The following is a 57,671-nucleotide window of genomic DNA, read 5'->3' on the forward strand; positions in this document are numbered from 1 at the left end:
CCTCGCTCGTTGTGCTTCGTGGACCGTCACCTGATCGGTGGCCAGCTCGAAGAAGCTCACTGGTCCGGCGGCGAAGGCCCTTGCCAATCATGGCCAGCCCGACCTCACCACACACTCCGCCAGCCCATCAACGGCCGCTCCCAGCCACATGCCACCGCCACCAAGCCTGCTTGTTGAAGGGAACGGCCCTTCAGCCAGCGGCCAAAACCTTGAGGGGACTCCACCCCTGCTGCCTGCCCCTTGAGCCCTTGAGCTACATCGCAGCGGATCACAGATCGAGATGGGCCGTCGCACCCCATGTGCCGGCATCTTCCCCTAACCTCTCAACCAGTACCAGGACTAGGGGACCGGGACACCACATGCAGGGACGCGCACTCGCTGAAGAGCGACTCGACCCATACGCCGAAGATCTCATCGAGTCTCTCCGCGCGTTTGGCTACGACCTGCCGACCGCACTGGCCGATTTGGTGGACAACAGCATCGCCGCAAAGGCCAAGAATGTGCACGTCTCGTTCTGCTCAGATCCCGGCGAAGCCTGGGTGGCCATCGTGGATGATGGCTGCGGCATGAGCGAGCCCGAACTCCACGCCGCGATGAGATTCGCACGCAACCCAAGACACATTCGCGAGCAGGGGGATCTTGGGCGGTTCGGCTTGGGACTAAAAACCGCCTCACTCTCTCAAGCTCGAATGCTTACCGTCCTGTCCATCAATGCCGATAAACTCGCTGCAAGAACCTGGGACATTGACTACATTGCGCAGCGGAAAGAGTGGGTAGTACTCACTCAGCCAGATAGCGAAGTGCTCCGTATCGCCGAAAGGATCGGATTCACCGGGCAGGGCACTGCGATCATCTGGCGAAAGACGGACAAACTTGGAGACGGGAGATCACTGTCTCGGAAAGTCTCTGATGCCGGCCGTGAGCTAGCTCTGACTTTCCATCGTTTCCTGGAAACGGGTCGTCTCAACTTGCGCATAGGGCGGCAAGGGATCACTCCCTTGGATCCTTATCTGAGACGTCACCCGGCCACCCAAGACCGCGGTACGGAAGAACTACAGACCGCCGGACACGCCGTCAGAGTAAACCCAGTAATTCTGCCTCATCCGTCAAGGCTGAGCAAGCAAGATACAGCCTTGGTATCTGGGCCAGGTGGCATGCTCGCCCGCCAAGGTTTCTACGTCTACCGAGGTAATCGACTCGTCGTGGCCGGCGGCTGGTTGGGGCTTGGAAACCTCCATAAGTCCGCCCCCACTCGGCTGGCTCGAATCGCGCTTGAAATCCCACCCGGGCTGGATCTTCTCTGGGCGGTCGATGTCAGAAAATCGACCGTACATCCTCCAATTCACCTGGAACCTAGGCTCATAGAGCTAGCCGAGGACGCACGGGCCAGATCTGAGAAAATATTCACTTACCGCGGCGCTCCCGTTCGAAGACAAGGCAAGCATAGCCAAGTCGAGCCCGTGTGGCACCAAGTACGCAGACTCGGTCAATCTGATTATTCCATCAATAGAGACCACCCTCTCGTGGCCGCCGCGCTGTCGTCTGCTCCCGAAAATGCGTTGGAGGGGGTCTTGCGGATGATCGAAACGACACTCCCACGTGAACTCATCGCACAGGAAGTCACGACCCGTGGTGAAGAACCTCCGCCAGAACTCGAACATCCAGATACCGAAGAAGTCCTTGCAACACTCAGATCGCTACTCACGGGACTTCCTTCGGACGCCACAATGAGAACGACTTTGGCTGCGGCGCTGCTCAAAGCGGAGCCTTTCTGCCGTTATCCCGGCCTCGTCAAAGAGATCATCGAAATTGATTCCACCGAGGGGACATGATCAATGGCCGATCTCACGGATGCCGCCCTGACGCTTGCGAAGCAGGGGGTCTTGGGGATTGAAAAGCATGAACGCACCCGCGAGCGATTCAAGGAAATTGCCCAATCGGCAGCTAACATGCTGTCTGCAGCCGGTCCGGTCTCTGTCGACGAGGTGGTTCGCCTCCTAGAATCGGAATTCGACGTCTGGGTTCCGCAAGCAATCGTGGTGAGCAACTCCGGGGACCACATAGCCTGGCTGGAAAATAGGCGCCAGGGAATCGAGTTCTCGTACTGGCGGCGCTACGCAGAATGGCTCAAAAAATCTTGGAAGCCGAGCACGGTTGAATCTCTCGACGAAGCAACAGATCAGATTCTTGAACTGCTCGAAGACCCGGCCCGCGCTGGCACCTGGAAGACATACGGAATGGTCTATGGCCAGGTTCAATCTGGCAAAACGGCTAGCTACACTGGACTCATTTGCAAGGCAGCCGATGCCGGATATCAGGTCACTATCGTGCTAACAAGCCAGCACGAAAGCCTTCGGCATCAGACCCAAGCTCGACTCGACAAGGAATTTCTTGGCTTTAACAGCAAACTAAGCAGAAACCCAGACTCTGACAGCTCCGTCATCATCGGAGTCGGAACCTTGGGAATGAAGAAGCCTAACATTTGTCAACCTGTAACAACACAGGTTAGCGACTTCACCGCAGCACAGTTCCAGGGCACTCCAATAAATATCAACGAGGTAAGCATCCTCGTCGTCGCCAAAAAGAACGCCCGCATTTTGGAAAACCTCCAAGATTGGCTTTCTAACTTCTCCACGGGAGAGGAAGAGCCTCGAACCATTAAGAACATCCCCCTCCTACTCATTGACGATGAGGCCGACTATGCGTCAGTCGACACCAAACGCCCAAAAAAGGGCACTAGCCAAAGCGACCCCGCCCATGATCCGACCGCGATCAACAAAGCAGTCCGCGGCTTGCTTGAGCTATTCGATAAACGCGCCTATATAGCGTACACCGCTACCCCGTTCGCGAACATTTTCATTCCGGACGAAACCGACCACCCCAAGCATGGAGAGGATCTCTTTCCCAAAAACTTCCTCGTCGCCTTGGAGCCCCCTTCCAATTATTGTGGACCGGAGGTTGTATTCGGCCTTGAGGATCCATCCGCAGCTGAGATTCGCGAGCCACTTCCCATAACACGACCAGTGGACGATCACGAATATTGGCTTCCAGACGGCCACAGAAAGGGTTACCGTCCGGGAAAGCAATTGCCGCCATCGCTAGTCGAGGCACTAGACGCATTCCTGCTTGCCACTGCCGTGCGGCGGGTACGCACGAAGGACTACGGCATAGCAAGCGGACACAACACGATGTTGGTCCACGTCACTCGCTGGACAGATGTCCAGGGGGAGATTGCCCGCCAGATAGAAGATCACTTGCAGGGAATGTCGGCAGATTGGGGAGATCACGGAAAATCCGGACAGGCGCTTCGGAAACGGCTACTCACTCTATGGGAAGAAGATTTTTCTCCCACCCGTGAAGAAATTGCGGGCCGGGATGACGTTAGCGCTCTAGCTGGCCCTCCAGTCTCATGGGAGGAGGTGGAAGAATTCGTGCCAGTGATTCTGGAAGAAGCCGTTTCAAATGTGAAGCGAATCAACGGCACCGCTGCGGACGTCCTGGAATATCAATCAACGACTCCGGTAACAGTCGTGGCCGTCGGTGGTGACAAACTTTCCCGTGGCCTAACCCTCGAAGGGTTGACGGTATCCTACTATCTGCGCGCCTCCAAAACCTACGACACACTGCTTCAAATGGGACGGTGGTTTGGATATCGTCCAGGATATTTGGACGTAACGCGCCTGTACACTACAACGGAACTAGTCAACTACTACGTTCACATCACTCGGGCCAACCGAGAGCTTATGGATCTCACGGCGGCGGTATCTCGCGCACGCCAGACACCAAAGCACGTGGGTCTTCGCGTATTGGACGGAAAAGGGAACCTGCAGGTAACCGCTGCCACTAAAATGCGCTCCTCACAGGTGATGACTGTCAGCCTCTCTGCAAGTAGAGCTGAGACTCTGGTCATGCGGACGGACAAGCGAGCACAGGCCGATAACTCCGCCGGCCTTGACCGTTTGATCGAAGCGATAACTCCTTTCGATTCAGTTCCTGAAGATAGGCTGGACGGAGCTGGACGCGGATTCTTTCGCCAGAACGTTCCATCTCAGGTTGTACTCGATTTCCTTGCGAGGTTCCTTGTATCTCCTCGCGTACTCACCGCTAATCCAGAGAATCTCATCCCCTACATTAAGAGCCAAGTATCCAAGGGGGAGCTTCTCCGCTGGACCGTAGCCATTACGGCTGGAGCGTCTTCCGTGCCGTTGAAGGGACTCGGTATCTCGCTGGTTAAGCGCCGGACGATTACTCACTCTAGGGTTCTGGATCGCGAATGTGAAGTTGGCGTTCTTGTCAGTCCCGCGCATGAAGCTATCGGGCTTGCACCGGAGACGGTAACCGAAGCATTCAATAGGACGGTTCAGGATTTCCTTAAAAACGGTAAAGGGCGCGAGCCAAAGCGTGCAAGCGGAGAATCTCTGCGGAAGCTCCGCGACCCCAACGAAGGCTTGTTGCTCATCTACCCCATCGATCCAATTGCGTCGGAAATCGAAGTCCCCGATCCCAGCATCCCTATCGTCGGGTACGCTGTCGTATTTCCGCATTCCGACAAGGCAGAAAAGGTTCGGTATCGCGTCAACCAAGTCTTCCTTGACGGACTTCGGAAAGCCATTGATGAAGATGCCGAAGGTGACAGCTGATGGCCACCAGTACTCCGGAACAGCTCGAAGCAAGCTTCACTGCTACTGAAGCCGGGGGTAGCAAACTCCCTGGGGCAGTGCGTCGGCGTCTCATGCCTGACGCTTCCATTGATGTCTTCACTGAAGTTCGGTTTCCAAGCCGCGAGTGGGCATTGTTGATTCGGAGCAGTGATGACACGGAAGATCGAGACTTGATCCTTGCCTCTGGCCTCGTCTGTCGAATTAGGGGTGGATCGGTCGAAATTGTCGCGGGCCCGGATACCGATCGATTCTTGTTCTGCACGCTCCTGGCTGATTTGGTTCGGCAGCTCCACATACACACCGCCAACCCCACCCTGGCTCTCGTCCGCCGGCTAAACGCTTGGCGCAAGATGCTCGACAGAGGGCTTTCTACAGGCCTCACTCCGGAAGCACGAATGGGGCTGTTCGGTGAGCTTCTTACGTTGCGGGAGATTCTGCTGCCAGCCATTGGAGCGGCTGCAATCCCTGCCTGGGAGGGACCTGCAGGAGCGCCGAGGGATTTTAGTCATTTCTCAACAGCAGTCGAGGTTAAGACTGTCGGTCGAAGAGGTGCCAACCAATGTCAGATAAGCAGTGAAAGTCAACTAGAGACTTCCAACTCAACGGACCTGTTCTTGATACATCAAGTCATGACAGTTGCACCGAGTGGCGTCTCGCTCATTGATATGGTGGAAGAACTTCGCGCAGATCCTCGGGTGCAGCCAGAACGGTCACGGTTCGAGAACTGTCTACTAGAAGCAGGGTGGCTGGACAGCCATAGCACACAATATGCCAACCACCGGTACGCACTGAGTCGTCGGCAATGTTTTCATATAGTTGACGGGTTCCCGCGCCTGACTTCCTTGGCACTACCCTCCGGAGTGTCTCGGGTGTCATATAACATCGACCTGTCAGTGTGCGATGCATACAGAGTGAATGAGGAAACGGTGCGATCTTCAATCTCTCTAGCGGGAACAGGCAAGGAGTAGTTAGTGGAGGAGATGCAGGAATTCGCCATTGCGCTAGAGCAGACGATTGAAGATTATCTCGGGCGCGAACCTGGCTGGCTAAGGCGAGACGCCTTCGTTCGAGCGGCTGGCGATTACCTTGTGGATGACGGAACGCTCGAAGACGTAGAAGTCTGCTATTTTGCGCACCCCGCCGGACGCAGTCGCATGGAGGTGGCCGGCTACTCAGTCAGCGATGACGGACATGTATTGGACCTCGTTTCTGTTTATTATGGAGAACACGGTCAAACAATCTCACGCGACCAAGTCAGGAGACGTTTCAACTGGGCAAAACTGTTTGCTGCCGCATGTCGTGACGGACACCATCTCCGAATGGAAGAGTCGAGCCCTCAGTTTGACATGGCACAGGATATTCATGCCAGATGGAAAAATTTCGGAAAGATTAGAATCTTTCTCCTAACTGACGGACGAAGCACCCTGCAAGATTTGCCGTCCGAGGAACTAGACGGGGTGCCCATAGTCCATAATCTGTGGGACATTGAGCGTCTCAGGCGACTCGTCAATTCAGGTCGTCAAGAGGAGCCGATTTTTGTTAGTTTTGAAGAGCTTGCAAATCCGCTCCCCTGCCTTCCCGCCCCTCGCTTGGCGGGGGATTATCAATGCCTACTCACTTTGATACCGGGCAAGCTACTCGCGGACATCTATGAATTGCACGGGTCCAAGCTGTTGCAACGGAACGTCCGGGCATTCCTGCAAGCCAAGGGGAAAGTCAACAAAAATATAAACGAAACGATCCGGAAAAGTGCTGATCGATTTCTTGCCTATAATAACGGCATCTCGGCCACTGCAACGGGGGTCACACTAGAACAACGAGAGAATGGAACTTACCTACTCGATATTAGCGACCTGCAGATCGTCAACGGAGGCCAGACCACGGCTTCGCTCCACAATGCTGCCATGCGCGATGGTGCTGATCTCAGTCAGATTCAAGTACCTATGAAGATCACAGTGGTGCAGCCAGATCTCCTCGACCAGCTGGTGCCCTATATCTCGCGCTACGCCAACTCGCAGAACTCCATCAATGAAGCAGATTTTGAGGCTAACAGCCCATTTCATGTCGAGCTCGAACGCGCGTCTCGTAGCGTCTGGGCACCCGCAACTCTGGGATCTACTCGCCAAAGCCGATGGTATTACGAGCGAGTGCGAGGCCAGTACAACGTAGATAGAGCCCGACGGCACACCACAGCCAAAAAGAAATCTTTTGACGAAGAGTACCCGCGCGGTCAGCGTTTCGCTAAGACTGACGCAGCCAAGTATGACTTGACATTTCGACAGCTTCCTCATGTCGTGAGTTTGGGTGCACAGAAATGCTTTCACTGGTGGACAATGAACGTATTGTCAGTGCCGCCTTCGGTTCCTGACGAGAGCTATTTTAAAGCACTCGTCGCAAAGAGAATCCTGTTCGAACATGGGCGTGCGGATATCAGGAAGTTGAACCCTGGTGCGGGATATCTCGCTAATGTTACGACTTACACCCTGGCCCGGCTTGCCGCGGAAGTCGATTTGGACGATGTCCTAGCGACGGTATGGAGGAAGCAAGGGCTACCTGACAGCGTCCGCCAAGCGGTCGCCGAACTGAGCCGTCCCGTCCGGCAAGTGCTCCTTGCAGCCCCCGGTTCGGGGAACGTCACCGAATGGTGTAAGAAGGAGGACTGCTGGAAGAGCGTGCTGGACATCCCTGGGGGCAGTTCGCTGCTCAAGGTTGCTAGGCGGCTCGGGCAGTAGCCGATACCCGGGCCCAAGACTCACGTGACAGCTGTTGGGGACAGCGCCCGGAGACAGAAGCAACCCCATCCAGCTAGGTCCACGCCCCGCAGGGTGTCCGCTCCGACGAGCAGCCGTGCACTTGGTGTTGAGCTGCGTCATCTTTCCGTTGTGCCACCTGCGGGAAGGGGTTGTCTGGAGCAGCCGTCTGTGTTGTCCTGGTGGTCGTTGTTTCGAGCAATATGAGGAGGCTTGGGTGTCGGTCTACGGGGTGAAGCTGCATCGCAGCGACGTACTCCAGCTCGACGAGCATCCTGAGGCTTGTACCGAGGAGACTTTCGCAGCTTGGTGCAAGGCCCGGTTCAGCTCCGGGGCGCGTCTGGCTGTCGACCTCTTCTCAGGTGCGGGTGGCTTGAGCCTTGGACTAGAGCATGCGGGGTGGACTGTTGCTGCCTCCGTCGACTCAGATCGGCGAGCTTTGGAGACACACCGGGTTAACTTCCCCGGACTTGCTCTGGGAACGGATCTGGGTGACGCAGAACAGCGTGGTCGTCTCATCTCCTTGTTGCAGCAGGCACCCATCGATCTGATCTCCGGTGGCCCTCCCTGCCAACCGTTCAGTCGTGCTGGGCGTAGCAAGATCAAGAGCTTGGTTGACGCTGGCAAGCGCGACGAAAACGATCTGCGCAAAGAGCTCTGGCGTGCCTACCTAGACATCGTGCTCCAAGTGCAACCTCGTGCGGTTCTCATGGAGAATGTTCCGGACATGGCGCTTGGTGATGACTTCCGGGTTGTTCGAACCATCGTTGAGGCCTTGGAGGAAGCCGGCTACTTCACAGAGGTGCGCTTGGTCGACGCCTGGCAGTACGGCGTGCCCCAGCATCGCAAACGATTGATAGTACTGGCCCGAAACGATAGCGCCAAGTTCACTTGGCCAACTACGGCCGCCCCCGTTCATCTTAGGCAAGCTATCGGCGACCTCCCCACACTTGACGAATCCAAGCCCCTCGGCGGTCGTAGGCTGCAATACGAGCCTTCGTCCGATCCGTCTGATTTCCTGACGCTCATGAGGAAAGAAGTCGACGAGCCGGGTATTGTTTATGATCACATGACGAGGCCTGTGCGCCCCGACGACCTAGAGGTCTTCAAGCGCATGGATCATAAAACCTTGTATTCCGACATCCCAGAGCATCTACGGCGTTACAAAGCCGATACCTTCGACGATAAATACAAGCGGCTTCATTGGGACGACTTCAGTCGGTCCATCACCGCCCATATCGCAAAAGATGGATATTGGTATATTCATCCGGAAGAACACCGAACTCTGACGGTACGTGAAGCGGCTCGCATCCAGACGTTCCCTGATAATTTCCGATTCTCAGGAACGCGTAGCGATGCATTTAGACAGATCGGTAACGCTGTACCGCCTCGTTTGGGGGAGGCCGCGGCCACCGCTCTGATGCCGGTTGAGGATGCGCAACCCAGTAAGAACGAGTGGCTGGAACTGCACAAGGCTTTGTCAGCGTGGGGGCGCCAGCAACGCAAAGGGCGCTCTTGGTTCCTTTATCCAGGCCCGTATGTCCAGCAGGCCGTTGCGCTCGTGGTAGCTCTGGTCGGCGCGGAACGCATAGGAGCTCGTAACCTTGAGTGGGCCATCCAGCGCCTTAAGGAACGTTCCAAACTCACAGCGAAAGAACTTCAGCAGCTCTATACGGCCATTGATGACCCCAAGACGCTTCAGCGTCTGCAGCGAATCGAAGATCTGACGTCGAAGCGCAACATTTGGCAGAACACTGACGATCTAATCATTCAACTGAAATTGAAGCCTGCAGAGATTTCCATGTTCAGGCTACTCTTGGGTGAGGATGTTTTGCTTTCCCAGCAGGGTCCATTGCGTGTGGCTGCAAGGATTTTTGCGAGCAACTCTGATCGCACTAACAAGCTCACTGATGGGCGTATCGAACTTTCTCGGCTCATTGGTGGCGGCCCCGATGCACCGATCCGTATGGCTGCGTTGAGGCAGTTGGCACAATCGAATTGTCTTCCGAATGAACCATACTGTGCTGGCTGTCCCATCCAGGAGTGGTGCCGTTCAACCGAGAACCGAGAAACTGTCGAGCGACTCTGCTGAGACCCCTCCGCGAGTTCTGCCATCGTGTAATCAAGCTTGGGCACGGACGACGCCAACTGTTGGACGCGGAGAACGGTCAGTCAGTTCGCTAACAGTGCCCCATCGGCCTACTACACTCGGTCTGATTTTCTGCGATAGATCTCTTTGAGCTCCAGTTATAGGCCCTCAGGAGCCGACTCGCGCCAACCCCTTTGTCAGTTGCGCTCCTCGCTTCGACGACACGCCGCTGCCCCTTCCCCTGACGCTTGATCCCTCACTCAGAGTGCGGGGCACGCGAGGGGCATCTCGTCAAGGTGACGCGAAAAGAGCCGAACATGCGCCCCCCGCCAGATCGGTCTGAGATCCTAGAGTCCGATCGAGAGGGGCCGAAGGCATGGAGTGGAAGACCCACGGTGAGCGACAGATCTACACGAACAAGTGGGTGAACCTGTGCTTGGTGGACGTCCAGCAGCCTGACGGACATCGGTGGGAGTACCACGTCGTTCGTCTCCGGCACCTGGCCGTGGCCGCTGTGGTCAACGACCGCCAAGAGGTGCTGATGATGTGGCGGCACCGCTTCATCACCGACTCCTGGGCCTGGGAGTTGCCCATGGGCCTGGTCGAAGAGGGCGAGTCCCCAGAAGAGGCGGCGGCCCGCGAGGTCTTGGAGGAAACGGGCTGGCGCCCCGGTCCCGTCAAGCCCCTGATCTACGCCGAGCCGGCCAACGGCATCACCGACTCGCAGCACCACGTCTTCCGCGCGGACGGCGCGACCTACGACGGCCCGCCCACGGAGAAGAACGAGTCCGACCGCATCGAGTGGATCCCCCTCAGCGAGGTGCGCGGGATGATCGACCGCCGCGAGATCGTGAGCAGCGGATCCCTCGTCGGCCTGTTGTACGTGCTCATGGACGAAGCGATCCGCTGACCGGTGGGAGGAGTTCCCGTAGCCGTGCCTCGAAGGCCAGGGCTACGGGCTCCCGCCTGTGCGGGGCCAACTGCTCGTAGAACTCCCGGAGATGGCCCGACACTCGCTCGGACGACACCGCCGAGGCGGGCTCCAGAGCTTGCGTGGCCGTGTGGCACGCCTGGGCCAGCTTCCCTTGGTCCAACTGCGCACGGGCCAGCCAGAACGCGTGGAACGCGCGCCCGCGTTGGTTGGTGCTGTTCTCCCGCCGCAGAGCATCCGCGATCAAGGGCTCGGCAGTCGCCGCCTCCCCCAGTCGGCCGTGAGCAATGCCGGTGTCCACTATGAGCTTCAGCTCGTCGAAGTAGGTCACCCACGACGGGTCCGGGTCGTTCGCCTCGATCTGCTCGAAGTGGCGGTGCGCTTCCCCGATCGCCCGGTAAGTGGAGTCCCGGTTGCCGAGGGTGGCATGGGCGAAGGCTTCGCGCATGGACAGCATCGACATGACGCGCGGCGTGGTGCCGAGAGCTGGGCGGGCCTGGTCCTGAGCGGCGGTCACGAGTGCGAGAGAGTCCCCCGGCTTGTCCTGGTACGTGGCCTGCAAGCTCATGCAGGCCAGGACGTTGGCCATGAACTGACGGTCGTCGATTTCCTTGGCCAGTTGCAGGGCCTCGGTGAAGTACGCGCGGGCCTGGTTGTACTGGCGGGCGTCGAAGTAGGTCCAGCCGGTGAGGCGTGCCAACTCGGCCGCGATTCCGTACAGGCCGTTCTGGATGGACGGCGGTCGGCTCTCCTTCAACAGGCCCACGACATGCCGGAGCTGACCGACGATGGCCGGCCTCAGGGCCTCGCCGCCGTGCTGGTCGTCCCGTCGCCAGTAGTCCTCGATGGAGGAGCGGAACGCTGCAAGTGTGGCTGTGCTGAGGCTCGTTCGTGTAGCCAGAGCCAGGATGCTGTCTACGTCCGGCCCCGGCAGAGACGCGGGGGTCTGCTGTGCTGGCTCCGGCGCTTGCGGTGCCTCGCGCTCGGTGACCACGAGAGCTTGGGGTGTCTCCCAGGGACGACGGGCAAGCCCGAGCATGTGCCCTGGGATGCGCAAGCCGTCCGCGATGCGTTCGACGACGTCCATATGCAGCAACTGGCGTCGCCCGGCAATCACTTCGCCGACTCGGCTGGGTGTCAGCTCGCATCGCCTGGCGATCATCGACGGGTAGATGCCCACCTTGGTCTTGACCAGCCGGAAGACTCTGCCGAAGTCCCGTACCCGGCACGCGTTGATCATCTCGGGATCGGTGAGCAGCCTGGCAGGCAGTTCCTGCGGCCGGTCGGCGTCGGGCATCGGGCAAGCTCCCACACTGCGAGGGCTACGCAACGTCGCTGATTCTCTACTTCCCGCGATGTTACCCAAGTTGGGTAATCAGCCTGACCTTTTGGCGGGGGTACCTGGTTCGCGATGCTCGTGTGCATGGCGAGCAATCAGCAGACCAGACCAGGCATCGGCGAACTGGCCAAGGACAGCGTCAGGGACCGCATCGGCGTCGTCATGGGCAAGTGCGGGGGCCGTGTGCAGATGCGGCCGATCCGTGGCGGCCTGGAGTGGGATGCCGTACCGGACAACGTGGTGGCGCTCAGTGCGCGAGAGGAACTGAGCGCACGTCTGACCATCAAGAACGGCAACAGTCTGGGCGGGTTGTGATGCGCGCCATCGGCCGGTACGCGGGAGTCCTTTCAGCATCTGCATCAGCGGTTCGTGCGGCCTGGTGATCGGCGCACCCCTCGGTATCCGTCAGTAGACCGGCCGCCCCGGACGGGTGCCAGTTCACGGCTCCCCCGTCCCCGTTCGGGGCCGGCCTCCAAGCCTGCCCCCTGATCGTCTGCAAGAGCCCAGCTCGGCGATCAGGGCGGTATGCCCGTACCACGCACCACCTCACACCGGGAGATTGCACATGACGGCAACGGCGAACGACCAGCGGACCGGTCGCGCGGTGGCTGGTGAGGAAATGTTCGAGAGCCTCGCCCACTTCGTGGTCATCCACAACGGGCAGTCGCCCGAGCGCGCCAAACGGATCGCGGACCAGGCGGTTGCGTTCCTCGTCACGGCGGCCACCGCCCCCGTTCCCATGGTCCCGTCCGATGACGTGGACCTCGGCCTCCACGCGCTCATCCTGCATACGAAGGAGTACGCAGCCCTGTGCGAGCAGTACGCGGGTCGCTTTCTGCACCACAACCCGAAGCCGGGTGGCGATGCCCGCGACCCGGAGATGGTCGCCGCCTCGGCACGCGCCATGAAGGCTGCCGGGTTCATGGTCTTCGACGACCTGTGGACCGTGAACGGCGTGAATCTCGCACAGTGCGACTCGGACTGCGGCCGACCGTACGGTCAGGCGTAGCACACGACAACAGCGACGCGGCCGGCCCCAACTCGTGGTCGTCCGCGCTCGCCTGGAAGGAGAAGAGACGTTGCCCGGCCCAACCCCTGAACTGCCGATCGTGGTGCTCGACGCACTCATGCCCACGACTCAGCGCATGGTCATCAACCGTCGGGGCTCCACGGTCTGGGAGGTGGAGAGCCACCGGGGCCACTACGCCGTGAAGGTCGGCTATCCGATCGAGGCTACGGCCGACTGGCCTGCCCAGCCCTGGACCGCGCTCGCGCCTGCACGCGAGGGTGCCGTGCTGCTTCGCCTCGGCGTCGAGGGGATCGCGTACGGCGAATGGGAGCACGGCACGTGGAACTTCCAGCCGTGGTACGAGGGGCCGGACCTGTACCGGCTGTGGGAGCGCTGCCGTAGGAAGGACTCGTCCATCGCACCGGACACGAGCGTGGCGCTGGAATGCGTCGAGGCGCTGGCCGAACTTCACGCCAAGGGCTGGGCGCATGGTGATGTGCAGCCCGCCCACTTCATCATCGGGCCGGAACGAACACACCTCATCGACCTCGCCCTTGCCCGTGGCGGCCATGTACCCGAGGGGCACGACTTCCCGTTCCGCGGCTGCCTCGTCCACTACGAAGCACCGGAGATCGCGCGCAGTGTGCTCGACACCGGGGAAGCGGAGCCGACACCGGCAGCCGACGTCTACGCGCTCGGGGCCTCGCTGCTCATCTCCGCCACGGGCTGGCGGGCGGTCGAGTACCCGGACGACGCTCCTCGCCCCGTGCAGCGCGAGGCGGTGGCAAACGGCCGACGTCGGCCCGTGAAAGTGCCCGGTGAACTGGGCGAATTGGTCGACGCGATGCTCAGTCATGCACCAGGGGATCGCCCCACCATCTCCGAGGTAGTGAAAGCCCTGACCTGATCCCGAAAGCCCAGCCCGTCTCGCGTCAGCAGTGCGCGGACGCCAACAACAAAAGACCGGACCACCCCTCAGCCTGGACAGCATTCCGGGTGGTCCGGTCGTGGAATCCCTGATCAGGACCCCGGTGCCGATGGTACCGGGGCAGTCGGCGTGCTCGGATTCGGGTGCGGCGACAACCCCCGTCAGCTGTTGTTGAGTTAGAGAGGGCGGCGGTTGAAGGCGGTCATTGGAAGCGCAGTTCTGACCTGCACCACCGAAAGTCAGCCAAGACGGCGAGTGCGCCGAACAAACACCCGTCACGTATGCCTCCAGCAACCCCGTACCGGCATCAGCCACGCTTCCCGGTTTCGAAACGACGGCCACCCGGACGGCGGGGTCGTGCGCGCTCAGGCTCGGCCTGCTCGTGGTCGTGGTCCTGGTGCTCGGGCTGGGCGAGTTGCTTCCTGGCCTGGCTGTCTGCCTTGGCGGTGCTGCGCGCTGAGTGGCCGGGGGCCGCCGCAGCGGTGGCGGAGACAGGGAGCGGCGGCGGCCCGTGGCCGCCAGCGCGCGCGGCACGCCGTAGGCGGGCCGCCTTGATCCAGTAAAGAAACTCTGAACAGCACGCAGGGCAGCAGTCGATCAATCCGGGAGAGGCACGGATGCCGTGGGCAGGCCCCGGCGGTTCGAGCAAGTGCGGCACGGAACGACGGCACGTCGGCAAGCGGGGAGCGATGACCGAGCACATACCGGACAACGAAATGGGGTCGACCAGCATTCAGGTCGGGGACACGGATCAAGTAGTCGCGCTGATCGAGGAGATGCGGGCCATGGTCGTTCGCCTCAGTAGGGAAACCAGGGAGTTGCGAGAGGAAGTGGCCCAGCTCAGGACTACGGCTTCGGCTGCTGAGCTGTCTTCAGTTCCTCGACCTCGCGCCGCAGTTCCTGATGATCAGCGCTGAGGGCACGGATCTCGTCACGTAGTGCGGTGAGTACTTCGGTAAGGGTGGTCCCGGCGTCTGCGGCAGCTTCGGTGCCGTCGGGCCCACCCTCGCCCGGCTCGGCCTGGCTCTGCTTCTCCTCCCTGTTCGCCAAGTACCAAACCGGAGCGGTGTAGTTCGCCGAGGGTTCCCCGCCGGCGTTGTGGTCTGCGACGAAGCTGCCGCGACCATGGATCGTGTAGATCAGGCCTTCGTCCCGCAGCACGTTGAGCGCGGACCTCGCGGTCATGTTGGCCACGCCGAAGCGTTCCTGTAGCTCGCGGATGGACGGCATCTGCTCGCCCGGCTTGATCCGCCCCTGCAAGATGTCGCGCCGAATCTCGTCGGCAGCGTGCTGATAAGGCGGCCGGCGGTCCTGCTTGCTCTCTGGCGCGGGGCTCATTGCCCAAGAGTAGCGATTTTTAGCACCCCTAGCACACCCCACTGACATAGGTGGCCTATGTCAGCTGACACCTAGCTCACCCGATTCACTTGACACTGCTAGGTCTGCTATGTTCAATGGAGATCACGCCCCACCAACCCGGTGGAGCGCAGTTGAGAGGAATCAACTCCCATGGCACGCATCCGTGTTGGCCTGCTCCCCACCTCTTCGTTCATGGTCGGCACCCTGCCGGTGCCGAAGTACGCGGACCAGGAGAAGACGCAGTTCGCCACCGACCGTGAGACCGGCGCGAAGCTCTACACGATCACCCTCTTCTTCATGGAGGAGGACCGCGCCGAGGCTCTGAAGATCACCGTTCCGGAAACCGGTCTGCCCAACGGGCTCCGCCCGGGTGTCCCGGTCATGCCGGTGGAGCTGTTCGCCACTCCGTGGGCGCGCATCTTCAACGGCTCGCTCTCGGACGGCATCGCGTACCGCGCGGGCCGACTGGACCTGGTGGCCCCGGCCGCTGAGGCGGCGTGAGCGGCACCGCCTTCCGGTCCGGCGCTGAGCGCAGCTACCCGCTGCCTCACGCCGGGCCGGGTGCCCAGTTCACCGAATCACTCGTGACCTCGGTGGCGGCCCTACTCGTCGCCTACGGCTTCCCCCGCCTCGACGCGTCGGCGGATCGGGCGGCCCTCGAAAAGGCCCTCACGGCCTTCCTCTACAACCCGCTGGAGAGTCACAAATGAAGGATCCGAACGCTCCGGCGCAAGGGATCTTCGGTCAAGTCCCGCTCGTCGTCGCCCTGGTACTCGCCGTGCTCGTCGGATGGGCGATCTGGTGGGTGGTCCGCTACGTTCGCGCCGATGCCATGACCCGCCAGTCCATACGGCAGGCCATACGCGTGCGGTGGGGCTGGAAGCGGCTCGCACCGATGCTCAAGCTGTCGGCCACGGACAAGACCCCGACCGCACTGGCGTCGCTGGCGAACACGAACGGCAAGCCCATCAAGCCGCGCGTCCTCATCCCCGCCCTGAAGGTGAAGCACGACGCGTACGGAGTGATCGCGCGGGCACAGTGCCTGCCTAGCGTCGGGCTTGCGCAATTCCAGAAGGCGGCCCCGCACCTCGCGGACGCCTGGCGCTGCACACGGGTCGCGGTCACCCAGGACAAGCCTGGGCAGATCCTCATCCGGGGTGTGCGACTGGATCCGCTGAAGTTCCCCACCGAGCACCACCCCACGGGTGAGCCTCCGGAGGAGACAGCCCAGTGGGATCTGGGCCTGGACGAGTACGCACAACCCGTGTCCGTGAACCTCACGCAGGTACCCGGCGTGACCGTGGCCGGCCTTCCCGGCTTCGGCAAGACCAGCCTGATCAACCGGCTGCTCGCCGACTGGGCGCCCTCGCCCGCAGTGCAGTTCGCCTGCGCGGACGGCAAGGTGTCGGCTGCGTACGAAGGTGACTACGCGGACTGGGTCCAGCGCATGTTCGCCTTCGTGGGCGATGACCTGGAAGAGGCCAACAAGCTGTTCCGGCAGCTCGTTGAACTGCGCCGCGCCCGGTCGGCATCGGTGCGCCAGATCCTCGGGGTGAAGTCCATGTGGGACATCGGTCCTTCCGAGAACTGGCCCCTGGTCGTGCTGATCGTCGACGAAGCGCACACCTACTTCCGCGACCACAAGGGAAGCGACCAGGAGACGAAGAAGCTAGCCGCGCTCGCCGCCGAGAACGCCCGGCTCGTGGAAGACCTGGTGAAGAAGGGCCGGTCCGTGGGACTGCTCGTCATCCTCACCACTCAGAAGTCCACGGGCGACGCGATACCCACCTTCATTCGCGACGTGTGCCCCGTGGGCCTGAGCTTCGCCCAGAAGACCGCCGAAGCCGCCGTGGCCGCTCTCGGTGACGAGATCCGGGAATGGCCGGACGCCAACCCCATCAACCTCCAGGACCCCACCTACGTCGGCGTCGCGTCGATGAATCACCAGTCGCAACCCGGCTTCACCCGCATTCGTACGCCCTACGTACCCGACGCGGAAGCGGCTCACATCGCCGAAGAGACGGCGAACCTCACTATCGACCCATCGACCCTGCTGGCAGCCTTTATCGGCCCTCGCACGACGGACGTGGATCTCACGAAGCTCGACGCCTGAGCAGGTCGCCCCACCGCCTCGCACGTTCCCGACACCTCAGGAGAGGGGGTGAAAACTCATGACAGAAGACCGGACCACCCAGCGCACGATCACCGCCGTCATGATCGTCATTGCCGCGCTGGCGTTCGTCTTCTCCTTCGGCAACGTCTGGTCACTCGCACTCCGCCTCGGCGTCCCCGGCCCGATCGCACCGCTCATCGCCCCAATGGTGGACCTGTCCGTGGTCGGCCTCCTGGTCGCACTTCGCTACCTCTCCCTGCGCGGCCTTCCGGCCGAACAGATGACGGCCGCGACCCGCCTCATGCACTTCTCCGGACTACTGACCCTCGCCCTCAACGTCGCTGAACCGATCGTCACCGGACACTACGGCCGCGCCGCCGTCGACGCGGTGGCCCCGCTACTTCTCCTCGGCTGGGGCTCCGTCGGCCCGCAACTCCTCCGCGCCTTCCACACCGTTGCGCGCCCCGCCGTACCGGCTTGCCTGCCGAACAAGACCGAGTCGAAGCCTGAGACGGCTTCTGACACATCCCGCCCTGCGCCTGCGACGCCTCCCACCGTCCCGGCCCCGGCCCCCGCCGCTCCTCACGTGACCCCGGCTCCTGCCTCGCCTGCGATCAAGGTGCCTGAGCCGCTGCTGACCGAAGCACGCTCGATCGCCACGGCCCACCGCACCGAGCATGGCGAACCGATCACGGCGGCCCAGCTGAAGACGCGACTCGGGATCGGCCTGCCCATGGCCACCGCGCTGCACGCAGTTCTGTAGCGCCACCACCTTCCGCTGGCTTCTCCGGCACTTCCCACCACCGCCCGCCCCTGGGCCCGCCTTGCCATGCCTGCGGGCAGCAGCCCGAGCGCACTGAATCGCTGCTGCCCGCAGGGCCCACCCTCGTGCCAGAAGGGACACCCCGCCACCCATGCGCCGCCCCCTCGACCTGCGCCACGTCATCAGCCCCGGCCTGCGGGACCTGGTCGAACTGGCCAACACCGACGACTTCGACCGAGTCACCGAACAGGTCCGCGACCTACGGGGCTGCACCAGCCCGGTCAACCTGCACGGCTGGACGATCACCACCGACCAGACCACCAAGCAAGTGGTCCGCTCCTACCGCTCCGAGGACGAACCCTCCGGCCGTCTCCTCACCACCTGCGGCAACCGCCGCGCCTCCCGCTGCCCCGCCTGCTCCCGCCTCTACGCCGCCGACACCTACCACCTGATCAAGGCCGGACTGTCCGGCGGCAAGAACGTCGCCGAAACCGTCCACGACCACCCCCGCGCCTTCGTCACCCTCACCGCCCCGTCCTTCGGCCCCGTCCACAACCGCCCCACGACCGACACGGGCAAGCCCCGCCCCTGCTCATGCGGCGAAAGCCACGCCCAGGACGCTCCCGAACTCGGCACCCCACTGCGCCCGGCAAGCTACGACTACAGCGGCGCCGTGCTGTGGAACGCCCACGCCGGGGCCCTGTGGGCACGCTTCACCACCTACCTACGCCGCGCCCTCGCCGAGCACCTCGGCATGACACAGAAGGCACTCAACGCGGCCCTCCGCATCTCCTTCGCCAAAGTCGCCGAGTACCAACAGCGCGGCCTGGTCCACTTCCACGCCGTCGTCCGCTTCGACGGTCCCGACGGCCACACCACCGCGCCCCCGGTTTGGGCCACCTTCGACGCCCTCCACGTCGCCGTCGGCCTGGCGGTCGAACGGGCCCGACTCATCGTCGAGTCGGACGCGGTCGGCGAACGCGTCATCCGGTGGGGCGACCGCTTCAAGGTCGATCAGATCTCGGCCTTGGGAGACGGCGAACTCACAGACGCCAAAGTCGCCGGATACGTCGCCAAGTACGCCACCAAAAACGCCGAAGGCGCGGGCACCGTGGACCGCACCCTCGTATGCCGCCCCTGCGCCGGACGCGGCTACGTACGCGGCCCCGACGGCTTCCACGACCGGTGCGAGGACTGCGACGGCACCGGCCAGGCCGAACCCCTCACCAACCTCGCCATCCAGCAGCACGCCCGCCAGATGATCCGCACCGCCTGGGCGCTCGGCCACCTCCCCGAGTTCGCCCACCTCAAGCTCTGGAAGTGGGCACACATGCTCGGCTTCCGCGGCCACTTCTCCAGCAAATCCCGCGCCTACTCGACCACCCTCGGCGCACTCCGCGACGTACGCCGTGCCTGGCGCACAGCTCAGGCCGAAGCCGCCCGCGTCCGGGCCGGCCTTCCGGTCGACGACGAGAACACCACCCTCGTCACCGCCTCCTCGTGGACCTACCTCAGCAGCGGCTACCGCCCCGGCGAAGAACTCCTCGCCGCCCAGGTCCGCCACGACAGGGCCTATTCCGAACACCTCAAGTCCGAAGGAGCGCCCTGGCTGTGACCACTCCGACCACCGCCGACAAGCGAACGCTGACGCTGGTCGAAGCACTCGCTGAGATCAGGGTCTCCCGCGCAGCCTTCTATCGAATGCGGGCACGCGGCCAGGCACCGAAGCACCTGAAGCTCCCCAACGGTCAGATACGTATCCGCCGGGCCGACCTCGACGCCTGGTTCGACGGCTGCGAGGTGCAGGAAGCGTGCTGACCTACGACGTCCAGATCTGGGGCATCCGGAAGCGACCCAACCGCGCGGCAGCACACCAACTCCGTTGGCGCGTCGGCCCCCGCCCCTTCTCCAAGAGCTACAAGATCAAGGCCCAGGCCGATGGGCGCCGTGCAGAGCTGCTGACCGCCCTGCGCAACCGCGAGCAGTTCGACACGGAAACCGGCCTGCCTGCCTCGGAGGTCCAGGCGCTCAACTCCGCCACCTGGTACGCCCATACCCGCACGTACGCCGAGATGAAGTGGCCGAGCGCCTCGGCCAAGCACCGCGCGAGCATCGCTGACACGCTCGCCACCATCACGCCGAAGCTGGTCAAAGACCAACGAGGGGCTCCTGCTCCGAAGGTGCTCCGGATCGCGCTCTACTCGTGGGTCTATCGGTTCGTCCTCGGCGATGACGGAACGCTGAGGCCGCGCCTCGACGTCGAAGAGCCGCCTGCCGACGTCGTGGCCGCGCTGGACTGGATGGGCCGGAAGTCCGTGGACATCACCGACCTCAACACGCCTTCGGTGGTGCGTACGGCGCTCGACGCCCTGATGCTGAAGCAGGACGGCACGGCCGCTGCCGAGAACACGGTGAACCGCAAGCGGACGGTCCTCAGCAACTGTCTCCGGTACGCGGTAGAGCGGGAGTTGCTGACGACCCTGCCCCTCGACAAGGTCGACTGGACCCCGCCCCAGACTGACGACGAGATCGACTTCCGGTTCGTCCCCGGCCCCAAGCTGGCGAAGGCGCTGATCGATGCTGTCGGCGAGCAGGGCGAACGCGGACGACACCTGATGGCGTTCTTCGGCTGCCTCTACTACGCGGCCAACCGTCCCGGAGAGGCGGCCGGTCTTCGAGCGGACGACTTCACCCTGCCCGAAGAGGGGTGGGGCGAAGTCCTGCTCTCCACGAGCATGGCCCGAGTCGGCTCCGGCTGGACGGACACAGGGGAGTCGTTCGATACGCGTGGCCTGAAGAAGCGGGCCCGCAAGGCGACCCGGCCGGTTCCGATTCCGCCGGTTCTCGTGCGCCTGGTCCGCGAGCACATCACGGAGTTCGGCATGACCGAGGACGGCCGGCTCTTCCGCGCGACCCAGGGTGGCCACCTCCTCTCCAAGGAGTACGGCGAGGCATGGAAGGCGGCCCGGCTCACAGCGCTGACGGAGTCTGAGGCGGCCTCGCCGCTGGCTGGCGTGCCGTACTCCCTGCGCCACGCGGGCGTCTCGCTCTGGCTTGAGTCTGGCGTTTCCCCGGCGGAGGTCGCGCGACGAGCGGGGCACAGCATCGCGGTCCTGTTCCGCTTCTATGCCAAGGCTATTCACCGCAACCAGCAGCGCGCGAACCAGCAGATCGAACGGGCCTTGAAGTCTGCCGACGACGAATAGGCCGGGCGATCCGTCCAACCTCAGGCGCCGTCCTCACCCCACAACGGGGAGAGGACGGCGCCTTCTCACTGTGTTGGACGTGGTCCGCGCCCCGAGTGAAACAGTTCCCCTGACCAGCAGATACCCGGATCTAGTCCGCCGGTGCTCGGTCACGCCCGGCCTCACCCAAAACAAATCGCGTCCCGGCTTCGCCGCACTGTAGACATGGTCTGGGGCACGGATCTGCACACCTGCATCCATCCTGTGCACCCAGATGACAAGGAGAGTTGATGGCTGGCGTAACGGTGACGGTCTGCCTGCCGGCCGAGGCCGCGGGCGATGTCGAAGGGGCGCTCACGAAGGCTTTTGCGCCCTTCGACTCCGATTCAGGAAACAACCCTGTCAGTCGCGGCATGTGGGACTCCCGCCGCATCCGCGGCGGCAGCACAGACGGAGGTTTCGCCGTCGCCCTCGGACACGAGGACGATCCCCGGCTCATCCATGACGACCCTGCACCCGACGGCACACCCCGCCCCAGCCCCCCGGGCGTCTGCGCCGGAGGACCGCGCGCCCTGCTCGATTTCTCCCAGCCGCACCTTGCTTCCGAACGTGCAGCCGCCGCGTCGTGGGACCTGTGGCACAGCCTCTCCGCCGTGCACCCTGCGGCCGTTCCCCTCGCGGACTTCGTGGACCGCTGGCGAAACGATCCCACCGCATTCGGCGGTGACGGGTATTCAGACGCAATGTTCTCCGCCTACCGGGACCAGCCGCTGATCAAGGCGTACCTGGACCACTCTTTCAGCCTCGACACGGGCTTCCTGGGCTTTTTTGGCAACAGCGATCCTTTGGAGCACCCGGTCATCGGCTACGCCGGAACCCGGGCCGAGTACATCCGGCAGTACACATCAACAAGGCCATCGAATACGGATGTGCTCACTCTGGATGGCTGGTGGCTGGAGGTGTACCAGCACGGCATGGAGGCCGTCCACGCCTTCTGCGAGCCTGAGCTGTGCCCACACGACTCTCCACTGCCCGCCGTGTGGCCGGGCAGCGAGGCGTACCTCGCGGACCTTCCCGGCGACACGATCCTCGTCCGGGTCCACTGCCACTGCTGACGCGACCCATCGGGCTGGCATGCAGGGTTGTCGGTACTCAAGTACCCAGCCCGCCCCAGCGCGGCATGGACCGTGGTCCACACCTGGTCCACACACGCTGATCAACAACGCGACAGACCCGCGTCAAGCTGAGACAGGCCCACGCAGATGGGGTGCCCCTCACCGAGAGACACCCCATCTGACCTGCACACTCCCTGACCTGGCGGAAGCGGTGAGATTCGAACTCACGGTGACATCGCTGCCACGACGGTTTTCAAGACCGTTCCCTTAGGCCGCTCGGGCACGCTTCCCCGCGCCCAGCCTGATCAGCTCGGCGCGGGACAAGAGTAACGGGTCCTCGCGGGCGCCCGTGGGTCAGCTGTCGCCCTCGCGGGAGCCCAGGGTCAGTTCGACCGTCTTTGACTTGCCGTCGCGTTCGTAGGTGATCTGGACCTTGTCGCCGGGCTTGTGGGTCCAGATCTCGCCGATCAGGGTCGGGCCGCTGTCGATCACGTGGTCGTCGAGCTTGGTGATGACGTCGCCGGGCTTGAGGCCGGCCGCAGCCGCCGGGCCGCCCGTCTCCACGGGTTCCGGGGAGTCGTCGGACTTCTGGCTGATCTGCGCGCCGCCCGTACCCTCGGTCAGGGTGACCGAGGCGCCGATCTTCGCGTAGACCGGCTTGCCCGTCTTGATCAGTTGCTGGGCGACGTACTTGGCCTGGTTGATCGGGATGGCGAAGCCCAGGCCGATCGAGCCGGACTGGCCGGTGCCCAGGCCGCCGCCGCTGGAGGACTGGATCGCCGAGTTGATGCCGATGACGTTGCCCGACGCGTCGAGCAGCGGACCGCCGGAGTTGCCCGGGTTGATCGACGCGTCCGTCTGTAGGGCGCTCATGTACGAGGCCTTGCTGCTGGCGCTGCCGTCGCTGGAGGCCACCGGGCGGTTCTTGGCGCTGATGATGCCCGTCGTCACCGTGTTGGAGAGGCCGAAGGGGGCGCCGATCGCGATCGTCGAGTCGCCCACGGCCACCTTGTCGGAGTCGCCGAGGGTGAGCGGCTGGAGGTTCGACGGGGCGTTCTTGAGCTTGATGACCGCCACGTCGTAGCCCTGTGCGTGGCCGACGACCTCGGCGTCGTACTTCTTGCCGTCGGGGAAGGTGGCCGTCAGTTTGCCGCCGTCGACCGCCTCCGCGACGACGTGGTTGTTGGTGACGATGTGGCCCTGGGTGTCGAAGACGAAGCCCGTACCGGTGCCGCCCTCGCCGCTGGAGCTCTCGGCCTCGATGGTGACCGTGCTCGGCAGCGCCTTGGCGGCCACGCCCGCGACCGTGCCCGCGTCGCGCTTCAGGTCGCCGCCGGTCTGCTGTGAGGCGGAGACCGTCGTGGACGTGGTGGAGTCGTTGTCCTTGGCCAGCGTGTAGCCGAGGCCGCCGCCCAGGCCGCCCGCGACCAGCGCGGCCACCAGCACGGCCGCGAACAGCCCGCCGCGCCCGGACTTCGGCTTCGGCTGCTGCTGGTCGTACGTGGCGCCCCAGGGCGCGCCCGTGTCAGCGCCGCTTCCGCCGCCCATGTACGACGGCGTCACCGGCGGCGGGGGCGGCGGCCAGGCGCCCGCTTCGGGGGCCGGCCCGGCGCCCTGTCCCGCCTCCGGCGCTCCCGCCGACGCGTACGCCGACACCTGGCCCGCGTGCGCCTGTGCCTGCTCCGGTGTGCCCGGGGCGCTCGAAGGCACCGGCGGGAGCGGAGTCGTCGGGGCCTCGTGCGCGGTGACCTGCGGGGAGGCAGCAGGAGTTTCCACCGGCACGGGAGGTGCGGACGGGGCCGGGGGTACCACAGTGCCCTCGTTCTCGGTGCTCACAGCTCTGTCTCCTCGATCCACGGCTGTCCTGGTCGGTCGCACTTGGTCACGTCCGATCACATATGTGCGTACCCGTTTACACGGGTACGCGGTCGGTACGTTTCAGCTGTGCGTGTCCTTTTGTATGCCGCCAGCTTTTCCCACGGGCCGTCAGGGCACCATAAGCGGTGCCTGTGGGTCCGGGGCCATCCTTTATATCTGACAATTCACACAACCATGTGCATCTGTTACGCGCGCGGGGTGCCCGCTACGTCATGGCGCCCTCCGACGGTGACACCATGACGCGGTGACCCACGCACGACAGCACCCGATCCAGGTCGTCGCCCACCGCGGAGCCTCCGAAGAGGCACCCGAGCACACACTGGCCGCCTACAAGAAGGCGATCGAGGCCGGCGCCGACGCCCTGGAGTGCGACGTACGGCTGACCGCGGACGGCCATCTCGTCTGCGTCCACGACCGCCGCGTCAACCGTACGTCCAACGGCCGCGGCGCGGTCTCCGCCCTGGAACTCGCCGACCTGGCCGCCCTGGACTTCGGTTCCTGGAAGAACGGCGACGAGGCCCCCGACTGGGAGCACCGCCCGGAGGACCGTGAGGACACCTCCGTACTCACCCTGGAGCGGCTGCTCGAACTCGTCGCCGACGCCGGGCGGCGGGTGGAGCTGGCCATCGAGACCAAGCACCCCACGCGCTGGGCGGGGCAGGTCGAGGAGCGGCTCCTGTTCCTGCTCAAGCGGTTCGGGCTGGACGCCCCGGAGTCCCCGGCCGATTCACAGGTACGGGTCATGAGCTTCTCGGCGCGCTCGCTGCACCGGGTCCGGGCCGCCTCGCCGACGCTGCCGACGGTCTATCTGAACCAGTTCCTCTCGCCCCGGCTGCGCGACGGCCGGCTGCCCATGGGGGTCGGGATCGCGGGCCCCTCGATCCGGATCGTGCGCAGCCACCCGGCGTATGTCGAGCGGCTGAAACGCGCCGGCCACCGGGTGCACGTCTGGACCGTGAACGAGCCCGAGGACGTCGGCCTCTGCGTCGAGCTCGGCATCGACGCCATCATCACCAACCGCCCGGGCGCGGTTCTGCGGCAACTGGGCCGCTGACCGGCCGCGCTCCCACAACGGCAGAACCCCTCGGCCGCGAGCCGTCTCTTACCCGACTCCGAACCCCGGTTCGCGCCGGGGCTCTTGACCTGGCGGTCCCGGTGAGGGAGCCTCCACCTTCGGCCATACCGTCGAAATCCGGCCACTCCGTTACGGGGAGTGCACCGGCGCGTTCGCTCCGTGTTCGATCACCGCGAGTGCGTCATAGAAGGCGGAAGGGACGGTTTCCGGTACAGGCCAAGGGGGCATTCACACCGTGGCGTGGGGCAAAGGAGGTCTCGGGGGTGGCGTTTGTGGTGGCACAGGAGGTGCCCACGTCGTCGAGCATGGCCGTTCCCCATGGCCCTGCGGGCGTGGGGAAAGCAAGACATCGGATGCGCGATCAGTTGCGCACGGGCGGTGTGTCGGAATCGGTCATCGACGACGCGGTGTTGATCCTGTCCGAACTCTTGAGCAATGCGTGCAAACACGGTCGGCCACTGGGCGAGGCCCTGGCCGGTGACGGCGACGTCCGGGCCGCGTGGCGCGTGGACACCGGCGGCAGGCTCACCGTCGAGGTGACGGACGGCGGCGGTCCGACCCGCCCGGTTCCGGCGACCCCTTCGGTGACGGCGCACGGTGGCCGCGGGCTGAACATCATCACGGCGCTGGCCAACGACTGGGGTGTCCGCGACGACACCCGCGGCGAGGTCACGGTGTGGGTCGTCGTCAACGACGACGTCCACGACCCTGACGCGGGCCATCGGCGCACCGACTTCGCCACCCGCATCACGGCCCGCTCGATGTCCGCGATACCCGAGCTGGACTTCTCGGACGCGTTCGACGACATGGACTGACGGCACACCGGCGGCCGGACGTGTCCACAGGTCCGGCCGTCGGCGTGCGGTCCGTTGTCCCCAGGGTCCCTTCAGCCGTCGTACGAGCGGCTAGGCTCGCGCCAGTACGAGACGAGCCGTAACCGGGAGACACCCACGATGGCCAAGAAGCGACCCCAGACGAAGGCCTCGCGGCCTCAGCTGTCCGACCGAGCCCGCGCCGGAGGCGCTGATGGGGACTTTCCGGTTGTCGGCGCCCGCGAGCCCTGCCCCTGCAACAGTGGCCGGCGCTACAAGGCCTGCCACGGCCGGGCCGCCGCGCACGCGGTGACCGAACTGGTGCACCGGCCCTTCGAGGGCCTGCCCGGCGAGGGCGACTGGGTGGCCCTGCGCGAGCTGGTCCCCGCCGCCACCGTGGAGCTGACCCTGAAGGCCGGCCTTCCCGAGGGCGTTCCCTCGGTCACACTCGCGACGGTTCTGCCGATGGCCTGGCCCGCCCTGCGCCGCGACGACGGCTCGGTCCTGCTCGGTCTGCAGAACGACACGGCGTCCGGCGACATCAGCCGCGACCTCGCCGACACCCTCCAGCGCGCGCTCACCGCGGAGCCCGGTACGCCCGTCCAGGGCCGCCGCTCCCCGGCCGAGGGTCCGCGACTGCAGGACCTGCTCGACCCCGAAGGCGCGTTCGAGCCAGTTGTGCACACGGGGTTCGAGTTCTGGGTTCCGGACGCGCAGAACGCCACGGCGGACGTCACCGCCTCCCTGGAGCGCGCGAACGACGCCGCCATCCCGACCGTGAAGCTGACGGGCGTCGACGCTGCGTACTGGTGCGAGACGCCGGACAAGAACCACCTGCGCTGGGTGATGCCGCACGGCGAGGAGCAGCTGCTCGACGCCCTCGCGCGGCTGCACGCGGCCGGGCGGTCCAGCCTGGGCGAGGGCACGCGCCTGGTGGGTTCCTTCCGGGCGCACGGCCTCACCGTGCCGGTCTGGGACCTGCCGACCGGCGTCACCGCGGAGGACGTCGAGAAGCCGGCCGCCGAGTTCGCCGACCGTCTCGCCACCGCCCTGGCCTCGGACGCTCCGCTCACTCCGGAAGAGCGCCGAGCCCGCGGCGGCCTGACCAACCGACAGGTGACTCTCAGCTGACACACAGTCGGATCCGCTCGCTCCGACCGGGTGACTCCAGTCACAACTCCCGGTGAGAGCAACGGAATCGGTGTCCGAATAGCCGAGATCGAATTTGCGAACCGCCGATCTCTTGTTAGCGTTGCGGTAGCCCGGTTGCTGGTGCATCCCCCGTCGCCAGCAACCGGGTCTTTCTCTGCCCGGAGATCCGCACAGCGTCCTGTACCGCGTTCCGCACGGAACGGCGCCGTGCGTCAACTCCCGTCGGGCACCCCGGAGTTGCTCCCCGATCGCAGCAGCAGCGGGCCCTCTCCGACGTCCGACGCCTCCGCCGCGTCTTCCGCCGGATTCCCCGCCGCCGCGAACTCCGCGACCGCCGTGTACGCCCCCGGCTCGCCCGCCGTGCGCTCCCTGGGCGTCTCGCACACCCCCGGCTCGTCCTCCGCGCCCACCGCGCACCGCAGTTGCACGGTGCGGGCGCCCGGCCCCATGAGGCTCAGTACGGACGTGAGCGCATGGCCGGTCGCGTTGCGGTAATAGGTGCGCGCCCAGGTCTCCTCCCCCTGGGACAGCACACAGGTCTGCGCCTCGATGCCGTCGGGGGAGGTGAGTTCGGGACCGCAGCGGGCGGCCGTGGCGAGCCCAAGGCCCAGCAGCAGCGGGGAACCGGTGGGGTCGGCGGGAGGATCGGCGGCCTCTCTCGCCTTGCCGTCCTCAGGCCCCTCCTGAGGGCCTTCTTCCGGCGTCAGGGAAAGGAGGGCGTCGCGGTCCGCGTCGCCCACGGGCCCCGCGGACGCCACGGCCAGCGGAAGCGCGACCGTGAGCGCCACGACGCCCGAGAGCGCGAGCAGACGGAGGTTCATGGAGGTGAAGATAACGACAGGGCCGGGCGCCCGGTTGCCCGCGCGCTCGACACCCCTACAACTCGGGCGCGCTCACACCCGTACGAGTGAGGGCCTCGACCACGGCGTCCACCACGGCCTCGACATCGGGCACCCAGGGCGAGGACGAGCCGGGCAGCGGTGCGCGCTCCCAGCGGATCTGGCCCTGACCGGTCTCGGACGGGGGCAGCGCGATGTAACCGCCCTCGCTGTGGAAGCGGAGGGAGCCGGGCACGAAGTCCTTCGCGTACAGCAGCTCGCCCAGCTGTTCCATCGTGTACGGCTTCACGAGCAGCGACCATCGGGTGGGCGCCGCGACGACCGGACCCAGGCGCATGCCCTTGCGGTCCAAAGCCTTGAGCGCACGGGCCGCGGCCGGGGCCGGCAGGCTCACCGCGCACGGGGCGGCGCCGCCGGTGGCGAGGATGATGGGGGCCGTCGGCCGGTTGGTCCACCACCAGCTCACCATGCGCTCGTCGGTGGTGGCCGCGAGCAGACCGGGGTCGAACGGGTGAGCGCCGGGGACCGTGCACTCCGGATCGGGGCAGCCGCAACGGGCGCGCCCCTGTGGATCCGGTGCCACGCCCGGGAGTACGGGCCACTGCCAACCGGTCGCGAACGTCAGAGCCGCGCCGAGCACCTCAGGCTTCCCGCCGTCACGCCGGGACAGGAGCCTGCGTCGCCTTCCGAGCCTTCCGAGGATCTCGCGCATGAGCGCTCGTTCCTTTCCGTTGCACGCCTGGCAACACCGTGGGCCACATCACACCATGTGTCGATCACTTCACTGTGCGTATCTCCTGGCGCATCCCGACCGGCGAGAGGCAAGGGGAAGCCCCCTTGTTGTGCGCCGAGCGCCGAGCGTTGATTACGTCCGCATCCATACAGCGTTCATCTAAAGCCTGGGCATGGCGCGGGGTGGCGGAGTCTGGCGTTTTGCCGTCCCGCGTGTTCTCTCCGCCTCCGTCAAGGGAGGATGGGGCACGGTCGTCGATGGTAAGGACGCCCGGGTCCGTCGCCAGGTTCCGGGCGGTTCCACAACCACCCCTGGGCCTTCACCGAGAACGTACCCACCAAGACCGCTGTGACGCTCCGTCGAACCAGGCCAGTCGACCGCAATAACCCGCTACCCGAGTCAGTTTTAAGCCAACTTCGCTTTTCCGCAAGGGGACCCGGCAAACCCATGGACACCAGGAATCCCGGCAGGACAATGCTGGACATCCCCTCACGAGTGCGTGTACATGTGGAGACACTGCTAGCGGCGCAGAATCACATGGGGGTTTGCGATGCTATTGAGCAATAGGCGCCGGTCGGAAGGCCGGACGCCATGAACGCCCCTCACCTCCCGAAAGTGGCTGGAATCGACGCCACGGTTCCCTCGCCCGCACACACTGTCGCGCCCGCGCCCGTAACGCCGGACACCCCAGCGGACACACCCGCGCCGACCTGCCCGAACGGCCCCGGCATCCTCCTTCAGGACCGCCTCGCCGGTTGGGTGTCCGACCTCACAACACTGCATGAGCTCACCGAACGGCTGGCGCGCACGTCGGTACTCACCGACGCGCTCCAGGAACTGCTGCGCGCCGGAGCCGCTCTCGTGGGCGCCCGACGCGGTCTCGTCGTCCTGGAACCCGGTGACGGTCTGGGCCCCGACACCACCATCGGCCTGGGGCTGGCCCGTGCCGACCTCGGACACATCGAGACGATCCCGCGCGGCGCGATGCCGTACGGGCAGCTTCTCGACACGGCCGCCGGGCTGCCCGGCGGCGAGAGCGAAATCACACACCCGGACCTCCTCGCCGAGGACGGTCTGGACCCCCGCCACCGCGAGGTGGCCGCCCGCCTCGGCTACGCGGCGAGCTACGCGCTCCCCCTGTCCACCGAGTCCGCGGGCCGCCTCGGCGCGGCCGTCTGGCTGTACGACGAACCCGCGGAGCCGGTCGAACGGCAGCGCCACCTCGTCGGCCTGTACGCGCGGTTCGCGACCGAGCACCTGGCCCGGCTGGTCGAGGTGGAGCGCACACGCGCGTGCGTGCGGACGATCTCCGCGGAGCTGCTGCCCTCCCGGCTGCCCCGGACGGCCGGCGTCCAACTCGCCGCCCGGCACCGCACCGGCCCGCGCGGCGGCGGCGACTGGTACGACGCGCTGCCGCTCCCGGACGCCGCCCTCGGCCTGGCCGTGGGCGCGGTGACCGGCTCCGGGCCGAGCGCGATCGCCGCGATGGGCCGGCTGCGGGCCTCCCTGCGCGCGTACGCCGTGATGGAGGGAGAGGACCCCGTGGCGGTCCTCTCCGACCTGGAGCTGCTTCTGCGGCTCACCGAGCCCGCCCGCTGCGCCACCGCCCTGTTCGCGTACTGCGAGCCCACGCTGCGCAAGGTCACGCTGGCCGGTGCCGGGCACTGTCCGCCCCTGGTGATCGGCGAGCGGCGCACCGAGTTCGTGGAGACCACCGTGTCGGCGCCGCTCGGGATGCTCGCCTGCTGGGAGGCGCCCAGCGTGGAGTTCCGTACCGAGCCAGGAGAGACGGTTCTGCTCTACACCGACGGACTGCTGCACCGTACCGGCGCCTCCGTGGACCGGGCCTTCTCCCGGCTGCACGCGGCGGCGGCGAGCGTGCCCAGGCAGCTGCGGGACGATCCTGGCGCGATCGCGGACCACGTCCTGCGGAGCATGCTGCCGGACGAGCTGGACGCGTCGGACGGTCAGGAGGACGTCGTACTGCTGTCGGCGCGGTTCGAGTGAGCCGCCGGACACCCGTCCGGTCTCCATGCGCACCCCTGGGCCCTGTCCCGTACGACCGTACGATGGACGGGGTCCAGTGCCGTATCTAGGAGGATGACCGTGGCGGACGAGCTCAATCCGGTGACCCCGGAGACTGAGACCGAGCCCGAAGAGCCGATCAAGCAGCGGAAGAACGGCCTGTACCCGGGCGTCTCCGACGAGCTTGCCGAGAACATGAAGTCCGGCTGGGCCGACACCGAGCTGACGGGCCTGGAGCCCCTCGCGCAGGCCGGTCACACCGCCGCCCGCCGCGCCGCGCTCTCCGCGCGCTTCCCGGGCGAGCGTCTGGTGATCCCCGCGGGCAATCTGAAGACACGTTCGAACGACACGGAGTACCCCTTCCGTGCGTCGGTCGAGTACGCGTACCTGACCGGCAACCAGACGGAGGACGGCGTCCTCGTCCTGGAGCCGGTCGTCGACGGTCACCGGGCGACCATCTATCTCCTCCCGCGCTCCGACCGTGAGAACGGCGAGTTCTGGCTCTCCGGCCAGGGCGAGCTGTGGGTCGGCCGCCGCCACTCGCTCACCGAGGCCGAACAGGTGTACGGCATTCCGGCCTCGGACGTGCGTGAGCTGGCGGGCACGCTGGCGGAGGCCACCGGGCCCGTCCGCGTCGTACGCGGGTTCGACGCCGGTATCGAGGCCGCCCTGACCGACAAGGTCACCGCCGAGCGCGACGAGGAACTGCGGGTCTTCCTGTCGGAGGCACGGCTGGTCAAGGACGAGTTCGAGATCGGTGAGCTGCAGAAGGCCGTCGACTCGACGGTGCGCGGGTTCGAGGACGTGGTGAAGGTCCTCGACAAGGCCGAGGCGACCTCCGAGCGGTACATCGAGGGCACCTTCTTCCTCCGCGCGCGGGTCGAGGGCAACGACGTCGGATACGGCTCCATCTGCGCCGCCGGCCCGCACGCCTGCACGCTGCACTGGGTGCGCAACGACGGGGCCGTGCGCTCCGGTGAGCTGCTGCTGCTGGACGCGGGCGTCGAGACGCACACGTACTACACGGCCGACGTCACCCGGACCCTGCCGATCAACGGCACGTACACCGAGATCCAGAAGAAGATCTACGACGCGGTGTACGACGCCCAGGAGGCCGGGATCGCGGCCGTGCGGCCCGGGGGCAAGTACCGGGACTTCCACGACGCCGCGCAGCGGGTGCTGGCCGAGCGGATCGTGGAGTGGGGGCTGGTCGAGGGGCCGGTGGAGCGGGTGCTGGAGCTGGGGCTGCAGCGGAGGTGGACGCTGCACGGCACCGGGCACATGCTCGGCATGGACGTTCACGACTGCGCTGCGGCGCGGGTCGAGTCGTACGTGGATGGTGTGCTGGAGCCCGGGATGGTGCTGACCGTTGAACCCGGGCTGTACTTCCAGGCCGATGATCTGACCGTGCCTGTGGAGTATCGGGGTATCGGGGTGCGGATCGAGGACGACATCCTGGTGACGGAGTCCGGGAATCGGAACCTTTCGGCTGGGCTTCCCCGGCGCTCGGATGAGGTGGAGGCTTGGATGGCTTCCCTGAAGAGCTGATCTTTCGGCTGCGGGCAGTTCGTGGCTGAGCGCGCGGTTCCCCTCGCCCCTGGGCATGTCGGTGTGGACCTGCATCTGGAAGTGATCGCCGCCGAAGGGCGTCGCGCCGGGATTGAGCGGGCCCTGCGTGACGCCGTGCGGGACGGGCGGCTCGCGCCCGGGGCCCTACTGCCTGCCACTCGGCGGCTCGCCGACGAGTTGGGGGTCTCGCGGGGGACCGTGAAGGCCGCCTACGACCAGCTCGTCGCCGAGGGGTATCTCAGCGCTCGGCAGGGGGCCGGTACGCAGGTCGCCGCGTTGCCCTCGGTGGACGCCGAACCGCCGGGGGCACACGCACGCGCGCGTGTGCCCCGCTTCGATCTGCGGCCCGGGAGTCCGGACGTGGGGACGTTCCCGGCGGACGCCTGGCTACGGGCGCTGCGCCGGGCCCTCGCGGCGGCTCCCTCCCCGGCGTACGACTACGGCGATCCGCGCGGCCGGATCGAGCTGCGGACGGCACTGTCCGGCTACCTGGGCCGGGCCCGCGGGGTGCTCGCGCCGCCCGAGCGGATCGTGATCACCTCCGGGTACGTGCAGGGGCTCGCGCTCCTCACGCGCGTGCTGGACGGCGCCACGATCGCCATGGAGGACCCGGGGCTGCCCTTCCACCGCGAGGTCGTCCGGCGGGCCGGCGGACGGGTCGTACCGATCGGCATCGACGGACACGGCGCCCGTGTGGAGGAGTTGGCCGACCCGCACGACGTCTCGGCGGTGGTCGTCACGCCCGCCCATCAGTACCCGACCGGCGTCACCCTGCACCCGGAGCGGCGTCGGGCGCTCAGCGACTGGGCACGCGCGCGTGGCGGGCTGATCGTCGAGGACGACTACGACGGGGAGTTCCGGTACGACAGACAGCCCGTCGGCGCTCTTCAGGGCATGGCTCCGGGGCAGGTCGCCTATGTCGGCACCGCCTCCAAGACGCTCGGGCCCGCCCTGCGCCTCGGCTGGATGGTGCTGCCGCCCCACCTCGTCGACCCGGTCGCCGACGCCAAGCTGCACAGCGACCACCACACGGAGACCATCGGGCAGCTGGCCCTCGCCGAACTGATCACCAGCCACGCGTACGACCGGCACGTGCGCGCGTGCCGCCTGCGGTACCGGCGCCGCCGGGACCGGCTCGTCGAACTGCTGGGCGCTCATCGGAACGTGCGCGGCATCGCGGCGGGGCTGCACGCCCTGGTCGAGGTGGCCGACGAGGCGGCGGTCCTGGCGCGGGCCGCCGAAGCCGGGCTCGCGGTGGGGCATCTCGGGGAGCACTGGCACGCGCCGGGCGAGGGGGCGGCGGGAGAGCGGGCCCAGGGGCTCGTCGTGGGGTACGGGACGCCTCGGGAGCGGGTGTACCCGGAGGCGTTGGAGGTGCTCGGGCGGGTTCTGGCGGGTGACTGAGCGCGGTTTCCCCGAAGCAAGCCGAAGTAAACAGGCATGAACCATGGTGAATCGGAGTGAACCGGAGCGGAATTGGGCCACTGAATGGCGTGACTATTGGGTCTGCTCAGCGGTCCACCGCGCTTCTAACGTCGTCCGTATGACCAACTCCCTCGTCCCGCCCGCAGGCCCGCAGCGCGTGCTCGCCCTGGCCCAGTTGACCAACTCGGTCGGCGACGGGGCGTACTACGTCACCTCCGCCCTCTACTTCACCCATGTCGTCGGGCTCGCTCCGGCGCGCGTGGGGCTCGGGCTGACGCTCGCCTGGGCGGTCGGATCGCTGGTCGGGGTGCCGCTCGGGCGGCTCGCCGACCGGCGCGGGGCACGCGGGACCGCCGTACTGCTGGCGCTCGCCACGGGGGCCGCGGTGGCGTCCTTCCTCGTCGTGCGCGGCTTCGTGCCGTTCGTGGTCGCGGCCTGTGCCTACGCGTCGGCGCAGTCGGGGCTCGCGGCGGCCCGGCAGGCGCTGCTCGCCGGGCTGGTGACCGCCGGGGACCGGACGCGGCTGCTCGCGCACCTCCAGTCCACGCTCAACGCCGGTCTGGCGGTGGGCGCCGGGCTCGGCGGCCTCGCGCTGAGCGCCGGGACGCGGGCGGCGTATCTCGGGGTGTTCGCGCTGGACGCGGTTAGTTTCCTGGTGTGCGCGGGGCTGCTGCTGCGGCTGCCGCCGGTGGCGCCCGTCGCCGTGACGAAGTCGCGGGGGCTCGGTGTGCTGCGCGACCGGCCGTACGTCGTCGTGACCCTGCTCAACACCGTTCTGCTGCTGCGCATGCCGTTGCTCAGCCTCGGTGTCCCGCTGTGGATCACCGAGCGGACCGATGCTCCGGCCTGGGTCGTCTCCACGCTGTTCGTGCTCAACACCGGGGCGGTGATGGTGTTCCAGGTGCGGATGGCGCGTGGGGTGTCGGGGATCGCGTCGGCCACGCGCGCGGTACGGCGTTCCGGGTGGGTGATGCTCGCGGCGTGCGCGGTGTTCGCCCTGTCCGCCGGGCTGAGCCCCTGGGTGGCCGTCGGTGTCCTGGTGGTCGGCGCCGTGCTGCAGGTCGTCGCCGAGATGGGGCAGTCGGCGGGGTCCTGGCAACTGTCGTTCGAGCTGGCCCCGGCCGACCGGGTCGGTGAGTACCAGGGCTTCTTCGGCACCGGCGTCACCGTGGCCCGTACCGCGGGGCCCCTCGTCCTCACCACGCTGCTGGTGGGCTGGGGGACCCCGGGGTGGCTGCTGCTGGGCGGGGTCACGCTGGTCGCGTCGTACGCGATGGGGCCGGCGGCACGGAGAGCCGCTGCCGCCGGCCCGGTGGGCGCGGCCGTCAGGCAGCCCGTGTCAGTGAGCTGACCGGAAGCGAGTCCAGGAACAGGGCCCCCGCGAAGAGACCTGCGCTCCCGCGGGGGCTCCACGCGCGCGCGTGGAGGTCGTCGTCGAAGGCGGCCAGTGCCGCGGCGCCCGCCTCCGTGGACGTGCCGCCCGATGCCAGGATTTCGCGGGCGCCCGCCTGGACATGGCGCAGGCCGAGCGGGCCCGCCGTGTACAGCAACTCGGTGTCCTGGAGCGTCGACATGACGGTCAGGAGGGCGTCCAGGCGGGCCTGCGCCTCCGTCGCGCCGGTCGAGCGGGCGGTGGCCAGGGCGTCCAACGCGCGCCGTACGTGCGGGAATCCCGCCCTCGCCTCGCCCCGGGCGCCGGCCGCGCCGTACTTGGCCGACACCGAGGAGCCCCGGGAGGGTCTGCGCGGGGCGCGTTTGTCGGGGTGGGCGGCGATGCGCTTGGCGGTGGCCGTGACGTCGCTCGCCCTGGCCCGGGGATCCAGGGCGGCTGCCGCGACCAGCAGGCCGAGCGCCCACAGTGCACCCCGGTGGCCGCCGCCCGCGAGCGCCACCGAGTGCTCGGTGGACCGGCCGATCGCGCCGAGTTCCGTACGGAGCCCGGGAGTCGGTTCGCCCGTGCGGCGGGCCGCGGCGGCCATCGCCGCGAGGCCGGGCGCGAGCGCCTTGGCCGACCAGCGCAGGGCGAGTTGGTCCCTGCGCGTGGCGCGGGCGTCGAGATCGCGCGGGTCGGGCAGGCCCGGCTTGGGAGCCAGGGCCAGCTGCCCGGTCAGCGCGTCCACGGCGGCCAGCGCCAGCACCTCGTCCTCGGGGCTGCTCATGGCCGCAGCCTATGAGGAAGCCGACGGGGACGGGGAGGCGCTGTCGGTCGGTGTGTCCGTCGGCGGCTCGCCGCTCGGGGGCGTACCGCCACCTCCGCCGCCGCTGCCCGCGCCGGTGTTCTCGGCCTCCGGGTCGATGCCCAGGGTGATGAAGCCCTTGTAGCCCTTGGAGACGTCCTTCTTGTGGACCGGCTTCAGGGTGAGCAGACCGCTGGAGGCGCCGCCGCCGTCGTACACCATGTCTTCGGCGAGGGTCGTGTAGCTGCCGGAGTGCTTCGAGTAGGGCTCCAGGGCGAAGATCCCCTCGGCCGCGTCGTCGGGGAAGAACAACTGGCCGGTGTGGTTGACCGTGCCGCCCTCGTAGGTGCCGTCCTCCTTCTGGCCGCCGGTGTGGACCTTGAGGTGGATGTGGCAGGTGCGCGGGGTGTACCAGCCGGGGAAGATCGTCTCGAACTTCACGACCCCGTTGGCGTCGGCGATCTGGTAGCCGCGCAGATAGGTGTCGTCGTCGGCGGTGGAGCCGTCCTCGCTCTCGGCGGGGGCCGAGCCGCCGGGGTTGGCGGTGGTGTAGCCGGAGTAGTAGCCCCAGGCGTCGCAGTGCCAGATCTCCACGGCCGCGCCGGCGACCGGCGCGCAGGACTCGGTGGTGTCCTGGACGGTGATGCGCAGGGTCAGCGGGACACCGGCCTTGCCTTCGGTGATGTCCTTTCTCACCAGCGCGTTGTCGAGGTAGTACGGCCCCTCCGTCACGCTCGACATGAGCACGCAGGTGCCGCTGCTCCCGCTCGCCGTGGCGTCGGCAGTGACTGTGGCCGTGGTCGTCGCCTCGTCGGCGAACGCCGACCGGTAGCCCGCGACCACGAGTCCGCCGGCGGCGACCGTGCCTCCGGTCACCGCGAGAGCGCGGCGCCGGCTGATCGATGTGTCCCTGTGGTTTCCCGTCATGATCAGAAAACTAGGGACGCCGTCCGTCAGGAAGATGGGTGCGGGCTGAGCGCCGCCTGTGAAGCGTGGGAAACCTGAAGTCGGCGGCTGTCCGCGACGCGCGGGTCACCGCTGCGGACCGCCTCCGGTGCGGTCAGACCGCCATCAGCGGCGCGTCCTTCTGCCACTTGAGGATCTTGTCGAAGCTGACCACCGCGCCGCCCCGGCCCGGCTTGTTGCCGATGCTGACGTGATCGGCGAGCTCCTCGATCAGTGACAGGCCCCGGCCGCTCTCCGCGTCGTACGGGACAGCGGCCACGGGCGCCGGCCGGGCCGGGGCCTCGGAGGCCGCCGGGCTCGCCGGGAAGCCGGGCCCCGAGTCGGTGACTTCGATGCGGCACTTCTCACCGTCGAGGTACGCGGTGACGCGATAGGCCCCGCGGGAGTCGTCGTGCCCGGTGTCCCCGCCGTGCTCGACGGCGTTCGCACAGGCCTCGCTGAGCGCGATGGAGAGGTCGAAACAGATGTCGGGGTCGACGCCCGCCGTCTCCATGGTGCCCAGCAGCAGGCGTCGGGCGAGCGGAACGCTCGCGGCCTCACGCCGAAGATGGAGTGACCACCAGATGCTCATGCTCCAGCCTCCAGGCCGCGGCTCGACATACCTGTACGTATTGCCGCCAGTGGCGGTGTGTAAGCACGCAGTTGACGTGATGCCGCCCATACGGGGGATGCACCGAGGGCTGCAATCGGTGTATGTAGTGCATCAACCGACAGAAGCGATCTTCCGGTTGTACATGGTTTTACCTGGTGTTACCCGGCCGTAATCCACCTTGTGGACCTGCCGTATGGGTGGCGTGAGGCCAGTGCGATGATGAGCCCGCCATGACTGCCCGCCGCCGGCGCACAGCGCCCTCCGGAAGCGCCTTCCGGATGCTGAGGGCCGCGGTGTTCTCCGCGGTCTGTGTCGTGCTGGCCGGGGCCGGTCACACCCTCGCCTCCTGTGCCTCCGTTCCGCTGTGGACCCTGGGCGCCGGTTTCCTCGGGGTCCTCGCGTGTGTGGCACCGCTCGCCGGACGGACCCGCTCGCTACCGGGCATCGTGGCCCTGCTGGCCGTCGGTCAGACCGCCCTGCACACCCTGTTCGGACTCGGGCAGCACACCACGTCGTCGGTGATGGCCTCCACGGCCGCCACGACCTCTACGGCCACCACGACGGACACCGCCCTGATCGCCCGGGCCGCCCGGCTGCTGTGCGGCGCGCCGCTCGCGGCGATCAGCCCGGCCCAGGCGCAGCGGATCCTCGCCGACGCGCGGATCACTACGGGCGGGGCGGGCGGTACGGGGGTGGGCACCGGTACCGGCATGGACATGGGGTCCATGAGCCATGCGTCGGACGCCCTCGCGTCCACCGGGTCCGTCACCTCCCTGCTGCCGACGCTGCCCATGCTGCTCGGTCACCTCCTCGCGGCCGTCGCCACCGGCTGGCTGCTGCGCCGCGGGGACCTGGCGCTGCTGCGGCTGATGCGGCTGTCGGCGCACGGAATGGCCGAGGCGGCGCTCGTACGATCCCTGCGCGGGGCGCTCGCGCTGGCGCGCGCACTCCGTACGGGCCTTCCGGGTACGCCCGGTACGGCGCCGCACGCACCGCGCGCGTGGACGCTCGTACCCCTCGGGCCGTCCGCCACCGCGCTCCAGCACACGGTGGTCCGGCGCGGTCCGCCGGCCGCCCCGCTCGTGCTCGCCGCCTGACACGACGCGACCGCTCCCCGGGTACCCAGGGTCTTCCGATCCGAGGTTCCGAGTCCGAGGAGGAGCCGCCGTCGTGCGGCACGCGCGTGTGCACCCTTTCGCACGCGCGTCCCTCTTCCGCTCCGATCTGTCGGATTCCCCTCCGGCCCGTCGGACCTCACTCGAAGTGGAGCGCCTCCGTCATGAAGGTTTCCCGTATCGCCGCCACCGCCGCTCTCGCCGGTGCCGGCGTCCTCGTCCTGTCCGGCCCCGCCTTCGCGCACGTCAGCGTTTCGGCCGAGGGCACCGCCGCCAAGGGCGGCTACGCGACCGTCAACTTCAAGGTGCCGAACGAGCGCGACAACGCCTCGACCACCAAGCTCGAGGTCAGCTTCCCGACCGACCACCCGCTCGCCTCGGTGATGCCGCAGCCGGTCGACGGCTGGACCGTGAAGGTCACCAGGTCCAAGCTGGCCAAGCCCCTCGAACTGCACGGCGAGAAGATCTCCGAGGCCGTCTCCAAGGTCACCTGGACCGCCACCGGCAAGGGCGTCGAGCCCGGCTTCTTCCAGAAGTTCCCGCTCTCTGTCGGCCAGCTGCCCGAGGACACCGACGAACTCGTCTTCAAGGCGCTCCAGACGTACTCCAACAAGGAGGTCGTCCGCTGGATCGAGGTCCCGAAGGACGGGGCCGAGGAGCCCGACAACCCCGCTCCGGTGCTCGCCCTGTCCGCCGCCACCGGGGGCCATCACGGCGGCGCCGCGGAATCGGCGGAGCCCGCCGAGCCGGCCGCCGCGAAGACCACGACCACCGCCGCCGAGCCCGCCGACAGCAGCGACACCACCGCGCGCGTGCTGGGCGTCGTGGGCATCGTCGTCGGTGTCGCGGGCGTGGCGTACGGCGTGGCCGGACGCCGCCGCACCACCGTCTGACACCCGTTCACCTCCGGTGCGCGCCGGGGGCGTGCGGTTGTCCCGTACGCCCCCGGTGTCCCGCACACCCTGGGGTACGCACCGAACCTTCCACGAACAACACCTTCGGGAACTCTCCTTATGCGCAAGAAGCTGTTCGCCGCGTCCGCCCTGCTCGTCGCGGCCACCCTGACCCTCTCCGCCTGCGGCAGCGGTGACGACTCGGGCCAGTCCGTCGCCGATGTCTCCGTCGAGGCCGGCTCCGACAAGGCGGCCACGATCCTCGACCAGCCGTTCGAGAAGCCCGACCTCGTCCTCACCGACACCCAGGGCAAGCCGTACGACCTCCGCGCGGAGACCAAGGGCCGGCCCACGCTCGTCTACTTCGGCTACACCAACTGCCCCGACGTCTGCCCACTGACGATGAGCAACATCGCCGTCGCCAAGAAGAAGCTGTCCCCGGCCGACCAGGACAAGCTCCGCATCGTGTTCGTCACCACCGACCCGAAGCGGGACACCCCGGCCGCGCTCGGCAAGTGGCTCAAGGGCATCGACCCCCAGGTGGTCGGCCTGACCGGCGACTTCGCCACCATCCAGGCGGGCGCCCGCACCCTCGGCATCTCCATCGAGCCGACGTCGAAGGACAAGAACGGCAAGACGATCTCGATGCACGGCACCCAGGTCATCGCGTTCTCCCCGAAGACCGACGGCGGCTATGTCCTGTACGGCGAGGACGCCACCGTCGACGACTACATCAAGGACCTCCCCAAGCTCATCAAGGGGCAGAACCCGTGAGCCACCCGAGGGTCGTGAGTCCTGTGCGGCCTGTTCGTCGTGTGCGACCGGTGCGGCGTCTCGCCGTCGCGACGGCCGCGGTGCTCGCCGGAGCACTCGCCCTCACCGGGTGCGGGAGCCCGGACTCCGGGGACTCCCCGGACGGCGCCGGCCTGTCGGTCGGCTCCGCCTACATGCCCCAGCCCGTCTCGGACTCCATGGCGGCCGGGTTCCTCGTCATCACCAACAAGGGCGCCGCCGGTGACGTACTCACCCGCGTCACCAGCGATGTCGCCGGCGATGTCACCGTGCACAGGACCGTCGGCCAGACCATGGAGGAGGCCGAGCGCCTCGACATCCCGGCCCACGGCGAACTCGTCCTGCAGAGCGGCGGCGACCATCTGATGTTCGAGCGGCTCAAGCGCAAACCGCGGGAGGGCGAGAAGGTCTCCGTGCGGCTGCACTTTGCCAAAACCTCGCCGATCACCGTCGAGATGCCGGTGAAGTCGGCGACGTACAACCCGAAGACCGGACACTGAGACCGAGGGAGGGAACACCGTGACACAGACCATCGCACCGCGCGTGCGGCCCCTGGTGCTGCTGTTCCTCGCGGTCGCCGCCGCGCTGCTCGCCGTGCTGTCCGGCGCCACGCCGGTCTCCGCACACGCCGCGCTCACCGGCAGCGCCCCGCAACAGGGTGTGGTGGTCGACAAGGCCCCGACCCAGGTGACGCTGACCTTCTCCGAGAAGGTCGCCCTGTCCGACGACGCGTTCCGCGTGCTCGACCCCAAGGGCAAGCGCGTCGACACCGGCAAGGCGACCGAGCTGAACGGCACGACCTACGGCGTCCCGCTCCACTCCGGGCTGCCCGACGGTACGTTCACCGTCGCCTACCAGGTCGTCTCGGCGGACAGCCACCCCGTCGCCGGCGCCTTCACCTTCTCCATCGGTGCCCCCTCCGTCACCTCCGTCTCGGTCTCCGCCCAGACGGCCGGCGGCGGAGTCGTCGGCGCCCTGTACGGCTTCGGCCGGTACGTCTCGTACGCGGGCTTCATCGTCATGGTCGGCGGCGCCGCCTTCGTCCTCGCCTGCTGGCAGCGCGGTTCCGGCGTACGGGCGTTGCAGCGGCTCGTCGTCTCCGGGTGGCTCGCGATGACCGCGGCCACGCTCGCGCTGCTGCTGATGCGCGGCTCGTACACCGGCTCCGGCAAGGTCGGCGCCATCTTCGACCTGGGCCTCCTCTCAGACGTCCTCCAGACCAAGACGGGCGCCGCCCTCGTCTCCCGGCTGCTGCTGCTCGCGGCCGGCGCGCTGTTCATCGCGGTCCTCTTCGGCGCGTACGCCCGGCCCGAGACAGCGGACGACGAGGACGGGGAGGACGAGGAGGAACTGGACGACGGTTCCGCGAGGCGGGACCTCACCTTCGGGCTCGGCATCGGCGGCGGTGTCGTCGCGATCGGGCTTGCCGCCACCTGGGCGCTTGCCGAACACGCCTCGACCGGCCTCCAGACCGACATCGCGATGCCCGTCGACGTGATCCACCTGATCGCCGTCGCCCTCTGGCTCGGCGGCCTCTCGGCGCTCCTGGTCGCACTGTTCCGGGCTCCCGCGGACGCCCCGGTGGAGGGTTCGGCCGTCCGCCGCTTCTCGCGCGTCGCCTTCGGCAGCGTGCTGGCGCTGGTCGCGACCGGGATCTACCAGTCGTGGCGCCAGCTCGGCTCCTGGTCGGCACTCACCGGCACCTCGTACGGACAGCTGCTGCTCGTCAAGGTCGGCCTGGTGGTCGTCCTCGTCGGCGTCGCCTGCATCTCGCGCCGCTGGACCGCCCAGCTGCCGGAGACCGCCGCAGCCGAGGCAGCGCAGGACACGGAGAGTGCCGAGGCCCAGGCCGACGCCCCCGAGAAGGAACCGGTCACCGCAGGGGCCGGCGGGGGCACGGGCGCCGAACGGGCCGCCCAGCTCGCCCGGCAGCGGGCCGCCGTCGACACCGCGCGGCTGAAGCGGCTGCGCGACGCCGACCCCCTGCGCTCGGGGCTGCGCCGCTCGGTGCTCGCCGAGGCGGGCGTCGCCGTCGTGCTGCTCGCCGTCACGACCGTGCTGACGTCCACCGAGCCGGGCCGTACGGAGGAGGAGGCCAAGGCCGCCGCCTCGGCGTCGTCCTCTTCCTCCTCGGACTCCGACGGGACGGGCGCGCTGACCCTGGACATGCCCTTCGACACCGGCGGCCAGGACGGCAAGGGCCTCGTACGGCTCGACATCAACCCCGCCCGCGTCGGCGGCAACGTCATGCACGTGTACGTGGAGCGGCCCAACGGCAGGGCGTTCGACGTGCCCGAGGTGAAGGTCGCCTTCACCCTCACCGCCAGGAAGATCGGGCCGCTGCCCGTGAACCCGGACCACCTCGCCACCGGACACTGGACGGCGAACGAGGTCCAGATCCCCATGGCCGGCGTCTGGAAGATCGCCGTGACCGTGCGGACCTCCGACATCGACCAAGTAACGGTCGACAAGAACGCGCAGATCGGCTGAACCGCACCATGGCTGACCAGTCCACCAAGGAAAACAACAAGGAAACCGCCGCGGAAGGTGCCCAGCACCACGGCGACCAGGGCATCTCGCGTCGGCGGCTGCTCGGCACCGCCGGTGCCACCGGGCTCGCGCTCGGTGCGGCGGGCGGGGCCACCGGCTATGCCGTCGGCGCCTCCGACGGCGACTCGGGCTCCTCCGGCTCGTCCCTGGCGCTCACGTCGGTGGGCGCGGACATGGCAATGTTTCACGGGAAACATCAGCCGGGCATCACCGAGGGCCTCCAGGCCAGCGGCCATCTCGTCGCCTTCGACCTGGCGGCGGGCGCGGGCCGCACCGAGGCCGCCGCGCTGCTGCGCCGCTGGTCCGACACCGCCCGGCGGCTCATGGCCGGCGAGGCCGCCGCGCACGACGACACGGATGTCGCCCGGGACGCGGGCCCCTCGTCCCTGACGGTCACCTTCGGATTCGGGTACGGCTTCTTCGCCCGCACCGGGTTGGAGAAGCAGCGCCCGGTGGCGCTCGATCCGCTGCCCGAGTTCTCCTCCGACCACCTCGACAAGGCCCGCAGCAACGGCGATCTGTGGGTGCAGATCGGCGCCAACGACGCACTGGTCGCCTTCCACGCCCTGCGCGCGGTCCAGAAGGACGCGGGCAGCGCCGCCCGGGTCCGCTGGCAGATGAACGGCTTCAACCGGTCGCCGGGCGCCACCGGCCGGCCGATGACCGCCCGCAACCTGATGGGCCAGATCGACGGCACCCGCAACCCGAAGCCGTCCGAGGCCGACTTCGACCAGCGCATCTTCGTGCCCGCCTCCGGCGAACCGTCCTGGATGGCGAACGGCTCCTACGCCGTCGTACGCCGTATCCGCATGCTTCTCGACGACTGGGAGCAACTGTCGGTCAAGCAGCAGGAGGACGTGGTCGGGCGGCGGAAGGCGAACGGGGCGCCGCTCAGCGGCGGGACCGAGACGACCGCGATGGACCTGGAGAAGGTCGACGCCAACGGTGATCTCGTGGTGCCCATCAACGCGCACGCCCGGATCACCCGCCCCGACGAGAACGGGGGCGCGGCCATCCTGCGGCGCCCCTTCTCCTTCCACGACGGCATCGGCGCGGACGGGACGCCCGACGCGGGGCTCCTCTTCGTCTGCTGGCAGGCCGATCCGCTGCGTGGCTTCGTCCCCGTCCAGCGCAAGCTCGACCGGGGCGACGCGCTGTCGAAGTTCATCCGGCACGAGTCGAGCGGGCTGTTCGCGGTACCGGGCGGGGCGGGCGAGGGGGAGTACGTGGGACAGTGGTTGCTGGAGGGGTGACGCGGCGGCTCCCGGCGTGGTGTCCGGGGCCGGGTCACCCCTTGGAGCTGCGGGGTCGGGAAGCGTGCGCCGTGCTCGGCATGGGCCTGCCCGGCGGATCAGGTCGGGGCAAAGCAGCGGCGCCTGATCGGCGTACGTGAGCCCCCGCGTCCCCGGCGTGATCCGCCGGACAGGCCCTTGGGGCCATTAGGGTGAGGTCATGCCAGCCAGCTACGCGTATCTCGGCCCCGAGGGCACCTTCACCGAGGTTGCCCTGCGCACGCTTCCGGAGGCGGCCACCCGAGAGCTGATCCCGATGGTGTCCGTGCCGGCCACGCTCGACGCGGTGCGCAGCGGTGAGGTCGAGGCCGCGTTCGTGCCGATCGAGAACTCCGTCGAGGGAGGTATCACCACCACGCTCGACGAGCTGGTCGCGGGCTCCCCGCTGATGATCTACCGCGAGGTGCTGCTGTCGATCACCTTCGCGCTGCTGGTCAGGCCGGGCACCAAGCTGTCGGAGATCAAGACCGTCACCGCCCATCCGGCCGCGCAGTCCCAGATCCGCAACTGGATGAAGATCAACCTCCCGGACGTGGTGTGGGAGTCGTCCGCCTCGAACGCGGACGGTGCCCGGCTTGTGCAGGAGGGCCGGTACGACGCCGCCTTCGCGGGTGAGTTCGCCGCCGCCCGGTACGGCCTCACCGCGCTGGAGACCGGCATCCACGACGCGGAGAACGCGCAGACACGGTTCGTCCTGGTGGGCAGGCCCGCCCGGCCCGCGGCGCCGACCGGCGCCGACAAGACGTCCGTCGTCATCTGGCAGCGCGACGACCACCCCGGTGGACTGCGTGATCTGCTGGGCGAGTTCGCGGTGCGGGGCGTCAACCTGATGCTGCTGCAGTCCCGGCCGACCGGGCAGGGCATCGGTAACTACTGCTTCGCCATTGACGCCGAGGGCCACATCTCCGACCGGAAGGTCGCCGAGGCGCTGATGGGGCTCAGGCGAATCTGTCTCAAGGTGCGGTACCTGGGTTCGTACCCGCGTGCGGACATCGGTGTGGAGGACGTCCGTGCTCCCCTGCCGGGGACGTCCGACGAGGAGTTCGTGACGGCCGCCGACTGGGTGGCTCGCTGCCAGGACGGCCGCTTCTGACCGGCCCTTCCCTCCTGCCGGCCGGTCCTACCAGCCGATTTCCGTTATCCACAGAAGTTATCCACAGGCTGGCTTCTCGACCTGGGGACAAGTCGACAACGGAGCGCTGACCTGTCGACAAATCGCCCTACAGGCCGCCGATCGGTCCACAGTTCGGAAGACCACCCTTCGTCCACTCGTTTCCCTGGCGTAACTCGCCGGGGTTACGCATTTCCACCCGAAAGTGGTCATGAAGGTGGTTTGCTTGGGGAATTGGCCATCTCGCGGACACCTTTCGAAACGATCACTTCCGTAATCCACAGATCTTTCACACAGCCTGTGGATAACTTTTCCCGGGTGTGGATTACTGTGGACGACCCCGCCCTCAAGTCCCCTGCGCCACAAGGGATTCGAGTCAACCAGGCACCATCACCCGACTCTTTCAGGGAAGCCGGTCGCTTTCCTTGACGCTCATTGAAAAGATCGACATTTCGGGCAAATGGCAACACGGGGTGCGTAGGGAAATACCGAGTCGTGAGTGCCGACCTCGCACCGGTAGCCTTGGAGGGTGATTGACCTTCGCCTGCTCCGTGAGGACCCCGACCGTGTGCGCGCTTCGCAGCGCGCCCGTGGAGAGGACGTCGCGCTCGTCGACGCTCTCCTGTCCGCCGACGAGCGGCGCAGGTCGTCCGGCGTCCGTTTCGACGAGCTGCGTTCCGAGCAGAAGGCGCTCGGCAAGCTGATCCCCAGGGCCTCGGGTGACGAGAAGGCCGAGCTGCTGGCGAAGGCCGGGCAGCTCGCCGCCGACGTCAAGGCGGCCGACGCCGAGCAGCACGAGGCGGACGAGGAAGCCAAGAAGCTCCTGGTCCAGCTCGGCAACCTGGTCCACCCCGACGTCCCGGTCGGCGGCGAGGAGGACTTCGTCGTCCTGGAGACGCACGGCACGATCCGCGACTTCGGCGCCGAGGGCTTCGAGCCCAAGGACCACCTGGAGCTGGGCGAGGCACTGGGCGCCATCGACGTCGAGCGGGGCGCCAAGGTGTCCGGCTCGCGCTTCTACTACCTCACCGGCGTCGGCGCGCTGCTGGAGCTCGCGCTCGTCAACGCGGCGATCGCACAGGCCACGGAGGCCGGCTTCATCCCGATGCTGACCCCGGCGCTGGTCCGCCCGCGCGCGATGGAGGGCACCGGCTTCCTCGGCCAGGCTGCGGAGAACGTGTACCACCTGGAGAAGGACGACTACTACCTGGTCGGCACCTCCGAGGTCCCCCTCGCCGCGTACCACATGGACGAGATCCTCGACGCCGACAAGCTGCCGCTGCGCTACGCCGGCTTCTCGCCGTGCTTCCGCCGCGAGGCAGGCACCTACGGCAAGGACACCCGGGGCATCTTCCGCGTGCACCAGTTCGACAAGGTCGAGATGTTCTCGTACGTCCACCCCGAGGACGCGGAGAACGAGCACCAGCGTCTTCTGGACTGGGAGAAGCAGTGGCTGACCGCCCTCGAACTGCCCTTCCAGGTCATCGACGTGGCCTCGGGCGACCTGGGAGCGTCCGCCTCGCGCAAGTTCGACTGCGAGGCGTGGATCCCGACCCAGGACAAGTACCGCGAGCTGACCTCGGCCTCCAACTGCGACGGCTTCCAGGCCCGGCGTCTGTCCGTGCGGATGCGCGACACCAGTGACGGCAAGAACAAGGTCCAGCCGTTGGCGACGCTCAACGGCACGCTGTGCGCCGTACCGCGCACGATCGTGGCGATCCTGGAGAACCACCAGCTGGCCGACGGCTCGGTGCGCGTGCCCGAGGTGCTGCGCCCGTATCTGGGCGGCCGGGAGCTGCTGGAGCCGGTCGCCAAGTGACCGACGCCGCCGGGTCGTTCCCGTACCGGCTCGTCGCGACCGACCTCGACGGAACGCTGCTGCGTTCCGACGACTCGGTCTCGGCGCGCACCCGTGAGGCACTCGCCGCGGCCACCGCGGCGGGCGCCGCGCACATCGTCGTCACCGGCCGGGGGGTGCGCTGGACGCGGCACGTCCTCGACGAGCTGGGCTACGAGGGACTCGCGGTCTGCGGCCAGGGCGCACAGGTGTACGACGTCGGGGCGCATCGTCTGCTGACGTCGATCACCCTGGACCGGCAGCTGGCCTCGCTCGCGCTGGCGAAGATCGAGGCGGAGGTCGGGCCGCTGTTCCTGGCGGCGAGCCGGGCCGGCCTCGACGGCGAGGTGCTGGTCGGGCCGGGCTACGCCGGCGTGGGCTCGTTGCCCTTCGTCCCGCTCACGGAACCGTCGGACCTGTGGACCGAGCCGCTGGGCAAGATCTACATCCAGCACCCGACCCTGTCCGCCGACGAGCTCACCGAGGTCGCCGCACGGACTGCGGGCGGATTCGTCACGGTCACCATGGCCGGCGAGGGGATCGTCGAACTCCTCCCTCTGGGCCTGTCGAAGGCGAAGGGGCTGTCTCTGGCGGCCCGTCGGCTGGGCCTGAAGCCCGCGGACACGATCGCCTTCGGTGACATGCCCAACGACATCCCGATGTTCACCTGGGCGGCACGCGGGGTCGCGATGGCCAACGCCCACGCCGAACTGCGTGCGGTGGCGGACGAGGTGACGTCGTCGAACGACGAGGACGGCATCGCGGTGGTGCTGGAGCGGTTGCTGGCGTAGGCATGCGGGGCCGGCTGGAGCAGATGGGTCGGGGGCCTGGGAGGGCGGCCCGCGCGAAGTGACTCGCGCGCTCGAAGTGGCCGCCCCGGGCAGCTCCCCCCGCTGAGCGGGCCCGCCCGGAGGGTAGTGACTGCTCCGGAGCCCGCCGCGGGCTGCCCTGAAGGAAGCCGCGCGAACCGCCGTGCACCGGCGTCGCCCGGCTCCGCTCCCAGAACCCGACTCCAGCCACCGGATCGATGACGTCAGACCTACGACATCGGACAGATCCGGCGTACTGGACACCACTACTGTGCCTGTACGCCGAGTCGGGCGCCACCGAATAAAACTGGTGACCGAGTGCCGGGCCGGCCCGGCGTTCTACTTCCGGCGCCACCTGCGGCGACGCGACTTGCTGAAGAACCAGCCCGCCGGGGGCTCGTCCGACCGCCAGGGCTGCGGCTCGGGAGCCGCAGCCCGCCACCGCGCCGTCAGCATCCGGGCGCGGGCGGACGGTTCGGCGGTTCCGGCTGAGCGTATGAAGTCCTCGTCGAGGACCACCTCGTCCCAGATGTCCCTGTCCCTGTTCCCTGCCATCCCCGTCCTGCCGCCCCTTTGTCCAGTGTGCCCGGACACGCGTGAAGTCCCTGTCAGGAAGCCCCTGTCGAGAGCGGACCGGGCCCGGGGCCGGTCCGGCCTACTCCTCGCCGGTCGGGGTCAGCGTGCGCAGCTTCTGACCGGCGTACCAGGTGGCGAGGACGGTGACCGCGATCAGCAGGACCGTCGCCGTGGTCAGGCTGACGTCCGAGGTGATCAGTTCGCCGCCCGTGACCTTGTGGCCGACGGCCAGGGCCCACTGCTGGACGCTCAGCGTGCGCGCGCCCGGCACCAGGGAGCCGAACAGGGCTTCCCAGACCAGGGCGTAGACGAGCCCGAAGACCACCGCGTGCCGGGACACCGTGCCGAGCAGCAGGAAGAGCGCGGCGTAGGCGATGGAGGCGACCAGTGCCGCGACCGTGTAGGAGACGGCGACCTGCTGGCCGTTGCCGTTGAGGATGAGGCCGGCGACGAACGTCGGCACCGCCGAGAACGCCATGGTGACGCCGATCGCGACGATCAGCTTGGTGTAGATGATCTTGGGTCGCTTGAGCGGCTTGGAGAGCAGGTAGACGACAGAGCCGTCGTCGATCTCCGGGCCGATCGCGCCGGTTCCCGCGATGACGCCGATGATCGGCACCATCGTGGCGAGGGCGAGTCCGCCCAGCAGGTCCGCCGCCGTCTGGTCGTCGGCGCCGACGAGGACCCGTACGACGACGGCGATCACGATCAGCAGCAGGGGCAGCGCGCCCAGGATGAGGGCCCGGCGGCGGCCGAGCAGGGCCCGGTAGGTGAGCCGGGCGACTGTGGGGTCGTACATTTTCGGCCTCCTACGCGGCGACGAGATACGAGAACACGGATTCGAGGGACTCGTCGGACGGCGAGACCGTGAGCAGCCGGATGCCGTGGTCCCTGGCAACGCGGGGCAGCAGGGCGGTGAAGCGGCCGAAGTCGACGGCCTGGATGCGCAACGCGCCCTCCGCGAGGTCCACCTCGATGCCGGAGGTCGACGGGTCGGCGATCAGCGCCGCGGCGAGGGCCCGGTCGTCGCTGGAGCGGACGAGGTAGCGGTGCGGGCGGTCGGTCATCAGACGACGGATCCGGCGGAAGTCACCGCTGGCCGCGTGCCGTCCGGCGACGACGACCTCGATGTGGGCCGCCAACTGCTCGACCTCTTCGAGGATGTGCGAGGAGAACAGGACCGTGCGGCCCTCGGCGCCCATACGGCGCAGCAGGTCCATGAGCTGCATGCGCTGGCGCGGGTCCATGCCGTTGAAGGGCTCGTCGAGCAGGAGGAGCGACGGGTCGTGCACGAGTGCGCTGGCCATCTTCACGCGCTGGCGCATGCCCTTGGAGTACGTCGAGATCTTGCGGTCCTGCGCGTACTCCATCTCGACCGTGGCGAGCGCCCGCTGGGCCGCCTTGGCGCCCAGGCCGTGCAACTCGGCGTTGGCGACGACGAACTCGAGGCCGGTGAGGAAGTCGTACATCGCCTCGCGCTCGGGGACGATGCCGATGTGCTTGTAGATCTGCTCGTTGCGCCACACGGGCGCTCCGTCGAGGGTGACGGTGCCGGTGGAGGGGGCCAGGAAGCCGCCCATCATGTTGATGAGGGTGGACTTTCCGGCGCCGTTGGGGCCGAGGAGGCCGGTGACGCCAGGGCCGATCGTCATGGTGATGTCGTTGACCGCCACCACGTTGCCGAACCAGCGCGAGACGTGGTCGATGTTGAGCGTGGTCACAGTCCGACCTTTCGGTAGCGGCGCATCAGAAGGCCGTAGCAGCCGGCGATGAGACCCAGGACGGCGAGCAGGAAGACCACGCCTGCGCCGGTGCTGGGGCCTACCCCTCCGGGGTAGGAGGATGTGGCGCCCAGGAAGGCCGTCTGCACCCCGTCGATGAGAGTGATGGGCGAGAAGAGGCCGATCCAGGGGGCGGCGGTCGAGCTCTGCCCGTCCACCATGGTCTGCGCGTCGGCGATGGCCTGGAGCGTGGACACCGCCCCGTAGGAGATGGTCAGCACGGCGATGACGGCCGCGATACCGAAGCCGCGGCGCGGGGTGGCCGCCGAGATGACGAGGCCGATACCGGCGAACAGCAGCGAGAGCAGTGCCACGGAGACGAGCCCCTGAAGGAAACCCTTGGTCTGGTCGGTGAAGTCGAGCTTGGCCAGCATGGCGCCGCCGTAGAGCACCACCAGCGGCACCGCGGTGATGAGGAACAGGGCCGAGGCCAGCGCCGCGAACTTCGCCCGGACGTAGTCCGAGGTCTCGATCGGGCGCGAGAAGTACAGGGGTACGGTCTTGAAGCGCAGGTCGCGGGAGACGGCCTGGGGGGCCTGCGAGGCGACGTACAGGCCGATGACCGCCTGCATGACGATCGCGTAGTTCGTGTACTCGACGGGCAGTTCCTTGGCCTTGGTGGCGACCGTGACCGCCACCATGATGGCCGCCGGGACGCACATCACCGCGAAGAGCAGCATCGGCAGCACCTTGGACTTGGCCGAGCGGCCGAGGCCGTAGGAGCCGCGCAGGGACTGCGAGTAGAGCGAGCGGCGGGCGTACGCGCGGCCCAGTCGCTGGCCGTCGTACGAGCGGTAACCGATGTTGTGGATGCGGGACTGGGCGCCCGTCTGTGCCGGGGTCTGCTCAACCGCCATGGCCGACCGCCTCCTTTCCCGCGCTGTGCTGTGCGGTGCTCTGTTGTGCGGCGCGCTGCTGTTCGTCGCTGTCGGTGAAGACCTCGGAGATGTGGTGCCTGCGCTGTTCCATGCGCACCAGGCCGAGGCCGAGGCCGGCGACCGTGTCCCGTACGAGGTCGTAGGTGTCCTCGCCCTGGGCCGTGAGCAGCAGGATGTGTCCGGCGCCGGGCAGGCCGCTGCCGTCGTGGGTTTCCACCCCGCGCGCGTGGAGCGCGTCACGCATGGCGGCGGTGCCGTCCGGGTGTTCGTCGGTGTCGGTCACCTCGATGGCGAGGATGGCCGTGGACTGGGTGAAGTCCGTGGTGGAGCTGGACCGCAGGAGCTTGCCGCCGTCGACGACCACCACGTGGTCACAGGTCCGCTCCAGCTCGCCGAGCAGGTGCGAGGTGACCAGCACCGAGATGCCGAAGTCGGTGTGGATACGGCGGATCAGGCCGAGCATCTCGTCGCGGCCGACCGGGTCGAGGCCGTTGGTCGGCTCGTCCAGGAAGACCAGCTGCGGGTCGTGGACCAGCGCCTGGGCCAGTTTCACGCGCTGTTTCATGCCGGTCGAGTAGCCACCGATGGGACGGTAGCGCTCCTCGTACAGACCGACATGGCGCAGCGTGTCCGCGGTGCGCTCCCGGGCGGCGGCAGGCGGGAGCCCGGACATGCGCGCCATGTGCACGACGAACTCGGTGGCCGAGACGTCGGGTGGCAGGCAGTCGTGCTCCGGCATGTAGCCGACCCGCTCACGGATGGCGCCGCCTTCGGTGGCGACGTCGAGGCCGAGCACGGTGGCCCGGCCCTCCGTGGCGGGAGACAGACCCAGCAGGATCTTGATCAGGGTGGACTTGCCGGCGCCATTGGCGCCGACGAGTCCGGTCACACCGGGTCCGATGTCCATGGAGAGCCGGTCGAGCGCGGTCACCCGGGGGAACCGCTTGCTCAGGCTTTCGGTCGCGATCACAGTCACATCCATGACGGTAGTGGCGCACACCACATCGGTCGTCAACCCGAAGAGCTGTCTCGGTATCCACCTTCAGTCGTACGGGCCCGTAGGGGTCCCCCTCAGGTCGAACAACCGACGGCGGGCTGTCCCCATCGGCTCCGTTGTCCACAGACAGGCGTTCGGCTGTTGACGCGGGCTCTAACAAGTGTCAGATTCGCGGGGGTCAAGTTACGGGCAGGTAGCGCGGTCGATGGGGACGGTGGCGGCGGCAATGGCGACGGCGGAGGCGGGCGGACTCACCGGGGAACCGGCTGGGAGACGGGTCAGGGCACTGGCCGGGGAACTGGCCGGGTTCAGACGGGTGCAACGGCTGGCGTACGAGTGCGCGGAGGCCGTCGCGGCCCGGCTCCAGCCGGGGATCACCGAGCGGGAAGCCGCCCGGATGCAGCGCGAGTGGCTGCGCGAGCGGGGTGTGCGGGACTGGTTCCATCTGCCCTTCGCCTGGTTCGGGGACCGCACGGCGTTCGTGAACTTCCGTGTCCCCTTCCAGTTCTTCCCGACCGGGCGCCGGCTGGAGCCGGGGATGCCGTTCATCCTGGACCTGGCGCCGGTCCACCGGGGTTTCGCGGCGGACATCGGCTATTCCGGCTCGCTCGGTGCCAATCCGGTGCAGGAGAGGCTCATGGCCGACCTGGAGGCCCACCGCGAGCTGATCCTGCGCGAGGTGCGCGAGCGGCGCCCGCTGCGCGGGATCTACGAGGACGTGGACCGTCTCATGGTCCGCCAGGGCTATGCCAACCGGCATCGCGCGTATCCCTTCGGGGTGATCGCGCACAAGGTCGACCGGGTACGCGAACGGTCGTGGTCGCCCCGGCTGTTCGGGTTCGGTACACAGTCCCTGAAGGGGCTGGCGGGCGACGCGCTGCGTGGCCACCGCGAGGGCTGGTCGCCCCTGTGGTCGCCGTACCGGTTCTCCGACCACCCGCCGCAGCCGGGTCTGTGGGCGGTGGAGCCACATCTCGGATTCCGGGGCACGGGGGCGAAGTTCGAGGAGATCCTGGTCGTCACGGACTCAGCGGACCCGCAGGAGAGCGCGTTCTGGCTGGACGACGATCTGCCGCACGTGCGGCGCTGGGCGGAGGCGAAGTGACTCTCGACGGAGCGCGTGAGCGCCGGGTACGGACGGGCGGGATCGAACTGTGCGTCGCCGAGTTGGGGGACCCGGCGGACCCCACGGTGATCCTTGTGCACGGTTATCCGGACACCAAGGAGGTGTGGTCCCAGGTCGCCGTGCGGCTTGCCGACCGCTTCCACGTCGTGCTGTACGACGTGCGGGGCCACGGCAGTTCGACAGCGCCACGTCCGCTGCGGGGCGGCTTCACCCTGGAGAAGCTGACGGACGACTTCCTGGCGGTCGCGGACGCGGTCAGTCCGGACCGGCCGGTGCATCTGGTGGGGCACGACTGGGGCTCGGTGCAGTCCTGGGAGTTCGTGACCGTCGCGCGCGCCGAGGGCCGGATCGCGTCCTTCACGTCGATGTCCGGGCCGTCACTCGACCACCTCGGCCACTGGACGAAGGGGCGCCTGAAACGGCCCACCCCGCGCGCGGTCGCCCAACTCCTGGGCCAGGGACGCAGGTCCTGGTATGTATACGCGCTGCACACGCCCGTGCTGCCCGAACTCGCCTGGCGCGGCCCGCTCGGCAGACGCTGGCCGAAGCTGCTGGCCCGCCTCGAGAAGGTCTCCGGGGACGGCTACCCGACCGCCTCCCTGCCCACGGACGCGGCCAACGGCGCCTGGCTGTACCGGGACAACGTCCGGTCACGCCTGCGCAGGCCGCGCACGGACGCACACGCGCACGCGCCCGTGCAGCTCATCACGCCCCTGGGGGACGCGTTCCTCTCCGAGCGGCTGTACGACGGGCTGGAGCGGTGGGCGCCCCGGCTGGTGCGCCGCACACTCGACGCCAAGCACTGGATCCCGCGCACCCGGCCCGACCAGGTGGCCGCCTGGATCGGGGAGTTCGTGACGGCCAACGAGGGTGGGCGGCTCCCGACCACGGCAACGGGCCCGTACGCACAGCGTTTCGGCGGGCAGCTGGTCCTGGTGACCGGGGCGGGCAGCGGCATCGGACGGGCCACGGCGTTCGCGTTCGCCGAGTCGGGCGCCCGGGTGGTGGCCGTCGACCGGGACGCCGAAAGCGCCGCCCGCACAGCCGAGTTGGCCCGGCTCGTCGGCGCCCCCGAAGCCTGGGCGGAGCCGGTCGACGTCACGGACGAGGCGGCGATGGAGAAGCTCGCCGAGAAGGTCGCCGCCGAGTACGGCGTGGTGGACGTGCTGGTGAACAACGCGGGGATCGGGATCTCCGGGTCGTTCTTCGACACGACTCCGGAGGACTGGAAGAAGGTCCTGGACGTTAACTTGTGGGGTGTGATCCACGGTTGCCGGCTCTTCGGGAAGCAGATGGCGGAACGCGGACAGGGCGGCCACATCGTCAACATCGCGTCCGCAGCCGCCTACCAGCCTTCCAAAGCCCTGCCCGCGTACAGCACTTCGAAGGCCGCGGTGCTGATGCTCAGCGAGTGTCTGCGCGCCGAGCTTGCGGGCCAGGGCATCGGTGTCTCGGCGATCTGCCCCGGGTTCGTCAACACGAACATCACAACGACCGCGCGTTTCACGGGAGTCGATGCCGAGGAGCAGGCCCGTCGGCAGAAGCGGACGGCTCGGCTGTACGGGTTGCGCAACTACCCGCCGGAAAAGGTGGCTTCGGCGATCCTGCGCGCGGTGGTACGCAACGAGGCGGTCGCACCGGTGACGCCGGAAGCCCGGGGCGCACATCTCATGTCCCGCTTCGTACCGGGGGCGTTGAGGGCGCTGGCGCGGCTGGACCCGCCGCTGTGACATTGGACCCCCAATAAGAGGCAAATCCCCTCAAGTTGGCCAAAAGCCTTGAAACGTAGGCCGGTTGTCCACAGATTCTTCAATTGCCCTGTGGATAACTGGACTTGGCTGTGGATCAAACCTCCGAACCAAAATCAAATGCGTGATCACCGTCGCGCCCGACACTCTTGTGGGATGACCGAGAAAGAGATGGACGAAAGACGCACCGTGAAGGTGTCGAAGTACCTGTCGAAGCATCTGCGGCACCAGCCGGTGGGGGCACCTCCCACGCCCTCAAGGCAGTGGGGGAGGATCGGGCTCGCGCTCGACGAGACCGGCTGGGTCGAGATCGACACGCTGATCGCGGCTGCCACGGCTCACGGCTTCCGGTTCACGCGCGACGAGTTGGACCACGTGGTCGCGGCCAACGACAAGAAGCGCTTCGCGGTCGACGGAACCCGGATCCGCGCCAGCCAGGGCCACAGTGTCGAGGTCGACCTCGGGCTGCCCCCGGCGACCCCGCCGCCGTACCTCTACCACGGCACGGTGGACCGCTTCCTGGACGCGATCCGCGCCGAGGGCCTGCGCCCCATGAACCGGCACGCCGTCCACCTCTCGGCCGACCGTGAGACCGCGACCCGGGTCGGCGCCCGCCGAGGCCGGCCCGTCGTGCTCCCGGTGGACTCGGCCGCCATGCACCGCGACGGCCACCTCTTCCACATCAGCGCGAACGGCGTGTGGCTCACGGAGTCCGTTCCGCCGCGCTATCTGCGGTTCTCCGCTCCGCACTGACACCGCGCGGCACCGGCCCCGGCATGATCGAGGGCATGGAGCACCTGCCCACCACCGAGGCCGTCGTCACCGCCCTGTGTGCCCTCGCCGCCGAGTACGCCCGTGAGATCGAGGTCGGCCATGACATCGGCGCCGACGGACCTCCCGGCGCACGGCCGCGGGCATCGGCGTACCACGGACCCTGACGGCTCGCTCCCGCACGAGGCCTTCGCCGAGTTCGGCGGAGTCCCCCGGGTGACCGTCCGCCTCTCCCCCGACGACGACGCGCTGATCACCGTCGAGGGCGTCGAGTGCCCCGACATCCCGCGCGACGACGTCCCCGCCTTCCTCCGCTCCGTCCACGACGGCCTCGCGTTCGTCACGGCCCGCCGATTCCCGCACGCCCGCCACCTGGTCGTACCGCTGCCTGGCGACCGCACGTACAAGGAGTACATCCCGATGCCCGGCCTCAGCCCGTGGCTCGGTAGTCGCGTCCGGTGACCGCTCGGCGAGTGCTCGGTGACTGTTTCACGTGAAACCTGAACGGCACCTAGGCTCTCAAGCATGAGCCTGCACCTGAGCACCGCGATCCTTCCGTACCGTCGTTGGCACGAGGGCGGCCGTTCGGCCTGGCAGCGCGCGGAGCAACTCGGGTTCCACACCGCGTTCACGTACGACCACCTGTCGTGGCGCACCTTCCGGGACGGCCCGTGGTTCGGTGCCGTACCCACGCTCACGGCCGCCGCCGCCGTCACCGACCGGCTGCGCCTGGGCACGCTGGTGACATCGCCGAACTTCCGGCACCCGGTGACGCTGGCCAAGGAGCTGATCTCCCTCGACGACGTGTCGAACGGCCGGATCACCCTCGGCATCGGCGCGGGCGGCACCGGCTTCGACGCCACCGCGCTGGGCCAGGACCCGTGGACGCCCCGGGAGCGCGCCGACCGGTTCGGCGAGTTCGTCGCGATCCTCGACAAGCTGCTGACCGAGGACGGCAAGGACGGCGTCTCCTACCAGGGCGACTACTACTCGGCCCACGAGGTGCGCAACATCCCGGGCTGTGTGCAGCGCCCCCGGCTGCCGTTCGCGGTGGCCGCCACCGGGCCGCGCGGGCTGAAGCTCGCGGCGCGTTACGGGCAGGCGTGGGTGACGACCGGTGACCCCAGGCTGTTCGAGAGCGGCACGCCCGAACAGTCGGTCCAGGCCCTGCGCGGGCAGACGGAGAAGCTGGCCGACGCCTGCGCCGCGATCGGCCGGGACGTGAGCGGGCTCGACAGGATCCTGCTCACCGGGTTCACCCCGGACCGGGGACGTCCGCTGGAGTCCGTGGACGCGTTCGTCGACTTCGCGGGCCGGCACCAGGAGCTGGGCTTCACCGAGATCGTCGTCCACTGGCCCATCCCCGACTCCGACTTCGCGGCCGACGAGCGGGTCTTCGAACGCATCGCCCAGGAGGCGCCGGCGCAGCTGCGCTGACCCAGAACCGGCCAGGACCGGTCAGGGCGGCCACTCACCTGGGCGGACCGCCGCACGGGCGGGCGTGGACATACGCGAGAATGGGCGGGTGACCTCAGCGACCAGAGAGCCCGAGACCCCCGCCGCCGCCCTCCCGATCCGGCTGATCGCCACCGACCTCGACGGCACACTGCTGCGCGACGACAAGTCGGTGTCCCCGCGCACGGTCGCCGCCCTGGCCGCCGCCGAGGCCGCGGGTGTCGAGGTCTTCTTCGTCACGGGCCGCCCGGCCCGCTGGATGGACGTCGTCAGCGAGCACGTCCACGGTCACGGTCTGGCGATCTGCGGCAACGGCGCCGCCGTGGTCGATCTGCACGGCGGCCCCGGTGCCCACCGCTTCGTGAAGGTGCGGGAGCTGGCGAGGGACAACGCGCTGGACGCCGTACGCCTGCTGCGCGAGGCCGCGCCGGGGACCGTGTACGCCGTGGAGCAGA

General features: G+C 67.6%; 51 protein-coding genes, 1 tRNA gene and 1 pseudogene (1 of these 53 running past the window's edge). 39 read left to right on the forward strand and 14 right to left on the reverse strand.

Going from position 1 to position 57,671, the window contains the following annotated elements; all coding sequences use genetic code 11:
* The first annotated feature begins 359 nt into the window (after window positions 1-359).
* The 6 genes from IEY89_RS28480 (at window position 360) to IEY89_RS28505 (ending at window position 10,410) form a co-directional block, all read left to right on the forward strand.
* Window positions 360-1,832: an ATP-binding protein gene (locus IEY89_RS28480; RefSeq protein ID WP_189150386.1), complete on the forward strand. Its 1,473-nt coding sequence runs from the start codon at window positions 360-362 to the stop codon at window positions 1,830-1,832.
* Between the two features lie 3 nt (window positions 1,833-1,835).
* Window positions 1,836-4,640, forward strand: a complete 2,805-nt coding sequence (locus IEY89_RS28485; protein ID WP_189150387.1) for a Z1 domain-containing protein — start codon at window positions 1,836-1,838, stop codon at window positions 4,638-4,640.
* Complete coding sequence (locus IEY89_RS42005; RefSeq protein WP_189150388.1) at window positions 4,640-5,629, forward strand: PD-(D/E)XK motif protein; 990 nt, start codon at window positions 4,640-4,642, stop codon at window positions 5,627-5,629. The genes IEY89_RS28485 and IEY89_RS42005 overlap by 1 nt, the downstream gene beginning before the upstream one ends.
* A 12-nt stretch (window positions 5,630-5,641) precedes the next feature.
* Window positions 5,642-7,393 (forward strand): AIPR family protein, encoded by a 1,752-nt coding sequence (locus IEY89_RS28495; protein WP_189150482.1) that lies wholly within the window; start codon window positions 5,642-5,644, stop codon window positions 7,391-7,393.
* Window positions 7,394-7,628: 235 nt separating this feature from the next.
* Window positions 7,629-9,503, forward strand: a complete 1,875-nt coding sequence (locus IEY89_RS28500) for a DNA cytosine methyltransferase (RefSeq protein ID WP_229695459.1) — start codon at window positions 7,629-7,631, stop codon at window positions 9,501-9,503.
* 373 nt (window positions 9,504-9,876) lie between these two features.
* Entirely contained in the window at window positions 9,877-10,410 is a 534-nt protein-coding gene (locus tag IEY89_RS28505) for an NUDIX hydrolase (RefSeq protein WP_189150389.1), read from the forward strand.
* Here the strand turns inward: IEY89_RS28505 and IEY89_RS28510 are convergent.
* Entirely contained in the window at window positions 10,388-11,728 is a 1,341-nt protein-coding gene (locus IEY89_RS28510) for a helix-turn-helix domain-containing protein (RefSeq protein ID WP_189150390.1), read from the reverse strand. The two genes, IEY89_RS28505 and IEY89_RS28510, sit on opposite strands and share 23 nt — an antisense overlap.
* Before the next feature lie 114 nt (window positions 11,729-11,842).
* On the opposite strand from IEY89_RS28510, the gene IEY89_RS28515 reads away from it, so the two are divergent.
* From IEY89_RS28515 to IEY89_RS28525, 3 genes are all read left to right on the forward strand, one after another.
* Window positions 11,843-12,085 (forward strand): hypothetical protein, encoded by a 243-nt coding sequence (locus tag IEY89_RS28515; protein WP_189150391.1) that lies wholly within the window; start codon window positions 11,843-11,845, stop codon window positions 12,083-12,085.
* Between the two features lie 250 nt (window positions 12,086-12,335).
* Complete coding sequence (locus tag IEY89_RS28520; RefSeq protein WP_189150392.1) at window positions 12,336-12,779, forward strand: glycine-rich domain-containing protein; 444 nt, start codon at window positions 12,336-12,338, stop codon at window positions 12,777-12,779.
* A gap of 70 nt (window positions 12,780-12,849) precedes the next feature.
* Window positions 12,850-13,686: a protein kinase domain-containing protein gene (locus IEY89_RS28525; protein ID WP_189150393.1), complete on the forward strand. Its 837-nt coding sequence runs from the start codon at window positions 12,850-12,852 to the stop codon at window positions 13,684-13,686.
* 867 nt (window positions 13,687-14,553) lie between these two features.
* Here the strand turns inward: IEY89_RS28525 and IEY89_RS28530 are convergent.
* Complete coding sequence (locus tag IEY89_RS28530; protein WP_189150394.1) at window positions 14,554-15,045, reverse strand: GntR family transcriptional regulator; 492 nt, start codon at window positions 15,043-15,045, stop codon at window positions 14,554-14,556.
* A gap of 171 nt (window positions 15,046-15,216) precedes the next feature.
* On the opposite strand from IEY89_RS28530, the gene IEY89_RS28535 reads away from it, so the two are divergent.
* From IEY89_RS28535 to IEY89_RS28570, 8 genes are all read left to right on the forward strand, one after another.
* A complete protein-coding gene (locus IEY89_RS28535) occupies window positions 15,217-15,567 on the forward strand; it encodes an SCO3933 family regulatory protein (RefSeq protein WP_006381100.1) in 351 nt (116 codons plus the stop codon).
* Window positions 15,564-15,776: a hypothetical protein gene (locus IEY89_RS28540; RefSeq protein WP_189150395.1), complete on the forward strand. Its 213-nt coding sequence runs from the start codon at window positions 15,564-15,566 to the stop codon at window positions 15,774-15,776. The genes IEY89_RS28535 and IEY89_RS28540 overlap by 4 nt, the downstream gene beginning before the upstream one ends.
* Window positions 15,773-17,179 (forward strand): FtsK/SpoIIIE domain-containing protein, encoded by a 1,407-nt coding sequence (locus IEY89_RS28545; protein WP_189150396.1) that lies wholly within the window; start codon window positions 15,773-15,775, stop codon window positions 17,177-17,179. Before IEY89_RS28540 ends, IEY89_RS28545 begins: the two co-directional genes overlap by 4 nt.
* Window positions 17,180-17,237: 58 nt before the next feature.
* Window positions 17,238-17,942 carry a DUF2637 domain-containing protein gene (locus IEY89_RS28550; RefSeq protein ID WP_189150397.1) on the forward strand — a complete coding sequence of 235 codons (705 nt, stop codon included), beginning with the start codon at window positions 17,238-17,240 and terminating at the stop codon, window positions 17,940-17,942.
* Window positions 17,943-18,093: 151 nt separating this feature from the next.
* Window positions 18,094-19,557 carry a replication initiator gene (locus IEY89_RS28555; protein WP_189150398.1) on the forward strand — a complete coding sequence of 488 codons (1,464 nt, stop codon included), beginning with the start codon at window positions 18,094-18,096 and terminating at the stop codon, window positions 19,555-19,557.
* Window positions 19,554-19,760 (forward strand): helix-turn-helix transcriptional regulator, encoded by a 207-nt coding sequence (locus IEY89_RS28560; protein ID WP_059083826.1) that lies wholly within the window; start codon window positions 19,554-19,556, stop codon window positions 19,758-19,760. The genes IEY89_RS28555 and IEY89_RS28560 overlap by 4 nt, the downstream gene beginning before the upstream one ends.
* Window positions 19,754-21,148, forward strand: coding sequence for a tyrosine-type recombinase/integrase (locus IEY89_RS28565; protein ID WP_189150399.1), 1,395 nt, complete (start codon window positions 19,754-19,756; stop codon window positions 21,146-21,148). Before IEY89_RS28560 ends, IEY89_RS28565 begins: the two co-directional genes overlap by 7 nt.
* 269 nt (window positions 21,149-21,417) lie before the next feature.
* Window positions 21,418-22,242: a hypothetical protein gene (locus IEY89_RS28570; RefSeq protein WP_189150400.1), complete on the forward strand. Its 825-nt coding sequence runs from the start codon at window positions 21,418-21,420 to the stop codon at window positions 22,240-22,242.
* Window positions 22,243-22,442: 200 nt separating this feature from the next.
* Here the strand turns inward: IEY89_RS28570 and IEY89_RS28575 are convergent.
* A tRNA-Ser gene (locus IEY89_RS28575) sits at window positions 22,443-22,532 on the reverse strand.
* Between the two features lie 64 nt (window positions 22,533-22,596).
* On the reverse strand, window positions 22,597-24,078 hold the full coding sequence (locus tag IEY89_RS28580) for a S1C family serine protease (RefSeq protein ID WP_189150401.1): 1,482 nt from the start codon (window positions 24,076-24,078) through the stop codon (window positions 22,597-22,599).
* A gap of 286 nt (window positions 24,079-24,364) precedes the next feature.
* Between IEY89_RS28580 and IEY89_RS28585 the strand changes: the two genes are divergently transcribed.
* The 3 genes from IEY89_RS28585 to IEY89_RS28595 all read left to right on the forward strand — a co-directional run bounded on the left by IEY89_RS28585 (window position 24,365) and on the right by IEY89_RS28595 (window position 27,138).
* Window positions 24,365-25,174, forward strand: a complete 810-nt coding sequence (locus tag IEY89_RS28585; protein ID WP_189150402.1) for a glycerophosphodiester phosphodiesterase — start codon at window positions 24,365-24,367, stop codon at window positions 25,172-25,174.
* 197 nt (window positions 25,175-25,371) lie between these two features.
* Window positions 25,372-26,010 (forward strand): ATP-binding protein, encoded by a 639-nt coding sequence (locus tag IEY89_RS28590; RefSeq protein WP_189150403.1) that lies wholly within the window; start codon window positions 25,372-25,374, stop codon window positions 26,008-26,010.
* A 138-nt stretch (window positions 26,011-26,148) separates the two neighbouring features.
* Complete coding sequence (locus IEY89_RS28595) at window positions 26,149-27,138, forward strand: DUF5926 family protein (protein ID WP_189150404.1); 990 nt, start codon at window positions 26,149-26,151, stop codon at window positions 27,136-27,138.
* A 233-nt stretch (window positions 27,139-27,371) separates the two neighbouring features.
* Here IEY89_RS28595 and IEY89_RS28600 read toward each other — a convergent pair whose 3' ends face one another.
* Together IEY89_RS28600 and IEY89_RS28605 are read right to left on the reverse strand one after the other, a co-directional pair.
* Entirely contained in the window at window positions 27,372-27,980 is a 609-nt protein-coding gene (locus tag IEY89_RS28600; protein ID WP_189150405.1) for a hypothetical protein, read from the reverse strand.
* A gap of 55 nt (window positions 27,981-28,035) precedes the next feature.
* Entirely contained in the window at window positions 28,036-28,710 is a 675-nt protein-coding gene (locus tag IEY89_RS28605; RefSeq protein WP_189150406.1) for a bifunctional DNA primase/polymerase, read from the reverse strand.
* A 612-nt stretch (window positions 28,711-29,322) separates the two neighbouring features.
* On the opposite strand from IEY89_RS28605, the gene IEY89_RS28610 reads away from it, so the two are divergent.
* The 4 genes from IEY89_RS28610 (at window position 29,323) to IEY89_RS28625 (ending at window position 35,101) form a co-directional block, all read left to right on the forward strand.
* A complete protein-coding gene (locus tag IEY89_RS28610) occupies window positions 29,323-30,738 on the forward strand; it encodes a PP2C family protein-serine/threonine phosphatase (protein ID WP_189150407.1) in 1,416 nt (471 codons plus the stop codon).
* 99 nt (window positions 30,739-30,837) lie between these two features.
* The gene (locus tag IEY89_RS28615) at window positions 30,838-32,304 is read left to right on the forward strand and encodes an aminopeptidase P family protein (protein WP_189150408.1); all 1,467 of its coding nucleotides are present in this window, start codon (window positions 30,838-30,840) and stop codon (window positions 32,302-32,304) included.
* Between the two features lie 21 nt (window positions 32,305-32,325).
* A complete protein-coding gene (pdxR, locus tag IEY89_RS28620) occupies window positions 32,326-33,729 on the forward strand; it encodes a MocR-like pyridoxine biosynthesis transcription factor PdxR (protein ID WP_189150409.1) in 1,404 nt (467 codons plus the stop codon).
* Window positions 33,730-33,868: 139 nt separating this feature from the next.
* On the forward strand, window positions 33,869-35,101 hold the full coding sequence (locus IEY89_RS28625) for an MFS transporter (RefSeq protein WP_189150410.1): 1,233 nt from the start codon (window positions 33,869-33,871) through the stop codon (window positions 35,099-35,101).
* On the opposite strand, the gene IEY89_RS28630 is transcribed toward IEY89_RS28625, so the two are convergent.
* The 3 genes from IEY89_RS28630 to IEY89_RS28640 all read right to left on the reverse strand — a co-directional run bounded on the left by IEY89_RS28630 (window position 35,076) and on the right by IEY89_RS28640 (window position 37,464).
* On the reverse strand, window positions 35,076-35,909 hold the full coding sequence (locus tag IEY89_RS28630; protein ID WP_189150411.1) for a triphosphoribosyl-dephospho-CoA synthase: 834 nt from the start codon (window positions 35,907-35,909) through the stop codon (window positions 35,076-35,078). The two genes, IEY89_RS28625 and IEY89_RS28630, sit on opposite strands and share 26 nt — an antisense overlap.
* A gap of 9 nt (window positions 35,910-35,918) precedes the next feature.
* Window positions 35,919-36,854 carry an intradiol ring-cleavage dioxygenase gene (locus IEY89_RS28635; RefSeq protein WP_189150412.1) on the reverse strand — a complete coding sequence of 312 codons (936 nt, stop codon included), beginning with the start codon at window positions 36,852-36,854 and terminating at the stop codon, window positions 35,919-35,921.
* A gap of 133 nt (window positions 36,855-36,987) precedes the next feature.
* Window positions 36,988-37,464, reverse strand: a complete 477-nt coding sequence (locus tag IEY89_RS28640; protein WP_189150413.1) for an ATP-binding protein — start codon at window positions 37,462-37,464, stop codon at window positions 36,988-36,990.
* Window positions 37,465-37,715: 251 nt separating this feature from the next.
* On the opposite strand from IEY89_RS28640, the gene IEY89_RS28645 reads away from it, so the two are divergent.
* The 9 genes from IEY89_RS28645 to IEY89_RS28685 all read left to right on the forward strand — a co-directional run bounded on the left by IEY89_RS28645 (window position 37,716) and on the right by IEY89_RS28685 (window position 47,866).
* Window positions 37,716-38,582 carry a hypothetical protein gene (locus tag IEY89_RS28645; protein ID WP_189150414.1) on the forward strand — a complete coding sequence of 289 codons (867 nt, stop codon included), beginning with the start codon at window positions 37,716-37,718 and terminating at the stop codon, window positions 38,580-38,582.
* A gap of 182 nt (window positions 38,583-38,764) precedes the next feature.
* Complete coding sequence (locus IEY89_RS28650; RefSeq protein ID WP_189150415.1) at window positions 38,765-39,493, forward strand: YcnI family copper-binding membrane protein; 729 nt, start codon at window positions 38,765-38,767, stop codon at window positions 39,491-39,493.
* Window positions 39,494-39,613: 120 nt separating this feature from the next.
* On the forward strand, window positions 39,614-40,267 hold the full coding sequence (locus IEY89_RS28655; RefSeq protein WP_189150416.1) for an SCO family protein: 654 nt from the start codon (window positions 39,614-39,616) through the stop codon (window positions 40,265-40,267).
* A 50-nt stretch (window positions 40,268-40,317) separates the two neighbouring features.
* Complete coding sequence (locus IEY89_RS28660) at window positions 40,318-40,785, forward strand: copper chaperone PCu(A)C (RefSeq protein WP_189150417.1); 468 nt, start codon at window positions 40,318-40,320, stop codon at window positions 40,783-40,785.
* Between the two features lie 19 nt (window positions 40,786-40,804).
* Window positions 40,805-42,775: a copper resistance CopC/CopD family protein gene (locus IEY89_RS28665; protein WP_189150418.1), complete on the forward strand. Its 1,971-nt coding sequence runs from the start codon at window positions 40,805-40,807 to the stop codon at window positions 42,773-42,775.
* 8 nt (window positions 42,776-42,783) lie between these two features.
* Window positions 42,784-44,088: an iron uptake transporter deferrochelatase/peroxidase subunit gene (efeB, locus tag IEY89_RS28670; protein WP_189150419.1), complete on the forward strand. Its 1,305-nt coding sequence runs from the start codon at window positions 42,784-42,786 to the stop codon at window positions 44,086-44,088.
* A 199-nt stretch (window positions 44,089-44,287) separates the two neighbouring features.
* Complete coding sequence (gene pheA / locus IEY89_RS28675) at window positions 44,288-45,220, forward strand: prephenate dehydratase (RefSeq protein WP_189150420.1); 933 nt, start codon at window positions 44,288-44,290, stop codon at window positions 45,218-45,220.
* 547 nt (window positions 45,221-45,767) lie between these two features.
* Window positions 45,768-47,057, forward strand: a complete 1,290-nt coding sequence (serS, locus tag IEY89_RS28680; RefSeq protein WP_189150421.1) for a serine--tRNA ligase — start codon at window positions 45,768-45,770, stop codon at window positions 47,055-47,057.
* Window positions 47,054-47,866, forward strand: coding sequence for an HAD family hydrolase (locus tag IEY89_RS28685; protein ID WP_189150422.1), 813 nt, complete (start codon window positions 47,054-47,056; stop codon window positions 47,864-47,866). The genes serS and IEY89_RS28685 overlap by 4 nt, the downstream gene beginning before the upstream one ends.
* A gap of 357 nt (window positions 47,867-48,223) precedes the next feature.
* On the opposite strand, the gene IEY89_RS28690 is transcribed toward IEY89_RS28685, so the two are convergent.
* From IEY89_RS28690 to IEY89_RS28710, 5 genes are all read right to left on the reverse strand, one after another.
* Window positions 48,224-48,439 carry an SGM_3592 family protein gene (locus IEY89_RS28690; protein ID WP_189150423.1) on the reverse strand — a complete coding sequence of 72 codons (216 nt, stop codon included), beginning with the start codon at window positions 48,437-48,439 and terminating at the stop codon, window positions 48,224-48,226.
* A 100-nt stretch (window positions 48,440-48,539) separates the two neighbouring features.
* Window positions 48,540-49,259 carry an ABC transporter permease subunit gene (locus IEY89_RS28695; protein ID WP_189150424.1) on the reverse strand — a complete coding sequence of 240 codons (720 nt, stop codon included), beginning with the start codon at window positions 49,257-49,259 and terminating at the stop codon, window positions 48,540-48,542.
* 10 nt (window positions 49,260-49,269) lie between these two features.
* The gene (locus IEY89_RS28700; protein WP_189150425.1) at window positions 49,270-50,181 is read right to left on the reverse strand and encodes an ABC transporter ATP-binding protein; all 912 of its coding nucleotides are present in this window, start codon (window positions 50,179-50,181) and stop codon (window positions 49,270-49,272) included.
* On the reverse strand, window positions 50,178-51,098 hold the full coding sequence (locus IEY89_RS28705) for an ABC transporter permease (RefSeq protein ID WP_189150426.1): 921 nt from the start codon (window positions 51,096-51,098) through the stop codon (window positions 50,178-50,180). The genes IEY89_RS28700 and IEY89_RS28705 overlap by 4 nt, the downstream gene beginning before the upstream one ends.
* Window positions 51,088-52,101, reverse strand: coding sequence for an ABC transporter ATP-binding protein (locus tag IEY89_RS28710; protein WP_229695460.1), 1,014 nt, complete (start codon window positions 52,099-52,101; stop codon window positions 51,088-51,090). The genes IEY89_RS28705 and IEY89_RS28710 overlap by 11 nt, the downstream gene beginning before the upstream one ends.
* A gap of 241 nt (window positions 52,102-52,342) precedes the next feature.
* Between IEY89_RS28710 and IEY89_RS28715 the strand changes: the two genes are divergently transcribed.
* From IEY89_RS28715 to IEY89_RS28740, 6 genes and pseudogenes are all read left to right on the forward strand, one after another.
* Window positions 52,343-53,221, forward strand: coding sequence for a M24 family metallopeptidase (locus tag IEY89_RS28715; RefSeq protein ID WP_229695463.1), 879 nt, complete (start codon window positions 52,343-52,345; stop codon window positions 53,219-53,221).
* Window positions 53,218-54,972, forward strand: a complete 1,755-nt coding sequence (locus IEY89_RS28720; protein ID WP_189150427.1) for an SDR family oxidoreductase — start codon at window positions 53,218-53,220, stop codon at window positions 54,970-54,972. The genes IEY89_RS28715 and IEY89_RS28720 overlap by 4 nt, the downstream gene beginning before the upstream one ends.
* A 189-nt stretch (window positions 54,973-55,161) precedes the next feature.
* Window positions 55,162-55,743 carry an RNA 2'-phosphotransferase gene (locus IEY89_RS28725; RefSeq protein WP_373287306.1) on the forward strand — a complete coding sequence of 194 codons (582 nt, stop codon included), beginning with the start codon at window positions 55,162-55,164 and terminating at the stop codon, window positions 55,741-55,743.
* Between the two features lie 23 nt (window positions 55,744-55,766).
* Window positions 55,767-56,223, forward strand: a pseudogene (locus IEY89_RS28730) (hypothetical protein).
* Window positions 56,224-56,286: 63 nt separating this feature from the next.
* Window positions 56,287-57,198, forward strand: coding sequence for an LLM class flavin-dependent oxidoreductase (locus tag IEY89_RS28735; RefSeq protein WP_189150429.1), 912 nt, complete (start codon window positions 56,287-56,289; stop codon window positions 57,196-57,198).
* An 88-nt stretch (window positions 57,199-57,286) separates the two neighbouring features.
* On the forward strand, window positions 57,287-57,671 hold the 5' portion of the coding sequence (locus IEY89_RS28740) for an HAD hydrolase family protein (RefSeq protein ID WP_189150430.1). Its footprint extends 485 nt past the window's final position; 385 of the gene's 870 nt are visible here — the first part of the coding sequence; the start codon lies at window positions 57,287-57,289; the stop codon falls past the right edge of the window.

The organism is Streptomyces lacrimifluminis (genome assembly GCF_014646095.1).
GTDB classification, from domain to species: Bacteria; Actinomycetota; Actinomycetes; order Streptomycetales; family Streptomycetaceae; genus Streptomyces; species Streptomyces lacrimifluminis.

Bases quoted from the DNA above. Each gene is read 5' to 3' on its own strand.
- IEY89_RS28570 (WP_189150400.1), top strand. From the start codon at position 21,418: ATGGCTGGCGTAACGGTGACGGTCTGCCTGCCGGCCGAGGCCGCGGGC.
- IEY89_RS28650 (WP_189150415.1), top strand. From the start codon at position 38,765: ATGAAGGTTTCCCGTATCGCCGCCACCGCCGCTCTCGCCGGTGCCGGC.
- IEY89_RS28535 (WP_006381100.1), top strand. From the start codon at position 15,217: ATGGCACGCATCCGTGTTGGCCTGCTCCCCACCTCTTCGTTCATGGTC.
- IEY89_RS28710 (WP_229695460.1), bottom strand. From the start codon at position 52,101: ATGGATGTGACTGTGATCGCGACCGAAAGCCTGAGCAAGCGGTTCCCC.
- efeB (WP_189150419.1), top strand. From the start codon at position 42,784: ATGGCTGACCAGTCCACCAAGGAAAACAACAAGGAAACCGCCGCGGAA.
- IEY89_RS28625 (WP_189150410.1), top strand. From the start codon at position 33,869: ATGACCAACTCCCTCGTCCCGCCCGCAGGCCCGCAGCGCGTGCTCGCC.
- IEY89_RS28715 (WP_229695463.1), top strand. From the start codon at position 52,343: ATGGCGACGGCGGAGGCGGGCGGACTCACCGGGGAACCGGCTGGGAGA.
- IEY89_RS28495 (WP_189150482.1), top strand. From the start codon at position 5,642: ATGCAGGAATTCGCCATTGCGCTAGAGCAGACGATTGAAGATTATCTC.
- IEY89_RS28520 (WP_189150392.1), top strand. From the start codon at position 12,336: ATGACGGCAACGGCGAACGACCAGCGGACCGGTCGCGCGGTGGCTGGT.
- IEY89_RS28655 (WP_189150416.1), top strand. From the start codon at position 39,614: ATGCGCAAGAAGCTGTTCGCCGCGTCCGCCCTGCTCGTCGCGGCCACC.
- IEY89_RS42005 (WP_189150388.1), top strand. From the start codon at position 4,640: ATGGCCACCAGTACTCCGGAACAGCTCGAAGCAAGCTTCACTGCTACT.
- IEY89_RS28480 (WP_189150386.1), top strand. From the start codon at position 360: ATGCAGGGACGCGCACTCGCTGAAGAGCGACTCGACCCATACGCCGAA.
- IEY89_RS28705 (WP_189150426.1), bottom strand. From the start codon at position 51,098: ATGGCGGTTGAGCAGACCCCGGCACAGACGGGCGCCCAGTCCCGCATC.
- IEY89_RS28725 (WP_373287306.1), top strand. From the start codon at position 55,162: ATGGACGAAAGACGCACCGTGAAGGTGTCGAAGTACCTGTCGAAGCAT.
- IEY89_RS28600 (WP_189150405.1), bottom strand. From the start codon at position 27,980: ATGAACCTCCGTCTGCTCGCGCTCTCGGGCGTCGTGGCGCTCACGGTC.
- IEY89_RS28505 (WP_189150389.1), top strand. From the start codon at position 9,877: ATGGAGTGGAAGACCCACGGTGAGCGACAGATCTACACGAACAAGTGG.
- IEY89_RS28510 (WP_189150390.1), bottom strand. From the start codon at position 11,728: ATGCCCGACGCCGACCGGCCGCAGGAACTGCCTGCCAGGCTGCTCACC.
- IEY89_RS28545 (WP_189150396.1), top strand. From the start codon at position 15,773: ATGAAGGATCCGAACGCTCCGGCGCAAGGGATCTTCGGTCAAGTCCCG.
- IEY89_RS28645 (WP_189150414.1), top strand. From the start codon at position 37,716: ATGACTGCCCGCCGCCGGCGCACAGCGCCCTCCGGAAGCGCCTTCCGG.
- IEY89_RS28530 (WP_189150394.1), bottom strand. From the start codon at position 15,045: ATGAGCCCCGCGCCAGAGAGCAAGCAGGACCGCCGGCCGCCTTATCAG.
- IEY89_RS28640 (WP_189150413.1), bottom strand. From the start codon at position 37,464: ATGAGCATCTGGTGGTCACTCCATCTTCGGCGTGAGGCCGCGAGCGTT.
- IEY89_RS28485 (WP_189150387.1), top strand. From the start codon at position 1,836: ATGGCCGATCTCACGGATGCCGCCCTGACGCTTGCGAAGCAGGGGGTC.
- IEY89_RS28595 (WP_189150404.1), top strand. From the start codon at position 26,149: ATGGCCAAGAAGCGACCCCAGACGAAGGCCTCGCGGCCTCAGCTGTCC.
- IEY89_RS28690 (WP_189150423.1), bottom strand. From the start codon at position 48,439: ATGGCAGGGAACAGGGACAGGGACATCTGGGACGAGGTGGTCCTCGAC.
- pheA (WP_189150420.1), top strand. From the start codon at position 44,288: ATGCCAGCCAGCTACGCGTATCTCGGCCCCGAGGGCACCTTCACCGAG.
- IEY89_RS28550 (WP_189150397.1), top strand. From the start codon at position 17,238: ATGACAGAAGACCGGACCACCCAGCGCACGATCACCGCCGTCATGATC.
- IEY89_RS28695 (WP_189150424.1), bottom strand. From the start codon at position 49,259: ATGTACGACCCCACAGTCGCCCGGCTCACCTACCGGGCCCTGCTCGGC.
- IEY89_RS28610 (WP_189150407.1), top strand. From the start codon at position 29,323: ATGAACGCCCCTCACCTCCCGAAAGTGGCTGGAATCGACGCCACGGTT.
- IEY89_RS28735 (WP_189150429.1), top strand. From the start codon at position 56,287: ATGAGCCTGCACCTGAGCACCGCGATCCTTCCGTACCGTCGTTGGCAC.
- IEY89_RS28605 (WP_189150406.1), bottom strand. From the start codon at position 28,710: ATGCGCGAGATCCTCGGAAGGCTCGGAAGGCGACGCAGGCTCCTGTCC.
- IEY89_RS28635 (WP_189150412.1), bottom strand. From the start codon at position 36,854: ATGACGGGAAACCACAGGGACACATCGATCAGCCGGCGCCGCGCTCTC.
- IEY89_RS28630 (WP_189150411.1), bottom strand. From the start codon at position 35,909: ATGAGCAGCCCCGAGGACGAGGTGCTGGCGCTGGCCGCCGTGGACGCG.
- IEY89_RS28515 (WP_189150391.1), top strand. From the start codon at position 11,843: ATGCTCGTGTGCATGGCGAGCAATCAGCAGACCAGACCAGGCATCGGC.
- IEY89_RS28555 (WP_189150398.1), top strand. From the start codon at position 18,094: ATGCGCCGCCCCCTCGACCTGCGCCACGTCATCAGCCCCGGCCTGCGG.